Genomic DNA, 54,942 nt, shown 5'->3' with positions numbered 1-54,942 from the left:
CGCCGCCCTCAATCTGTTGCAGCGTGAGTTTCCGGACGACGCCTGTCCGATCCGCACGGCCCTGGTGACGGCTCGCTCTGCGCCGGCCCATGAGCGGGTGATCCGCACGCTGCGCGAATGGGACATCCGTCTGGACGAATCGCTGTTCCTCGGTGGCCTGACCAAATCGGCCTTTCTTGAAGCCTTCGCCGCTGACGTTTTTTTTGATGATCAGGCCGGTCATTGCGAGCTGGCCCGCGAAGTCGTCGCCACTGGTCACGTGCCCCATGGCATAAGCAACGAGCTAAAGGTTTAACCCCGCCGTTCAACGTGTTACGCGGGCCGTCGTACTCGCCAAGGCACTGCTAAGCTGAATCAATCTCCGCCATGTTGGCACTCAAAGGAGGTCATATGATTCGTTCGATGCTTTATGCCACTGACCTCGGCCTGTACGCACCTCTGGTGATGCAGCATGCCCTGGCGTTGGCGCGGACATTCAATGCCGATCTCTACGTGGTGCACGCGGTTGAACCCATGGGATTGTTTGCCGAGTCGGTGCTTCAGAGTTACCTCGACGAACAGGCGTTGAACGAGTTTCACAGTCAGGGTCTGAATACAGTCATTGCCAATATCGAGCAGCGGGTGCTCGACAGCTTCCGTGAAGAACTGGGGGAGGAGGGTGAACAGGATCTGGAGCGAATTCAGGCGGTGCGGGTGCTGCAGGGCGATCCGTCGCAGGTGATTCTCGACCAGGCGCAGAAACTCTCCGTGGATTTGCTGATCGTAGGTAGTCACAGCCATGGTGCTGGAGCGGAAACGCCTTTGGGCCGGACCGCCGCGCGCGTGTTGCAACTGTCGCGGGTACCGGTTTATCTGGTGCCGTTGGTAGAACGTCGTCGCCAAGGTGACCGGTAGCACTCGAATAGTGGCAGTTTGATAAAAAAGTTCTAGATTTATTCTTCAAGCCATTAATATAGTTATATACCGTCGCTGATGCCCGTGGCGTCTATCTGCTTTGAGGGATTCATATGAAGCTTCAACAATTGCGCTACATCTGGGAAGTGGCGCACCACGACCTCAACGTCTCCGCTACCGCCCAAAGCTTGTACACCTCGCAACCGGGCATCAGTAAACAAATCCGACTGCTGGAAGACGAACTGGGCGTCGAGGTCTTTGCCCGTAGCGGCAAGCACCTGACCCGCGTCACCCCGGCGGGTGAGCGCATCATCACCACCGCCGGCGAGATTCTGCGCAAGGTTGAAAGCATCAAGCAGATCGCCCAGGAATTCTCCAACGAGAAGAAGGGCACCCTGTCCATCGCTACCACCCACACCCAGGCGCGTTATGCATTGCCGCCGGTGATCAGTAATTTTATCAAGCAGTACCCGGACGTTGCCCTGCACATGCACCAGGGTTCGCCAATGCAGATCGCCGAAATGGCTGCTGACGGTACCGTGGATTTCGCCATTGCCACTGAAGCGCTGGAGCTGTTCGGCGATCTGGTGATGATGCCGTGCTATCGCTGGAACCGCTGCGTGGTCGTGCCGCAGGGCCACCCGCTGACCAAGCTGTCGAAGCTGACCCTCGAAGCCCTCGCGGAATACCCGATCGTGACGTATGTGTTCGGTTTCACTGGTCGTTCGAAACTCGACGAAGCATTCAGCCATCGCGGCCTGACGCCGAAAGTAGTGTTCACCGCCGCTGACGCCGACGTGATCAAGACCTATGTACGCCTCGGGTTGGGCGTGGGCATCGTGGCGAAAATGGCGGTCGACACCAAACTCGACAGCGACCTGGTGGTGCTCGATGCCAGCGAGTTGTTCGAGTCCAGCATCACCAAGATCGGTTTCCGTCGCGGGACGTTCCTGCGTGGCTTCATGTGCGACTTCATCGAGAAGTTCGCCCCACACCTGACACGCGAAGTCATGGCCAAAGCCATCCAGTGCCACAACAAGCAAGAGCTGGAAGAGCTGTTCGACGGCGTCGAACTGCCGGTCCATTAATCTCTGGTTTTAAACCACCTCGGTGACAGAAAACTGTTGCCGAGCGCCCGCCACCAGAATCTCCACCTCGTCACCTTCGAACTTGCCCAGCAGGCTTTTGCCCAGCGGTGAGCGCGGGGTGATGACGGTAATAGCCTGCCCCACCAGATCGACCTTCAGCCCCGCTGCATCAGGCGCCAGAAACAGCCACTGCTCGCGACCCTTTTCGTCTTCCAGGCCTAGTAAAGCGCCAATCTCGATACCCCGTTGTTCATCATAAGGACGCAGGTTGAGGTTTTGGCAAAGCGCCAGCGACTGCCTGATTTCTTCGACGCGTTTGGCCTGCCCGGCCGCCAGGTACGACGCTTCCAGTCCAAGGGTGTCGTACTTGTTTTCAGCAATGTTTTCTTCGTGGGTAGCGGTTTCGTAGGCGGTTTGCGCAGCGCGTTCAGCGATGTCGAGATCGAGCCGCAGTTTGTCGAGAATCAGTTGGTGGACAGTTTGCTTATTCATGATCAATCGCAGAATTGCTGAACGTTGGCGCGGCTTTTTTCGCTCGGTGCCGTCTGGTCCTGTTGCAGCCAGAACTGACATTTGGGGTTTGCCAGATTGCGGCTGCTACTGCGTGCCTGATCGAGCCGTTGTGCCTGCTCGTTCTTGCGCAGGTTCTCTTCGTATTGGTCGAAGAGAGGGCTTTGCGGAGGAATATCCGGCACCGGTTGCGCCACCACCGGCGGATTGGCCAACTGCTGCACCGCCTGGGCCACGGGGGCCAATTGCTCGCTGAAGAAAAAACGTGAAGCGAGCCAGCAGGTCAATGCAATGGCAATGAACCCCAGCCACAAACCGAGGGCGATACTGCCGGTCAGTTGCAGGGCATTAAGCTGGATCGGCAACGGGCGGCGCGGGTTGGGACGGTAGGGCATGGCTGCCTCCTGGCGGTGGGTCGCGGGCGAGTGGCGATTGTCGCACGAAGATTAATCGCCGTCGGCTCTTCTGCACGGGGTAATTTATGCGGACAATCGGTGCCTTTGCCAACGGGAGCCTGGAATGCCTGAAACGAAAACCCGCTGGGATATTTTTTGCACCGTGGTCGACAACTTCGGCGACATCGGCGTGACCTGGCGTCTGGCTCGGCAACTGGTGGCTGAACATTCGCTGGCAGTGCGGTTGTGGGTCGATGACCTGCGGGCTTTCGAGCGGATGTGCCCGGAGATCGATATCCACGTTTCGCACCAATGGCAGCAAGGAGTCGAAGTGCGGCAATGGCCGACCGACTGGCAGTCCACTGAAGCCGCCGATGTGGTGATTGCCGCGTTCGCCTGCCAGTTGCCGAGTGCCTACATGGATGCCATGGCGGAGCGGGAAAAACCGCCGCTGTGGATGAACCTCGATTACCTGAGCGCCGAGGATTGGGTGGTCGGTTGCCACGGCTTGCCATCGGTGAAATACAAGAACGTGCAGAAGTTCTTTTTCTTCCCCGGGTTTCGCAAGGGTACGGGTGGCCTGCTGCGCGAAAGCGGTCTTCTGGAACGGCGTCAGCAATTTCAGCAAAGCCCCGAAAATCAGCGAAAATTCCTGCAAGGTCTGGGGATCGATCGCGCACAAGGTGCGCAGCTGATCTCGCTGTTCGCCTACGAAAATGCCGGGCTGGCGAGTTGGCTGGACGCGATGGCTGGCGATTCGACAGCTACTCATTTGTTGGTGCCGGAAGGGCGGATTCTTGGCGATGTCGAGCGTTGGCTCGGTGTCGAGGGGCTGAAGGCCGGTGCGCTGCATGTACGTGATGCCTTGACCGTGCAGGTGCTGCCATTCGTCCGACAGGATCAGTATGACCATTTGCTGTGGAGCTGCGATTTCAATGCCGTGCGTGGCGAAGACTCCTTCGTTCGCGCCCAATGGGCGGGGCGGCCGATGCTCTGGCACATCTACCAGCAGGAGGAAGACATCCATCTGGACAAGCTCGACGCCTTCCTCGCACTTTACGTGGAAGGCCTTTCAGCGCCGGCCCGTGAGGCGATCAGCGGTCTCTGGCGTGCCTGGAATGCCGGTGAAAAAATGGCCGACCACTGGCAATCCACTCGTAAACACTGGCCAGAGCTAGAAAAACACGCGCAAGCCTGGTGTCTGGAACAAGCCTTGCAGGCCGATCTTGCCGCAGCGCTGGTACAGTTTTATGTAAATTGGATATGATACGCGGCCTAGATTTTTGTAAATCCCATCCAAATTCGGATATTCGCAATGAAAACTGGTAAAGAACTGAAACCCGGTACCGTGATCCGTCTCGAAAACGATCCTTGGCTGGTTCAGAAAGCTGAATTCACCAAGTCGGGCCGTAACAGCGCGATCATGAAGACCAAGCTGAAAAACCTGCTGACCGGTTACAAGACCGAGATCGTTTACAGCGCCGACGACAAACTGGACGACGTAATCCTCGACCGCAAAGAAGCGACCCTGTCCTTCATCAGCGGCGACACCTACACGTTCATGGACACCACCGACTACACCATGTACGAGCTGAACGCTGAAGACATCGAAGCCGTTCTGCCTTTCGTTGAAGAAGGCATGACCGATGTTTGCGAAGCGATCTTCTTCGAAGAGCGTCTGGTTTCCGTAGAACTGCCGACCACCATCGTGCGTCAGGTTGACTACACCGAAGGTTCCGCTCGCGGTGACACTTCCGGCAAGGTAATGAAGCCTGCCAAACTGAAGAACGGTACCGAACTGTCGGTTGCTGACTTCATCGAAATCGGCGACATGATCGAGATCGATACCCGCGAAGGCGGTTCCTACAAAGGCCGTGCTAAATAAGCACCGCTTGAGGAATGAAAAAGCCCGACCATTGAGTCGGGCTTTTTTGTGTCTGGAAGGACAACAGATCGCAGCCTCGTTTCACTCGACAGCTCCTACAGGGGAACACAAAACCCATGTAGGAGCTGTCGAGTGAAACGAGGCTGCGATCTTTTCCTTTACTTCAGATGTTCCTTGAGCTCTTGCGAAGCCTGCAACATCGCCGAGCGCACTTCCGGCACCTGACTCACCACGTTGAGCAAACCGTAGTCGTGAATCATGCCGTTGTAGCGAACCGCAGTCACCGGCACACCGGCTTCGTCGAGTTTGCGGGCGTAGGCTTCACCTTCATCGCGCAGCACATCGGCACCCGCCGTTTGCACCAGGGCCGGTGGCAGGCCCTTGAGCTGCTCAGTGGTTGCTCGCAGCGGCGAGGCGTAGATCTCGTTACGCTGATTGGCGTCGGTGGTGTAGTTGTCCCAGAACCACTTCATCGCGTTTTTGCTCAGGAAGTGTCCTTCAGCGAACTGGTTATAGGACGCCGTCTCAAAGTTTGCATCGGTCACCGGCCACAACAGCACCTGGAACTTGATCGCCGGTGTGCCCTTGTCTTTTGCCATCAGCGCAACGACTGCCGCCATGTTCCCGCCGACGCTGTTACCGGCCACGGCCAGGCGTTTGCTATCAACGTTGATTTCTTTGCCGTGCTCGGCCACCCACTTCGTGGCGGCGTAAGCCTGATTGATTGCCACCGGGTAATGCGCTTCCGGCGAAGGCGTGTAGTTGACGAACACCGCCGCTGCACCCGACCCCGTTACCAGGTCACGAACCAACCGTTCGTGGGTCGGGAAGTCTCCCAGTACCCAGCCACCGCCGTGGAAGAACATGAACACTGGCAGCTCACCTTTGACCCCGGCTGGCCGGACGATGGTCAGCTTTAACGGTTGGCCGTCGACTTGAATGGTCTTCTCGCTGACATCGGCTTTTGGCAGCGTCAGCTTCACCCCGGCTTGCGCACCCACCAATACGGCGCGGGCGTCTTTCGGGGAGAGTTGTTCCAACGGTTTGCCGGTGCCGGCGTTCAGAGCGTCGAGGAACGCCTGGGTGTTGTGTTCAACCCCGGTGTCTGCGAACGCGCTGCCGATGGAGAGGGCGAGAAGGGTGCCGGTCAAGACTTTGCTGAAAGTGTTCATGTTCGTTTCCTGTTCGGGCCTTGGAGGTCAGCAGTCAGACGGTGACGTGCAGACGCACATCAACGTTGCCACGGGTGGCGTTGGAGTACGGGCAGACCTGGTGTGCTGCGTCGACCATGTCTTGCGCATCGGCTTGTTCAAGACCCGGCAGGCTGATGTGCAGATCGATGTCCAGACCGAAACCGCCAGGGATCTGGCCGATGCCGACATGGGCAGTGATCGAGGCGTCGTTCGGGATAGTGCGTTTGGTCTGGCTGGCGACGAACTTCAGTGCGCCGATGAAGCAGGCGGAGTAACCGGCTGCGAACAGTTGCTCTGGGTTGGTTGCCGCACCGCCGGCACCGCCGAGTTCTTTTGGCGTGGCGAGTTTGACGTCGAGAATGTTGTCGCTGGAAATCGCACGACCGTCACGGCCACCGGTGGAAGTTGCGATTGCGGTGTAGAGAGTTTGCATGGTGAAAGCCTCGTTCGGGGTTGATTTATTTGCGCTAAATATTTGCGCGCCAAGTAAGTGCGACGTGAATGTATCGCGCAAATATTTAGTGCGCAATATAAATTTTGAAAAAAACTTGGGAGGAATCATTAGTCGATGCGCTGGGTTTGCTTGGAAGTATCGAGCTAGAGCTTTAGAGGCGGGATTTTTCACCCGGAAATATTTTTCAGGGGAAGGGGCGAGACGGGATACAACAGTGTGTCGCAAGGCAAATGTAGGAGCGAGCCTGCTCGCGATGGCGTCCTGTCAGTCGATCGAATGCCGAATGTACCGGCCTGATCACGAGCAGGCTCGCTCCCACAGGGGATATGAAGTGCTTTGAAGATCAGAGGCTGTCTTGCAGATGACGCCGCAGCACTTGCAGTTCCGCTTGCAGCTTCTGCAGTCGCTCCAAAGTCATGCCGCTGGCGCCGAGGATGCATTGAGGAATGTCGCGGGCCTTGTCACGCAAGGCGCGGCCCTGCTCGGTCAGCTCGACGATCACCACGCGTTCGTCTTCACGGCTGCGAGTGCGGCTGAGCACACCTTCGGCTTCCAGACGTTTGAGTAGCGGCGTGAGCGAACCCGGATCGGTCAGCAGGCGCGCGCTGATTTCTCCTACGGTCAAGCCATCCTGTTCCCACAGCACCATCATCGCCAGGTACTGCGGATAGGTCAGGCCCAACGCCTGCAACAAAGGTTTGTAGACCTTGGTCATCATCAGCGAAGTGGAATGCAGGGCGAAGCAGGCCTGATTGTCCAGCAGTAGGTCGTCGCAGTTATCCGGGGTATTGCGCTCGGTGGTCATTTCGAAGCCTTGATCAGTGATCGTCATAAATCTAGCGGGCGAATCTTTAATGCGCCAGATAATTCTGGACTAGTGGCGCCCCAACTGGGTTTGCAACCCCAGATCCCAAGGCGGAATGGGGCTGAAGCGGGTTTTGAGATATTCCAGCAACAAGCGGCTGCGCGAGTTGGGTTGTTGCTCCAGGCGCAACGCATAGATCCCGGCGCTTTCGGGTTTGGGCAGGCCGTTTTCGCAGAACAGGGGCAGTAATTCGCCTCGCAGCAGGTACTCGCTGGCCAGCCAGGTCGGCAAGTGGGCGATGCCCAACCCGGCCAGCGCACCGCAGACCAGCGCTTCGGCATTGTTGGCGCTCATGCGGATGCGAGACGGGCGGTGCAGGTGCATCTGGCCGTCCCGCTCGAAACGCCAGGCAAAAGGTGGGGCGAGGCCGTCCCAGTCGAGGCCGTCATGCTCGGCCAACTGCGTCGGGTCGGTCGGCACGCCTCGGTGTTGCAAATAATCGGGACTGGCGCAGGCGATGCGCACCATGCTCGCCAGTGGCGTGGCCACTAACCGGGTATCGGCCATTTGCCCGGCGCGCAGCACCAGGTCAACTTTGCCCAGGTTCAAACCCTGCATGTCGACAAAACTGTCGATCAGGTGCAATTGCACATCGAGACCGGGATAGAGCTTCAGAAAATCGGCGATCACCGGTGCCAGATGCCGCCGACCGAACGCTGCCGGCGCATCTACCCGAATCAAGCCTTCCGGCGCACTGCTGAGGGACACGGCCTCGGCCCTGGCCAGGCGCAGTTCAGCAACGATCCGTCGCGCACGCTCGGCAAACGCCAAGCCTGCCGGAGTGGCGCGTACCGCGTGGGTGCTACGAATGAACAATTGGCTGCCGACGGCGTTTTCGAGGCTGTCGATGCGCCGGGCCACCGCCGATGGGGTCAGCGGATGACGGCGTGACGCCGCGGAAAAGCTGCCCGTTTCCAGCACGTCGAGAAACAGGCCCAGTTGGTCGGTCAGTTGATTGGGATTCATGATGCGCTCAGTGCTTGTGCGAAGTTGGCACAGCCATTGTGCGTTGCTGTGCGTTTCCCTGCCAGAACCAACTGCGTAGGATGACTGGCCTGACGTGAAGGGGAAAACCGCTGTGATTGAGTTTTTGATGTATCTGGTTTTCGGCGCTGCCTTGGGAACCCTCGGCGGAATTTTCGGCATTGGTGGCGGCTTGATCGCCATACCGTTGCTGGGCGTTTTGTGTGGTCTCGATCAGCAGATTGCCCAAGGGACGGCGCTGGTGATGGTCGTGCCAAACGTGATGCTGGCGCTGTGGCGCTATCACCAGCGCAACCGCATTGAATTGCGCCACGCGCTGCCATTGGCTTCGATGGGGTTCTGCTTCGCCTGGATCGGTTCGATCTGGGCCGTGGGCATCGATGCGCAAACCATGCGAATCGGCTTTGTTGCGTTCCTGGTCGCGCTGTCGGCCTATAACCTGGTGCGCATGTTCACGGCCAGCGCGCCAGCTTCTGCGCAGATGAATTACTCATGGCCATGGTTGGGTGTGCTTGGCGCGGCTTCCGGCACCATGGGCGGGTTGTTTGGCGTCGGCGGAGCGGTGGTGGCGACGCCGGTGTTGACCAGTCTTTTCGGCACCACCCAAGTGGTGGCGCAGGGATTGTCGCTGGCGCTGGCATTGCCGAGCACGGGTGTCACGCTGGTCACCTATGCCGTACACCATCAAGTTCAGTGGATGATCGGCGTGCCTCTGGCCGTCGGCGGTTTGATGAGCATCAGTTGGGGCGTGAAGATCGCCCACGCCATGCCCGAGCGCCTGCTGCGCGGACTGTTCTGCGGCTTCCTGGTGTTCTGCGCAGTGTTGCTCGCCTTTAAAGTTTGAAGCCTTCGATGATGTGCTCGGCCAGGCATTCGGTGATCGGTGACGGGTTGTGCAGATTGCGCACCAGCATGATGCTGGCCTCGGGCAGGATCGGCAGGTCTTCGGCGTCACCGAGAATGCGCATGTCCGGGGTGATCAGGCTTTCCAGTTGCGCGGTGACCGCCAGACCGGCGCTGACCACCGCCATGATCGCCGACAGGCTATCGCTGTTGTACGCCACGCGGTAATCGCGACCCATGGCATCGAGGGCATTGCAGGCCCACAAACGGCAGAAGCAATCACTGTTGAACATTGCCAGCGGCAACGGCGTCTGTTCGTGGGCGCTGTAGCATTGCGCCTCGGCCCAGACAAAACGCTCCTTGCGCAACAACTGACCGATTTCACTGCCGGGCTCGCGGGTGACGATGGACAGGTCCAGGTCCTGGCGCGTCAGCAATTGCTTTGATGATTCGCAATGCACCTCGATCTGGATCAATGGATACGACTGTGCAAATCGCCGCAGAATGCCCGGCAAAAAGCGCATCACATAATCGTCTGGCGTACCGATGCGCACGGTGCCGATCATGTCCGGCTCGCGCAAGGTATTGAACACTTCGCTGTGCAGTTTGAGGATTCGTCGGGCATAGCCGAGCAAGACCTGACCTTCAGCGGTCAGCCGCACTTGCCGACCGTCGCGCTGGAACAACTGGCGCTGCAACACATCTTCTTCCAGCCGTTTCATCTGCATGCTCACGGCCGACTGGGTGCGGTTGACCAATTCGCCGGCGCGGGTAAAGCCGCCCTGATCGGCGATGGCGACGAAGGTGCGCAGCACGTCGGTATCGATACTCGGGTAGGCCGACATTCATCAATCTCCGAGATATGTGACATCAGAAACATTCGTTGGATTGATCTTAGTCCCGGCGAGAGACTGGAGCTATCCAAACGGAGGGCAACAAGATGAAAGGTCAACATGAATATCCAGCAGTCGAAAAACATTCCATTCACCTGGTATCCGACTTACTGCACAAATTCAGTCGGTGGTACGAACTTCACCGGGAACGCGAGTTGCTGGCGAGTCTGAGCGACGAAGCGCTGAAGGATATCGGCATGAGTCGTGCGGATGTGGAGAACGAGTCAATCAAGCCGTTCTGGAACGATCCGATGCATAAATGATGATTGCCACGCTACACAAATCCCTTACCGGTGAGGTAGGTTGCGAGCAGACAAGGAGATGCTCATGCCCGCAACGTTGTCCTTTACCCTCAAACAGGCTCGGCGTCTGGCGCTGACCGCCCAAGGGTTCAACGGGCGGCAGCCGCCAGCGACGATCAAGGCTGTTCAGCTTAATCGCCTGATTGAGCGCCTTGGTATTTTGCAGATCGATTCCGTCAATGCATTGGTGCGTTCGCACTACCTTCCGCTGTTTTCCCGTCTAGGCAACTATTCATCCGACTTGCTCGACCAGGCTGCCTGGAGTCAGGGCCGGCGTCGGACATTGTTTGAATACTGGGGCCATGAGGCCTCGTTGCTGCCCTTGTCGATGTACCCGTTGATGCGTTGGCGCATGCAGCGTGCGGCCCGTGGCGAAGACATCTATCAACAACTGGCGCGTTTTGGTCGAGAGCAACAGGACACGATTCGTCGGGTACTGGCCTCGGTTCAGGAGCAGGGCGCGTTGGGCGCCGGGAGCCTGTCGACCCGTCAGGAGCGGGCCGGGCCGTGGTGGGACTGGAGTGCGGAAAAACATGCGCTGGAATGGTTGTTCGCCGCCGGTGAGGTGACGGTGGCGGGTCGACGCGGATTCGAGCGGCTCTACGACCTGCCGGAGCGGGTGATTCCCTCGGCAATTCTGGCGCAAGCACATTTGACCGAGGCCGACGCCCAGCGCGGTCTGTTGTTGCACGCCGCCACAGCTTTGGGCGTCGGCACGGAAAAGGACCTGCGCGACTATTTTCGCTTGAGCCCCACAGACAGCCGTCCTCGCCTGGCCGAGTTGATCGAGAGCGGTGAACTGCAATTGTGCGAAGTCCAGGGCTGGCGCCAACCTGTGTATTGCCTGCCCGAGCCCAAGGTGCCGCGCAAGGTCGAGGCCAGCGCGTTGCTTTCACCCTTCGATTCGCTGATCTGGGAGCGCAGCCGCACCGAGCGTCTGTTCGATTTTCGCTATCGGCTGGAGATTTACACGCCGCAGGACAAACGAATCTACGGTTACTACGTTTTGCCGTTTTTGCACAACGAACGGATTGCCGCACGGGTGGATCTGCGCGCCGAACGAGTGAATGGTCGATTGGCGGTGCACGCGGTGCATGAGGAAGAAACGGGTCTGGATGACGAAGGGATGCTGGCGTTGGCGGTGAATCTGCGGCGGATGGCAGATTGACTGGGGCTTGAGCGGGTGCAACTTAATTGTCAGCGTGAGAGTGCGGGGCGCTTGCGCGAAGCATTGGCCCAAATAGGGATCATGTAGGAGCTGCCGCAGGCTGCGATCTTTTGATTTGGTTTTTTAGATCAAAAGAGCGCAGCCTGCGGCAGCTCCTACCTTTAGCGGCGAACCTGTTTCAGTGTTTCGGCAATCAAAAACGCTAATTCCAGCGACTGATCAGCATTCATCCGCGGGTCGCAATGGGTGTGATACCGGTCCGACAAGCCATCTTCGGTAATCGGCCGCGCACCGCCGATGCACTCCGTGACGTTCTGCCCGGTCATCTCGATATGGATACCGCCGGCATAACTGCCTTCAGCTTCGTGCACCTGGAAGAACTGCTTCACTTCGCCCAGGATCTGCGCGAAGTCGCGGGTCTTGTAGCCGCTGCTGGCCTTGATGGTGTTGCCGTGCATCGGGTCGGAGCTCCACAACACTTGCTTGCCTTCACGCTGCACCGCACGAATCAATGCCGGCAGGTGATCGCCGACCTTGTTCGCGCCCATGCGCGCAATCAGGTTCAGGCGGCCCGGATCGTTATCCGGGTTGAGCACGTCGATCAGGCGGATCAGGTCTTCGGGGTTCATGCTCGGGCCGACCTTGACCCCGATCGGGTTGTTCACCCCGCGCAGGAATTCGACGTGGGCGCCATCGAGCTGGCGCGTGCGGTCGCCAATCCAGAGCATGTGCGCGGAGCAATCGTAGTAATCGTTGGTCAGACTGTCGCGGCGCACGAACGCTTCTTCGTAGTTCAGCAGCAGCGCTTCGTGGGCGGTGAAGAAACTGGTCTCGCGCAGTTGCGGTGAAGTGTCCATGCCGCAGGCGCGCATGAAGGCCAGGGTTTCATCGATGCGGTCGGCCAGGTGGCTGTACTTTTCTGCCAGCGCCGAGTTGGCGATGAAGTCCAGGTTCCACTTGTGCACCTGGTGCAGGTCGGCGAACCCGCCCTGGGCGAACGCGCGCAGCAGGTTCAGCGTGGCGGTGGACTGGTGATAGGACTGCAGCAAGCGCTCCGGGTCCGGCACACGGCTTTTTTCGTCGAAACCGATGCCGTTGACGATGTCGCCACGGTAGGCCGGCAAGGTTACACCGTCGATGGTTTCGTCATTGGCCGAACGCGGTTTGGCGAACTGCCCGGCCATGCGCCCAACTTTCACTACCGGGCAACCGGCCGCGAAGGTCATGACAATCGCCATTTGCAGCAGCACCTTGAAGGTGTCGCGGATTTTCGCGGCGGAGAACTCGGCGAAACTCTCGGCGCAGTCGCCACCCTGCAACAGAAACGCTCGACCCTGGGTGACTTCGGCAAACTGACGGCGCAATTCCCGGGCTTCACCGGCAAACACCAGCGGCGGATAGCTGGCCAGGGTTTGCTCGACCTGCAGCAAATGCGCCGCGTCGGGGTATTGGGGTTGTTGCTGGATCGGCAGGGCGCGCCAGCTGTCAGGGCTCCAGGGTTGGCTCATCACGTTCTCTAATGTTTTACGCTTGGACGGCCATGTTATCAGCAATTAGTGCGTGACCTGTTCCCGTCGCTTCGCGGACAATCGCGCCTTTGCCGCTGCCTGTTTGCGGTGCCAATGCGTTGCCGGGCGCGGTGACGATCAGGAGACGAAATGACTGAGGAGCGCGTCGAGCATTTGCTCGCCGAGGTGCAGGACGAATTCGGTGTGATTCGCGTGCTGGAAGTGGCCGATTACCGTTTTCTCGAATTCGGTGATGCCATCGAGCAAAGCTGCGTGTTCACAGCCGATCCGAGCTGGCTCGAATACGATTACACCCGGGCGATGCTGATCGGCGCGCTGTGCCACGAACAGCCGGAAAGTGCGCTGTTCCTCGGGCTCGGCGCCGGCACGCTGACCCAGGCCTGCCTGAAGTTCCTGCCGCTGGAAGATGTCGAAGCCATCGAGTTGCGCCCCGACGTGCCGCGCCTGGCGATCGAATACCTGGGGCTGGATGACGACCCCCGCCTGTACATTCGCGTGGGCGATGCGCTGGAATTGCTCGATACGGCCGAGCCGGCGGACCTGATTTTTGTCGACCTCTATACGGATGTCGGTCCGGGTGTCGGGCATTTGGCCTGGACTTTCCTGGAGAACTGCCAGAAACGCCTGAATCCGGGTGGCTGGCTGGTGATCAATCAATGGGCCACCGACGATGGCAAGCCATTGGGTGCGGCGTTGCTACGCGGGCTCTACCATCGACATTACTGGGAACTGCCGGTGAAGGAGGGCAATGTGATCCTGATCGTGCCTTCGGAGCTGGATCAGCAACTGGACATGGACGGCCTGATCGCCCGGTCCGAAGGGCTGGCACCGCGATTGGGGTATTCGTTGCAGACGTTGATCAAGGCGATTCGCCCGGCCACATGAAGGGGATTCCTGTAGGAGCTGCCGAAGGCTGCGATCTTTTGATTTTGATTTTTTTAAGATCAAAAGATCGCAGCCTTCGGCAGCTCCTACACAGATTTCAACGTCCTTTAAAAACACCGGGTCGCCGCTCCACCAGCGACCGCACACCTTCCTGAGCATCCTCACTGGTCAGCAATTTCTTCACCAGTGCCGGCAACCCTTGCGCCGCGGCGGTTTCCCCGTCGTAACGCGCCTGCCTGGCAGACAGCAATGTTGCCTGAACCCCAAGCGGTGCCTGCCGGGCAATTCGCTCAGCCAACTCAATCGCCCGTGGCAGTAGATCCTCACTGGCCATGACTTCCTGCACCAGTCCCAGATGCAAGGCATCCCGGGCATCAAATTCGTCACCGGTCAGCATCCAGCGCATGGCGTTGCCCCAGCCGGCTACCTGATGCAGGCGCAAGGTCGCGCCGCCAAAGGGAAAGATGCCGCGTTGCACCTCCATTTGCGCAAAACGGGTGTTACTGGCGCAAAGATTGATATCGGCGGCGAGCATCAATTCGATGCCGATGGTCAGGCAATAGCCCTGTGCGGCGACAATCACCGGTTTGCTGACCCTTGGTCCGGCAAATACGCCCCACGGATCACAGCCGCCGGGCGGTGCTTGCCAGCCTTCGGTCAGCGCAGCGCTGGCGCTGACCAGATCCAGCCCGGCGGTGAAGTGCTCGCCATGGCCAAACACCACCGCCACCCGCGCTTCGCTGTCGGCTTCGAACTCGCCGTAGGCCATGCTCAATTCGTTGAGCAGGTCGAGATCGAAAGCGTTGCGTTTGGCTACCCGATCCAGGCCGATCAACAGGATATGACCACGCTTTTCACGGCTCACGCGGCTGGAATTGAGCTCTTTCATGGTGCAGTTCCTCGGGCGGGAAGGGCTGTCGGACCAAAGGTCTGCAGCTTCAGGGTGAACCGTTTTAGCGCCATCGCCCGCAGGGCCGGGCCTTTGAAAAATAGACGCTTGCACGATTATCCGCAAAGCCTGTGACAGAACGCCGTACGCGGGAGTTTTGCTATAAAAAAAGCTCCCTTTTTCGGCAAATTCCGGTATAGTGCGCGCCGGCCTTTAGCCGGGCCGCGTTTAGGTAGAGCAATTCCCCGAAGTCAGCTTCGGCTGCACGTCCGCACAGCGGACTCTTCCTTGACGATTCTTTTCATTCATTCGTTTTCGCAAATCCCCGCCGACAAAGCTGCCAGGGCGACTCTTGAGTCTCAACACGGCACGCGCAGCTTTGGAGCATGGGTCTTTGCGGATGCACTTAGAGGCAGACCCATGACCCAGGAAACCGGCGGCTTCGTCGCTTTTAATCTCAATCCGAATATTCTTGCAGCCGTCATCGCGACTGGCTACGAAGAGCCATCGGCTATTCAGCAGCAATCGATCCCGATCATCATGGCCGGTCACGACATGATTGGTCAGGCGCAAACCGGTACGGGTAAAACCGCTGCGTTCGCCCTGCCGATCCTGCATCGCATCGATCCTGCAAAGCGCGAGCCGCAAGCCCTGATCCTGGCGCCAACTCGTGAGTTGGCGCTGCAAGTAGCAACCGCTTTCGAAACCTACGCCAAGCAAATGCCGGGCGTTACCGTTGTGGCCGTTTACGGCGGCGCCCCTATGGGCCCACAACTGAAAGCAATCCGTAATGGCGCACAGATCGTTGTCGCCACTCCGGGCCGTCTGTGCGACCACCTGCGTCGTGACGAAAAAGTCCTGGCTACCGTGAACCACCTGGTTCTCGACGAAGCGGACGAAATGCTCAAACTGGGCTTCATGGACGACCTGGAAGTTATCTTCAAGGCGCTGCCTGCAACCCGTCAGACCGTATTGTTCTCGGCTACCCTGCCGCAGTCGATCCGTGCCATTGCCGAACGCCATCTGCGCGATCCGCAACACGTGAAGATCCAGACCAAGACTCAGACCGTTACCGCGATCGAACAGGCTCACCTGTTGGTTCACGCTGACCAGAAGACCTCGGCTGTATTGAGCCTGCTGGAAGTCGAAGACTTCGACGCGCTGATCATGTTCGTGCGTACCAAACAAGCGACCCTGGACCTGGCCAGCGCCCTGGAAGCCAAAGGCTACAAAGCCGCTGCGCTGAACGGTGACATTGCCCAGAACCAGCGTGAGCGCGTGATCGACTCCCTCAAGGATGGCCGTCTGGACATCGTTGTGGCGACCGACGTTGCTGCTCGTGGCCTGGACGTTCCGCGCATCACTCACGTATTCAACGTTGATATGCCGTACGACCCAGAGTCCTACGTTCACCGTATCGGCCGTACCGGCCGTGCCGGTCGCGAAGGTCGTGCGCTGCTGCTGGTGACTCCACGTGAGCGCCGCATGCTGCAAGTGATCGAGCGTGTAACCGGTCAGAAGGTTGCTGAAGTTCGCCTGCCAGACGCTCAAGCTGTTCTGGATGCACGCATCAAGAAACTGACCAACAGCCTGTCGCCGCTGGTGGCTGATGCCGAATCGACTCACGGTGATCTGCTGGATCGTCTGACCGCCGACATCGGTTGCACCCCGCGTGCACTGGCCGCTGCTCTGCTGCGCAAGGCAACCAACGCTCAGGCGTTGACCCTGGCCGCTATCGAAAAAGAGCGTCCACTGGTGCCGAACAACGCACCGCGTGGCGATCGTCCAGAGCGATCCGGTGACCGTCCTGAGCGTAGTGACCGCGAGCGTCGCGCACCCATGCCGCTGGGCGAAGGCCGCGCTCGTTGCCGTACCGCGCTGGGCGCGCGTGATGGTATCGCCGCCAAGAACCTGTTGGGCGCTATCCTCAACGAAGGTGGTCTGGCCCGTGAGGCGATCGGTCGCATCCAGGTGCGTGACAGCTTCAGCCTCGTCGAGTTGCCGGAAGATGGTCTGGAGAAGTTGCTGACCAAACTGAAGGACACTCGCGTTGCCGGTAAGCAGTTGAAGCTGCGTCGCTATCGCGAAGATTGATCCGCTCTCGGGCTGATTGATCGAACATAAAAAATCCCCGACTGGTTCGGGGATTTTTTTGTCCATAAAAAAGATCGAATTCTTCTGTATGAGCTGCCGAAGGCTGCGATCTGTTGATCTTTCCATCACCCAAATCGATAAATGTCCATCCCCAGCGCCCCCATTGTGAACCCTTGATGAGCGACACTGAATTTACCCCCAGCACTGCGGGCAAAGTACAGCGGCAGCAAATGTTCATCGCTGGGATGGTTGCGCACGGCATTCGGGGCTTGCTGGCGATAATCGTGCAAAGCCGCTTCATCGTTGCTCGAAAGCTTCTCGATCATCCAGTCGCGGAACACTTTCGCCCACGGCTCAACACTTTCAGGGCCGGCGTGCCAATCCAGCTCCCGCAGGTTGTGGGTGATGCTGCCAGAGCCAATCAACAGCACGCCGTGTTCGCGCAGGCTGGCCAGGGCATGGCCGACACGGGTTTGCAGGGCAGGGCCGCCGCGGGTCGGCAGTGAGACCTGCACAACTGGAATGTCGGCTTGCGGATACATCAACGACAAGGGCACCCAGACACCGTGGTCGAACGGCCGCTGGGCGTCGATGCGCGCTGTCAGGTTGTTAGCGTTCAATAATTCCAAAACCTGGGCCGCCAGCTGAGGATCGCCGGGCGCCGGGTATTGCACTTCGAACAGCGCCTTTGGAAAGCCGCCGAAGTCGTGCCATGTGTCAGGTCTAGGGTTGCCGCTAACCAGCAGTTCATTGCTTTCCCAATGCGCAGAGACAATCACGATGGCTTTCGGTTTCGGCAACTCTGCCGCCAGGCGAGCCAAGGCCGGTCCGCTGGCGCCGGGTTCGAGGGCCAGCATCGGGGAGCCATGGGATATGTACAGGCTGGGGAACATGAATGAGCTCCTGAGAGTTAAGATGGCACCATCTTCAGTCAGATCATTGATCTAAATCTAATATAAGTTTTAGGGTGTTTTGATCGAATTTTCGGGGTTATTTATGCAGCCGGAGTTTTGGCACAAGAAGTGGGCGTCGAATCAGATCGGCTTCCACCTGCCGCAAGTAAACCCTCACCTGCAAAGGTTCTGGCCGGCGTTAGGGGTGGAAGAGGGCGCTCGGGTGCTGGTGCCGTTGTGCGGGAAAAGTCTGGATTTGTTATGGCTTGCTCATCAGGGTCATGAGGTATTGGGCATCGAGCTGTCGGAAAAGGCCGTTGAAGATTTCTTCAGTGAGCATCATTTTGACCCGGCCGTTAGCGAGCAAGGGCCTTTTAAAGTCTACCGGGCAGGTTCCATTGAAATCTGGTGCGGTGATTTCTTTGAGTTGACGGCGGGCGATGTCGCCGATTGTTCCGCGCTTTATGATCGTGCCGCGTTGATCGCACTGCCGCCGAAGATGCGGGATCAATATGCCGAACATTTGAAGCGGATATTGCCAAAGGACTCGCTTGGGTTGTTGATCACCCTGGACTACGATCAGGCGCAAATGGATGGCCCGCCGTTTGCTGTACTGGATGAAGATGTGCAGCGATTGTTTGGGGCTTCGTGGGCATTGAAGATTCTGGAGGATCAGGATGTGCTGAGCGAGAGCGGGAAGTTTCTGGAGGCAGGTGTCACGCGGCTTGAGGAGCGGGTGTATCGCTTGTTGAGCTGATGTGAGCACAAAAGATCGCAGCCTTCGGCAGCTCCTACACGGCATGTGTACACCTGTAGGAGGAGCCGAAGGCTGCGATCTTTTGACTTTGTGGCAAAAAAATGGGGCGATCAGATCGCCCCATTTTTTATTGCCCCAAGAACAATCAGCCGCGACGACGAGCCAGTGCGTCGATGCGCTCTTCCAGCGGCGGGTGGCTCATGAACATGCGGGCGAAGCCCTGTTTGATGCCACCGTTGATGCCGAAGGCGTTCAGGGTGTCCGGCATGTGCACCGGCAGCCCTTGTTCTGCCCGCAGGCGTTGCAGGGCGCCGATCATCGCGGCAGTACCGGCCAGGCGTGCACCGGCTTCGTCGGCGCGGAATTCGCGTTTGCGCGAAAACCACATGACGATGGAGCTGGCCAGGATACCCAGAACCAGTTCGGCGAAGATGGTCGCCACGTAGTAGGCAATGCCCTGGCCTTCTTCGTTCTTGAAGATCACCTTGTCGACAAAGTTACCGATGATCCGTGCGAAGAACATCACGAAGGTGTTCACCACGCCCTGGATCAACGCCAGGGTGACCATGTCGCCATTGGCCACGTGGCCGATTTCATGGGCCAGAACGGCTTTCACTTCATCGGGCGAGAAACGCTCGAGCAAGCCCTGACTGACCGCGACCAATGCATCGTTCTTGTTCCAGCCGGTGGCGAAGGCGTTCGCTTCGTAGGCCGGGAAAATCCCGACTTCGGGCATCTTGATCCCGGCTTCACGCGACAGTTGCTCGACCGTTTGCAGCAGCCATTGCTCGTGACGAGTGCGTGGCTGAGTGATGATCTGGGTGCTGGTGCTCATCTTCGCCATCCACTTGGAGATGAACAGCGAGAACAGCGAACCGGCGAAACCAAAGACCGCACAGAAAATCAGCAGCTGATTGAGGTTGAGATCAACCCCATTGGCCGCCATGAACCCGTTGAAGCCGAAAAGGCTCAGGGTGATGCTGGCAATCAGCACGACCGCCAGGTTAGTGGCCAAAAACAGCAGGATGCGCATCATGGTTGTAGAAATCTCCTTTTGCTAAAGATGTAGCGTACTGCGGGGTATATAAGGTGCTGCACCGGGGTATTCAACCAAGTGACTATTTCAAACTGTGTCCTACGGCAACAGCTTAGCTGTTCGCAGGACATTTCCGATGCTGAATCCGGAAGCGTATGTAGGCCAATGGCTGTCACAAGTCCCGCCATTGCTAGACGAGAGCGAGCAAGGTGTTACCGGCGAGGGATTGAAGCCGCGATGAGCGGAAGGGCACAAGCATGTGTTGCTGAATGAATCACCGTGCGACTCATAGCTGCGTCGCACGGTGAATATCCGCTTACTGGCGATAGGATTTGAGGAAGTTGCCGATGCGCCCTATGGCCATGTCCAGGTCATCGACACGCGGCAGGGTCACGACGCGGAAATGGTCCGGCCATGGCCAGTTGAAAGCAGTGCCCTGAACCACCAGCAGCTTCTCGGAGAGCAGCAGGTCGAGGACGAACTTCTCGTCGTTGTGGATCGGGCAGACTTTCGGGTCGATGCGCGGGAATGCGTACAAAGCGCCCATCGGCTTGACACAGCTCACGCCCGGAATGTCATTGAGCAGTTCCCAGGTGCGGTTGCGCTGTTCCAGCAAGCGCCCCGCCGGCAGCACCAGGTCATTGATGCTCTGATATCCGCCCAGCGCGGTCTGGATCGCGTGCTGGCTCGGCACGTTGGCACACAGGCGCATGTTGGCCAGCATGTCGATGCCTTCGATGTAGCTCTGGGCGTGGTGTTTCGGGCCGGAAATGGCGATCCAGCCGGAACGGAAACCGGCCACGCGGTAGGACTTGGACAGGCCGTTGAAGGTCAGGCACAACAAATCAGGCGCCAGGGAAGCGGTGCAGATGTGCACGGCATCGTCGTAAAGGATCTTGTCGTAGATCTCGTCAGAGAACACCACGAGATTGTGCTGGCGAGCCAGTTCCAGCATGCCCAGCAGAACTTCTTTCGAATACACCGCGCCGGTCGGGTTGTTCGGATTGATGATCACCAGTGCCTTGGTGTTCGGGGTGATTTTTGCCTTGATGTCGGCCAGGTCAGGCCACCAGTTGGCCTGCTCGTCGCACAGGTAATGCACAGGGTTGCCGCCCGACAGGCTGACCGCAGCGGTCCACAGCGGGTAGTCGGGAGCCGGGACCAGCACTTCGTCGCCGTTGTTGAGCAGGGCCTGCATCGACATCACGATCAGCTCGGAAACGCCGTTGCCCAGATAGATGTCTTCAATGCCGACGCCTTCTACCTGCTTTTGCTGGTAGTACTGCATGACGGCTTTGCGCGCGCTGAACAGGCCCTTGGAGTCACTGTAGCCCTGAGCGGTCGGCAGATTGCGGATCACATCCTGGAGGATTTCGTCCGGCGCTTCGAAACCAAAGGGTGCCGGGTTGCCGATGTTCAGCTTGAGGATGCGATGGCCTTCCTCTTCCAGGCGTTTGGCGTGCTTGAGCACTGGGCCGCGAATGTCGTAGCAGACGTTGGCGAGCTTGTTCGATTTGCTGACCTGCATGGCGATGTGTTCCCGAAAATGAACGATCCAGGCGGCGTGTGAACAACCGTACTGGGAATCCTGCGTAATCACACAGGCCTGACGCCTTGAGAGGCAGCACCCATAAATCCGTTTGAATGCGCGTGGTCTGGCTGCCAGACTGGCGTTTGACGAGGCGCAATCATACGTGCCGCCCGATCCGTGGAAAAGGTACAGATCGGGCTTTTTCAGCTGCCGAGGTGTGACGATGGAAAAGTTGGAGAAATCCCTGGAAGAATGGAAAGCGATGCTCGATCCAGAGCAATACAACGTGTGCCGGCTCAAAGGCACCGAACGCCCGTTCTCCGGCAAATACAACGGCACCAAGACTGACGGTGTGTATCACTGCATCTGCTGCAACGAACCGTTGTTCGATTCCAGGACCAAGTTTGATTCCGGCTGCGGCTGGCCGAGTTTCTACGCACCGATCGGCGACAGCGCCATGACCGAGATTCGTGACGTCAGCCACGGCATGATCCGCACAGAAGTAGTCTGCGCCAAATGCGATGCGCACCTGGGGCATGTGTTCCCGGACGGCCCGCCGCCAACCGGGTTGCGCTACTGCATCAACTCGGTGTGCCTGGACCTCGTGCCTCGCGAGTAATGCGAGCCCTGCAGGAGCTGCCGAAGGCTGCGATCTTTTGATCTTGTTTTTTAAGATTAAGATCAGGATCAAAAGATCGCAGCCTTCGGCAGCTCCTACATTTTTGGGTGCCGCGTGTCGGGGTTCGATTATTTAAATTGCACACAATTCAATTGCACTCTACCTTTGTCTCATCTTCTTACATCTAGAGTCAAAATCATGAGCGACAACCTGCTGAGCATTCCTTGCACCACCATCAAGGGCGAGCAAAAGACCCTGGCGGACTTCGCCGGCAAAGCCGTGCTGGTGGTCAACACCGCCAGCAAATGCGGTTTCACCCCGCAATACAAAGGCCTCGAAGAACTGTGGCAGACCTACAAGGATCAGGGCCTGGTGGTGCTCGGCTTTCCCTGCAATCAATTCGGCAAGCAGGAACCAGGCAACGAGGGGGCGATTTCCGAATTCTGCGAGCTGAATTTCGGTGTCAGTTTCCCGCTGTTCAAAAAAATTGAAGTCAATGGCGCCGGCGCTCATCCGCTGTTCGTGCAGTTGAAAAAGCGCGCGCCGGGCGTGCTCGGTTCACAGGGCATCAAGTGGAACTTCACCAAGTTCCTGATCGGCAAGGACGGCCAGTTGGTCAAGCGCTTCGCCCCGGCGACCAAGCCGCAGGACCTGAGCCGCGAGATCGAAGCCCTGCTCAAATGAACACCTTGTCCGTCGACTCCCTGAACCTCGACAGCCAGCTCTGCTTCAAGCTGTACGCGGCTTCCCGGGCGGTAATCCGTGCTTACAAGCCGATGCTTGATCAGTTGGGCCTGACGTACCCGCAGTACCTGGCGATGCTGGTGTTGTGGGAATGGCAGGAGTCGGCACCAGAGCAGCCAACGGTCAAGGCGCTGGGCGAACGCCTTGCACTGGATTCCGGCACGTTGACGCCGTTGCTCAAGCGTCTTGAGCAGTTGCAACTGGTTCAGCGTCAGCGTTCGGCGCGAGATGAACGTGAGGTGCACCTGAGCCTGTCGCCGGCCGGTCAGGCCTTGCGCGATCAGGTCGGGCCGTTGAAAGCGCGTCTATTGTGCGACAGCGGCGTGGATCTCAATCGACTGAATGAATTGCGCGATGGCCTCGATCACTTGTTGGGGCAAATCAAGGCGCTGTCGTAACGGGTATCCACACGTCCAGTAGCGCAGCCAGTTCTTCCCGGCGAAAGGGTTTGGCCAGGTAGTCGCTCATGCCCGCCGCACGACAACGCTCGCGTTCTTCGGACATGGCGTTGGCGGTCAGGGCGACGATGGGGAGTTGTGGCCAGCGTCCGCTGCGGCGTATTTGACGACTGGCTTCATAGCCATCCATCACCGGCATGTTGCAGTCCATCAGTACCAGATCGAATTCTTTGTGTTCAAGCTGATCCAGCGCCTCGGCACCGTGCGCGGCGACGGTGACGTCGCAGCCGAGTTTGCCGAGCATGCCCTTGGCCACCAGTTGGTTGACCGGGTTGTCCTCGACCAGCAACACCCGCCCGCGTCGCTGCGGGGATAGGGTGTCGATCGGGGTATCGTTGAGGGTGTTGGTTTCTGGCTGCAGGATTCGCCGCAACGTTTGGTACAGCGCGTTGCGTGCCAGCGGGCGTGCCTGTTGTTGAAGAGGGGCAAGGGCGCTGACCTGTTCGCCGGGCATGAAACTGCCGTAAGCGGTCACCAGCAGAACCGGCGCGGTGAAAGCAGGGCGCAGGTTGAACAAGCATTCCGGGCAATCGGTGATCAGCATATCGGGCTTCAGGCCGATCAATGGGTCATCAATGGATCGCTGTTGATAATCCAGCCCCCACACGGGCAACACGCTGCTCAGCAGTTCGGCCAAACCGCTGCTGGCCGCAGTGATGGCGATCACCCGGCCTTGCAACGAAGGCGCGGCAAGTGCGCGGGTGTGGCGAGGAAGCGGCAGTTCGGCGCAGAACTGGCTGCCAAAACCTGCTTCCGAACTGATGGTGAGGCGCCCTTGCATGGCTTCGCAAAGGTTGTAGGTCAGGGCCAGGCCCAACCCGGTGCCGCCGAACTGCCGGGTAATGCCGGCACCGGCCTGGGTGAAAGGCTGGAAAATCTTGACCTGTGCGTCCTGCGGGATGCCGATGCCGGTGTCACAGACTTCGATCCTGATGCCATCGCCAAACGTTGAAAGGCGTACGTCGACGCGACCGAAGCGAGTGAACTTGAGGGCATTGGACAGCAGGTTGCTGACGATTTGCCGGACCCGGGTCGGATCACCAAGTACCAGCGCGGGAAAGTGCGGATCAATCAGGCAAGTCAGCTCGACACTCGGTGCGGCGTTCTGCGACAGCAGGTTGGCGGTGTCTTCCACCAGCGAGCCAAGATCGAACGGAATGTGTTCGAGTTCAAGCTGACCGGCATCGAATTTCGACAGATCAAGAATATCGTTGAGCAGTTCCACGAGCACTTTGCCCGAGTCATGGGCGATGGAGAGTTGTTGCTGTTGCTCGGGACTCAACGGGCCGTCGAGGGACAGCGCGATCATCCCGAGCAAGCCATTGAGCGGGGTGCGAATTTCATGGCTCATATTGGCCAGGAACACCGAACGGGCTTCGGCCATGTCCAGGGCGGTGCTACGCGCGACCTCCAGTTCCTGGTTGGATTGACTGAGCCGGGTGTTGATCGCCTTGAGTTCGGTCGTGCGGGCCGAGACGATGTTTTCCAGTTGGCCGAGGTAGTCGGTCAGGCGGTTTTCGGCGTTGCGTCGTTGCTGGATTTCGGTGGCGACATTTTCGAACTGCTGGTTGGCGACTTTGACCAGCACGCCGATTTCATCAAAGGTGTGCCCCGCAGGACATTCCAGTGACGTCGGCTCCATGCTGCGCGAATCGCGGCCACTCAGTTCGCGGATCAGGCGCACCAAGGGTTTGGTCAGCATCACATAGAACAGCGCCAGCAGGATGCCCGTCAGGATCAGGCTGCGCGCGAAACCGTTGAGCAAAGTCACTTCGGCTCGGCGCAGGAACCGATAGCCGAAGGCGTAAGTGTCGACGTCCAGTTGCAGCGTGCCGAGGGATTCGTTGGGTAAGTGATCCAGATACAAGCGGTCTTCGAACTGTCGGTCGGCACCGAACAGGAAGTCGCTGAGCATTCGATAGCCGCTTTGCAGGCTCGGGCGTCTGACATTGGCCAGCACATTGCCGTTGTTGTCGGTCAGTTTCGCGCCGATGACCGCGGGGGAGCGCAGCAGGCCCAGAGTCAGTTCCTGAGCGAGTTCGGCGTCGATGTTGTAGGCGATGCGTGAGGCGGGGTTGTGGCTGATTTGCAGCAAAGACTGTATTTCACGGTTGATGGAGGCGTCTTCACTGGCATAATCGATGCCTATTTGCAGCAGGCTGAGCAGCATGCCCAGAATGAAACCGACCAGCACGGTAAGCCGCGCTTGCTTGTAAGACAGTCGGTTGGTGAACTTGATATCCATGGAGTGTCGGACCACTTCCGTTTCCCTTCGCTGCTCAAGCATAGTCGATCATGCATGGATGCCGATGTTCTCGCGAGCCCTTGCACGAGGGGCTGACCGCACATCGAACGCTATGTTTCGTCGCTGCATCGCCATCATTACTGTGAACGTGCCCGAGGAGAAGACGTGGATTCCCGATTGAATGCTTTTCTTGAACGCGCCGATGCCGTTTTGGCGCGCATCGAACCGCTGCTGCCAGCCCCTCGGCAAGCCATCGACTGGACTCAAAGCCTGGCCGCGCGCTGGCAGCGCGAGGGCCGCAGCGGCTTTCTGCTGCCGCTGGAGGTCAGCCTCGACATGCGTTTGTCCGACCTGATCGGCGTCGACCGGCAAGTGGAACAACTGGGGCGCAATACGCAACAGTTTCTCGACGGCATGCCGGCCAATCACGCGCTGCTCTGGGGCTCGCGCGGTACCGGTAAATCGTCGTTGGTCCGCGCGCTGCTGGCCGAGCATGCCAAAGCCGGTTTGCGCCTGATCGAGATCGAACGCGATCACCTGGCTGACTTGCCGAGGGTGGTCGAACAGATCGCCAAGATGCCGCAACGCTTCGTGTTGTTTTGCGATGACCTGTCGTTCGAGTCCGGCGAAGGCGACTATCGCGTGCTCAAGAGCGTGCTTGACGGTTCGCTCGAACAGGCACCGGACAATGTGTTGCTGTACGCCACTTCCAACCGTCGCCACCTGGTGCCGGAGAAAGAAAGCGATAACGAAAACTGGAAACGGGTCGACGGTGAGCTGCACCCGAGCGAAGCGGTGGAAGACAAGATCGCGCTGTCGGACCGTTTCGGTCTCTGGCTGTCGTTTTATCCGTTTACCCAGGAACACTTCCTCAACGTCGTCGAACACTGGATCGGGCAATTGGCCGACAAGGCCGGCCTCACGTGGCAACGCACCGAAGAGCTGGACATCCTCGCGGTGCGTTGGGCCACGGGGCGCGGCAACCGGAACGGACGTTGCGCGTATCAATTTGCCCGCTATTGGGTCGGGCTGAAACTGTTGGAGCACAAGGCATGATCGATTTACAAAAGAGCGGCCAGGGCCTCGAAGGCTACGGCATGCTGCACGCGCAGCTGGAGTCTCTGCTGGCGGACGAGCGTGATTTCATCGCCAACGCTGCGCAGTTTTCGGCGTTCCTGTTCAATCAGCTCGATGATCTGAACTGGGCCGGTTTCTACCTCAATCGCAATGAAGAGTTGGTGCTTGGCCCGTTCCAGGGGCAGATCGCGTGTGTCCGGATTCCGTTCGGCCGGGGTGTTTGCGGCGCGGCGGCGGCGGCCTTGCAGACTCAATTGGTCGAAGACGTGCATGCGTTTCCTGGGCACATCGCCTGTGACAGCGCATCGAACAGCGAATTGGTGGTGCCGTTGGTCAAGGACGGTCGACTGATCGGCGTGCTGGACCTCGACAGCCCGAAACTGGCGCGGTTCACCGCGCAGGATCAGGCCGGTATCGAGCAACTCGCGGCGATTTTCCTGCGCTTGACCGATTGCTGATCAGGCTTTCAGGCCAGCCTTGATCAGCAGGCCTGAAGGGTCCACGGCATCGATTTGTTGCGGGTCCAGGAAGCGTTCGGCGTACTGCAAATAGATCTGTGCGTTGATGAATAACCCGAACAATTCTGGATCGATGTGGGCATCCCGGCACATGAAGGCCATGATGTTCAGCGCTTCACTCAAGGACTTGGCTTTCTTGTAGGGTCGGTCGGCGGCAGTCAGCGCTTCGAAAATATCGGCAATCGCCATCATTCGTGCCGGCAGGCTCATGTCTTCGCGCTTCAAACGCTTGGGGTAACCGGTGCCGTCCATTTTTTCGTGGTGGCCGCCGGCGATTTCCGGGACGTTGCGCAGGTGCCCGGGGAAGGGCAAGTGGCTGAGCATCAAGATCGTCTGCACCATGTGGTGATTAATGATGTAGCGCTCTTCACTGGTCAGGGTGCCTCGGGTAATGCTCAGGTTGTAGAGTTCGCCGCGGTTGTACTTGTAGCGCGGTACATCGAGTTTGAACCCCCAAGGATTGTCCGGCGCAATCAGTTCGGTGTCGGCACGGTCGAACAGATGCTCGGGTTTGTCGCTCAGTAAATATTCGCTGACCGGCAGCGTCGGGGCCGGGGTGCGGGCCTGCCGTCGGTTCTCCTCCCAAGACACGCCAAGTCGGTCGTCCAGGGTTCGCGTCCAGGTGCGTTGGCCGATGCTGCGCAGGCGTTGCAGGTCGGCTTCCGCCATGGCTTCGCCGCCGAGATTGCAGCGGGCAATAAAGGCAAAGTCATCGTCCAGTTCTACCAGCGTGGTATTGCGCAGTTGCGTCAGGTGTCGCTCGTCGCCGCCCAAGGCGATGCCTTGCCAGTAGCTGACCCAGGCATCGCGCTTGAGCACTTCGAAGCGGGTGCGAATTTCGTGTATCCGGTCGTTCAGGGTTTCCAGTTTCGTGGCTTTATCGACCACGTATTCCGGCGTGGTGACTTTGCCGCAATCATGCAGCCAGGCGGCAATGTGCAGCGCCTCCCATTCATCTTCCGTCGGTTGATAGCCGCTGAACGCAGGCTCCTGACTGGCCGCGGCGGCCTGAGCGAACATCAAGGTCAATTCTGGCACTCGCTGACAATGCCCTCCGGTGTAAGGACTCTTGGCGTCGATCGCGCCAGCCAGCAGTTTTATGAAAGCATCCAACAATTGTTTTTGTCGGGCTTGCAGACGCTGGCTTTCGATACTCACGGCGGCTGCACCGGACACAGCCTGCAGAAATGCAATGCGGTCGGGACGGAGTTTTTCCAGGTCGCTCTGGTTACCGCTATCGGCCAGCAGAAACACCAGCAGGCCCACGGTTTCGTTATGACGGTTGTGCAAGCGGATGCCGATCAGATGCACACGAGGGCAGGCCAGAGCCAGCAACACTTTCTGCAAATCCCCCGCTTGTTCGAACCCTAGATTGCTGACCACATTGTCAGCCGTCGAAAGCTGCCGCATCCAGTCCGGGCTTTGCGAATCTTGAAGCGCGTGTCCACGGATATCAAATGACGAGAGGGTTTCAGAGGTGTCATTGATGACCAGCCCCTGAGGCTCCATGCGATCGCCGTCACCTTCACGCAGGTAGATCAGGCCGGCCTGGGCCTGGCCGATTTTCACGGTTTCAAACAACACCCGTTCCAGCAACGGGGCAAAACGGTTCTCGGCACTCAGGCTTTCAGTGATCTGGAAGAAACTCGCCAGGGTGTCTTTCATGCGCGCCATTGAAACACTCAACTGGTCGACTTCAAGCACCGGAGAGCGAGGGGACTGTGGAAAGTTGAAATCGAAACTGCGAATTGCATCCGCTTCCTGTACCAGCGCCCGCAGCGGTTTGACCAGCAGCCTCGACGTCAACCAGCCGAGCGGCACGCATAGCAGCAATGTCGCCAAGGTGATCAGCGCACCTTGCCAGCGAATACGATAGGCGTCAGCGAGCAACTCGTCTTCCGGGACCAGCAGTGCCAGTTGCAGGCCCTGGGGGCCGCCTTCCTGCATCTTGCTGCGGGCCACAATCCATTGGCGACCGGCAGCATTCAGGCGATTGCCTTCTGGAGGGCTGCTCAGAAGGGCACCCAGACTGGGACTCAGATCGGCGGCTTTGATCAGTCGAGCAGTCTGATCGTCGACGATCAGTCGGCTGCTGTCGGGATAAGCGATGGCATTGCCCTCAGCATCGAACAGCACGATCTCGGTAGCCGGTGTCACCACGTGTTTGGCCAGGGTAGCGCTGAGTTCGGCCAGGGTCAGGTCGGCGCCCATCACGACCTGCTCGCCACTACGCCGGGCGAGGGTGGTGCCGACGTTGTGGGTGGAGAAAAAGATGTAGGGTGCGGTGGTGATCTGATCGTTATCGTGGCTGGCGCTGGAAAACCAGGCGCGGCTGCGCGGGTCATAGCTATCGTCAGGGTTGTCCTGGCGACTGATCAGGGCGAGGTTTTGATCAAAGAACAGTGATTGGGAGTGAACCTGGCCACTGTTGTTCCTCTCGATGCTCCACACCTGATACGCCGCCGTCTCTGGGGCCTTGAGCAGTGTTTTCAGCTGTGAGGTTCGCAGTGGCCGAACCATGAAAAAATCACCGTTGCCATAACCCAGGTACAGCGATGCCAGATCGGGATTGTCCTTGAGTGACTGAGCGAATGGCTTGAGCAGCATCAGGCGCTGCGCAAGGTCAGTCGCCTGCGCTGCGGGGTTGTCCACCAGCAAACTCAACAGATGACGAATCGGCTCATAGGTGGCCTGCAAATCCAGGCGCACATCCTGCTCGATACGGTTGAAGAGTTTTTCACTGCTGGACAGGATGATCTGCGTGGTTTGCCGATAGTTGAAAATGCCCAGCACCACTCCGGTCAGCAACAGCAGGAGGGTGAACATCACGCTGATATGAACGTGCAGGGGAAACCGCCGTTGATCCGGGCGCAGTGGGGTGGGCATGCAGGTCGCTCCATGATGGTTAACACACTGCTCAGCGACCAAGCATAGTTAAGCCTCTGTCATTCTGCTTTTGTCGTTTTCCCCGATTTGTTGCAGCAATGCGTGGTCCAGTTCAAGCATGGCCCGGTCGATGGCCTTGCAGCAATCGGCGACTTGGTCGGCGTGGAATGACTCATGACAGGCCGTTTCGAGCGCTTCGCAGCTGTCGATCAATCGCGAAGCCTGAACGATTCGGGCAGCGCCCTTGATCTTGTGGGCTATGTCGAGAAACAACTGCGGGTCGCTGGAACCTGACAGTTCCAGTAACCCTTGCCGGTCCACGCGGTTGCTGCTCAGCAGCTCGCTCAACAAGCGCAAATTCAATGCCGGGTTGCCGCCCGTCAGCATTTGCAGCCCCTCAAGGCTGAAGGCCGGGGTGAGTGGCGTGGGTTCGATACCCGCCACCCATTGACTCAAGGCGTTCAGGGTCAGGGGTTTGAACAGGCAGTCGTCCATTCCGGCTTGTTTGCAGCGCTGTATTTCTTCCGGCTGCGCGTTGGCGGTAAAGCCCAGAACGGTGCACGGTGGCTGTTGCGTCTGTTGTTCATGTCGGCGAATGGCTCGGACCAGTTCGTAGCCGTTCATGACCGGCATGTTGCAGTCGGCGATCACCAGATCGAATGCGTCGGTTTGCCACGTCTCGAACCCCGCCTGACCATCCATCGCGACGCTGAATCGATGGCCCAGAAACTCCAGTTGCTGACACATGAGCAAGCGATTGGCGGCGTGGTCATCGACCACCAGTACATTTAAAGAAGCTGTTGCTGCGCGAATCTGCATTTCAGGTACTTCCGCCAAAGGCTCAAATGGCAATGTGGGCAGCAGCAATGAAATGCGCACTTGAGTGCCGACCCCCGGCTGACTGCACAGATGCAAGGTGCCGCCCATCCTCTCGCATAGACTGCGGCTGATTACCAGGCCAAGCCCGGTGCCGCCCCTGGCGGACTGCCCGGCGTTATCGGCTTGGGCGAAGGGCTCGAACAGGCGTTGCTGATCCTGCTCGCTGATCCCGATGCCGCTGTCTTCTACCTGCAACAGCATTTGCACCTGAGCGGGCTCGGCAGTCGGGAGCAGGTCGACGACAATCCTGACCTGCCCCCGCTCGGTAAACTTGATGGCATTGCTGACCAGGTTGGACAGCACTTGCTTGAAGCGCTGCGGGTCCAGCAGCACATCGATCGGTGGATCGGCCGGGTTGAATTCCAGCCGCAATTCGAGTTCTTTCTGCCGGGCCAACCCATCGAAGATGCGAGCCACTGACGCTACAACTTCTCGCGGGTTGACACGCTCGGGGCTCAGGCTCAAGTGCCCGGATTCGATACGGGCAATGTCGAGAATGTCGCCGATCAGTTCCAACAGGTCCTTCGCCGAGTGGTACGCGACATCAATGGCGGGGCGATCCGGGTGCTCATGTTCGATACGCTTGAGCGTCAGTTCGAGCATGCCGATCACCGCATTCATCGGGGTGCGGATCTCATGGCTCATGGTCGCCAGAAACGTGCTTTTGGCCCGATTGGCTTCATCGGCGCGCTCTTTCGCACAGCGCAGGTCATCGAACAGTTGCCGCCGTTCGCTGATGTCGATCCAGCCGCCGATGATGCCTTGCACTTCACCGCTTGAGTCACGGTAGGGAAGAATCCAGTGGTAGATCGTCAATCGACGGCCACCGATATGCAGTGCACGGTCAAGAATCAGCGGCTTGCCCTCAGCCACGACGCGCTGGTAATCGGCCTGATATTCCCGGGCTTCAAAGGCGTTGCTCATGGTGCCCTGCATGACACTTTTACCGATGACGTCTTCGCGTTTCGCACAGAAGGCTTGCAGATAACTGTCATTGCAGCTTTGCAGCAGGCCTTGGCGATCACGCACATAGATCGGGTGCGGCGTGCCGTTAACCAGTGAGCGCATGAATTCGAATTGATCGTTCAGCGCCCGCTCGGCTGCTTTGCGTTGGTTGATCTGGCGCCGCATGTACGCATTCCAGGCCACGGAAATCATCAGGAGCACACCAGCGCCAATGACGATTTGATAGAACAGCCGATGATAATTGCGCCACGTGTTCTGCGAGGACGCCGAATAGCCACGCCAGCGGCTGTTGATAATGCCCAGCTCTTCTGGCGCGATGCTCAGTAGCGCCTTGTTGAGGATGTCATTGAGTTCCTTGGCGTCCCGTCCGGTGGCCAGGGAGAAAGCCGCCTGCTCGGTGCCGATGGTGGTGCTGATCTGGAGGGAATGTTCGAAAAGTCGCGATGAGATGAAGTAGTTGGCGATTACCAGAGAATTTACGGCACCTTCTGCCTGACCCTCGGCAAGCATCTCTACGGCGCTGAACGTATCCGGGGTTTCGATAAGTTTTATCTTCGGGAATTCACTGCGCAGATAATCCATCAGCGGATTGCCTTGGGCGATGGCCAGGCGCTTGCCCTGGAGTTGCGTCAGATTGGTGGGGCTGTCCGGCGCTTTTCGCGTCAGCAGGACATTCGAATTTTGCAGGTAGGGCCGACTGAAATTCAGCAGCGTGTCCCGCTGTGCGCTTGGGAGCAGCGCGGCGATCAGGTCCGCCTGGTTGCTTTTGATTTGCTGGATCATGTCGCTGTCGCTACGGCTTCGCTGGATGTCGAACCGCAAGCCTGTGCGCAATCTGATCAGCTCAAGTAAATCCGCGGCAACCCCGCGAAAGTTGCCGCCGCTGTCGAAAAACGTCAGTGGCGCGAGTGCCTCATTGACCACTACGCGCACTACCGGATGTTGGGCCAGCCAGCGTTCTTCTCCGTAACTGAGTTCCAGTTTGTGATCAGTGAGCAGAATGTCGCTACCGGCACTCCAGCGTTTGGCGATGTTTTCCCGTTCGCTGACAGGGACGGCCATGAGCATGGCATTGATGATGCCGAGCAGTTCCGGGTTGTTCTTGTGCACCGCGAAACTGAAACCGTGGGCTTCGTGTTTGCCGAAGCTGGCCATGCGGATGTTGTTCAGGTAGCCCTTGTTGATCATGTAATGGGTAGAAATGGTATCGCCGAGAAACACGTCAGCCTGATCGAAGGCTACCGCATTGATCGCATTCTGGTAGGACGGATAGGACGTGATGGTCGCCTTCGGGTACAAGGCCTTGACCTCCTCCAGCGGCAGGTAGTGATACACCATGCTCAGTCGCAGGCCGGCAAGACCATCGGTCAGGGATCTGGTTTCCCCTTCGCGTGTTACCAGAACGGGTTGGTCCACGGCATAGGGGGTCGACAGCACGATGCCGGCATTGCGCGCCTCGAAGCCATTGGCAGTACCGAGCAGGTCGACCTCACCGTTTTCGAGCGCCTCGATCGCCGCTCCCCGGGAAGCGAAGCGCCGGACCTTGATGGGCAAGTCGGTGGCTTTGCCAAGGATGCCCGCGTAATCGGCGGTGAAACCTTCGTAATCATGGCCACTGAGGGTCAGGTCGAAGGGGGGGTAATCCGGCGCTGAGGCACCCAGGATCAACTCATGTTTCTTCTTGAGCCATTGTCGTTGTGATTTATCCAGTTGGACTTCCAGATGCCCGGCCGTCGAGCGACTGAGCAAGGCGTAATTTTCAACGCTCTGCGCCGCAAGCAATGAGGTGCTCAAGCATAAGCCAGCGGCCATGAGTATCAGATAATCCGTTAAACGACTGGGCATCCTGTCTCTCACACCAATGCGTTACGTTTTGCCAATTCGATGAGTTCAACCAGGGATTTGGCTTTGAGTTTCTGCATAAGACGTTTTTTATAAGTGCTGACAGTCTTGTTGCTCAGAAACATGCCTTTGGCAATTTCTTTGTTCGTGCGGCCCTGGGCAAAAAGTTGCAATACCATCAGTTCTCGATCATTCACCGCCTTGAACAGTTCCAGCTCGGCACAACGCACCTCATCGCCACGAACAGGGTTCAGTGCCTCACTAGGGAAATAGTTGTAGCCTGATAATACGGCTTTTATGGCGCTGACCAGTTCGCTTAACTCTTCCTGTTTGCAGACATATCCGGAGGCACCGGACTGCATACAGCGAATACCAAAAAGTGTCGGGCATTGTGCAGTTAATACCAAAGTTTTCAGTGGCGTGCTCATTGCGTTGAAGCGCGCCAGTACTTCCAGGCCATCCAGTTTGGGAATGCTGATGTCGAGGATGACCAGGTCGGGCATGCATTCGCGAACCATTTGCATGGCGTCTACCCCGTTGTCCGTTTCACCGACGACTTTGTAGCCTTCGTGTTCCAGTAACATACGAACGGCAAGTCGGATGACGGGGTGATCGTCGACAATAAAAACGGAGTTCATAATCAAATCCCATGCGAGCTCGAATAAAGCGCGCACCTTAGCTCAGATAGTTGAGGTGACGTATGAACTGACATACCTGTAGCAGCAATATAGGAATGTTCCTACACACGAAAAGGAATGAGCTTACGTGTCAACTAGGTTTTTTATGAGGATCAATAAAGTTTGTTGCTAATAAATTTTGATGTTGGGGTGGTGTTTTTTAAAGTTTTTATTTTTAAAACAACGCCAGTAATTTTCTGAATTCGGATTGTTTTAAAGGCTTGGTCAGGTAACCCAGTAAGGGCAGTTCATGATGGGTTGCCATATTTTCAAGTTCATTGAGTTCATCGGGCGTCAGGCTACTTAGAAGTATTGCCTGTTTGATCAGCCCTCTATGGCTGGCAAACTTGACCAAATCCAGCCCACTTAGGTCGGGTAGACATTGGTCACACAAAAGAATATCGAACGGTTGCGTAGCCTTGAGCATTTGTTGCAGTGCTCCTTCGGCACAATCAGACGTGCTCAGTTGGGTGAAACCATAACTTTCCAGCAGGTATTGAGTCGCCCTGAGCTGGAATGGATGATCTTCCACCAGCAAGATGCGCAGACTGTCTTTGATCATGTTATTCACGCTTTTTATGTAGAACAAAGTAGCCGTGATTGTTTCGCGTGAAACCCGGGTAAATCGATCAGTTCACTCGGTATTGGCTGTAGGGCAATTCAGCTAGCCTTGAATGCACTTGGTTTTTTTGGGGGAGATCGGCCATTACAGGTGGCGTAATGGCTGATCATCCGGTTCTTGTCAGTGGCTGGAGCGACCGGTCATTTCCAGTGCCATATCGCTGGCGTAGCTGTCGGTCATGCCGGCGATGAAATCGATCATGCGCAAGAACGAACGGTGTAACGGGCCGTTCGGATCAGGTGCATTGTTGCCCAGCAGGTCGAGTACCCGCCGGCTCTTGAAGGAGGGCGTCCGCCCGTTGTGTTGTTCCAGTGCCGCGCCGCAAAAAGCATTGAGCAGTATTTCCAGCGTGGTGTAGGCGCCGATTTCGTGCAGGGTCTTGCGTTTGTCCTGGAAGATTTTCTTGCGTGCCATGTCCTTGGCATTCAGGACACAGCGTTTGGCGGGGCCGTGCATGTGTTCCACCAAGTCGCCGGGCAGGGTGCCGGCCAGCAACGCGTCCTGTTGCTCGACAAAGGCTCGGGCTGCGGCGTTGGTCAAATGTTCAATGGCTTTACCCCGCAGGATCGCCAGTTTGCGTCGACGCGAATCCTGGGGGCCGAGAAGACGATAGGTTTCCGGTAAATCATCGCCCACCAGGTCCAGCAACAGGGACTCGACTTCGGCGTATTCCAGCAACTCCATTTCCAGGCCGTCTTCGAGGTCGATCAACGCGTAGCAGATGTCATCGGCGGCCTCCATCAGGTACACCAATGGATGACGCGCCCAGCGTTGATCCTCAAGTTGCGGCAGGCCAAGCTTATGGGCGATCTGCTCCAGCAGCGGCAGTTCACTCTGATAGCAACCGAACTTGTGTTTCTTGTAGCCCAGCGAGTCGGCGTGCCTGGCCGTCCAAGGGTACTTCAGGTAAGTGCCCAAAGTGGCGTAGGTCAGTCGCGTGCCGCCATCGAACTGGTGGTACTCCAGCTGAGTCAGTACCCGAAAACCCTGAGCGTTGCCTTCGAAATTGAGGAAGTCATTGCGTTCGGTTTCGCTCATTGCGTCCAGCCAGCCACGGCCGGCGGCTTGCTGAAACCAATGACGAATCGCATCTTCACCTGAATGGCCAAACGGTGGATTGCCAATGTCATGCGCCAGGCAGGCCGATTGCACGACCATCCCCAGATCGCTGGGTTCGCACCAGTCGGGGAGGGCGCTGCGAATGGTTTCTCCGACGCGCATACCCAGTGAACGGCCGACACAACTGACTTCCAGCGAGTGGGTCAGCCGCGTGTGGATATGGTCGTTGCTGGAAACCGGATGAACCTGGGTCTTGCGCCCGAGGCGGCGAAAGGCTCCCGAGAAAATGATGCGGTCGTGGTCTTTGTGAAAAGGGCTGCGGCCGAGCTCTTCCGGGCTATGCAGCGGTTTTCCGAGGCGTTCACGGGTAAGCAGGGTGTGCCAATCCAAGGCTGGTTCTCTCCGTCAGGTGACTGATTGCCCAAGCTTCCCGGTTCGCGCCATGGCCTGCAAGGGAAAAACACCTACAACCCGACGGCATCAATGTCGATAAGCAACAAGCGTTCGCCATTGTCGAAAAATTGCCCGGCAGTGAGGCAGTATTGGTTGCTGGTAGCGTCGCGGTAAGTGTTGGAAAGGGTCAATCGTCGTTCTTCCCAGCCTTCTGCCAGCAGATGATAAAAATAGGGGCGCCATGACCAGTTATGACCCAGGTAGCGGTTGTCAGCGAACCAGCCGTTGTTGCGCCATTCCAGGTTTGGCGTCAGTTGCGTTCCATGACGGTCGCACTGATAAAAACGCAACAGCCAGGGAAAGGCATCGAGTTGGGGCAAGGCACTCAGTGGTGCGCGGGTCTGTGCCCAGGCTTGCAGGATCGACATCAGTTCGCTGAGCTGCTGGCGCATGACCATCAAGCGACCGCGTTCGGCCAGTTTCTGCTGAACATAGCGCTGACGCAGCTGCGCAAAGCGCTCGACAAAGGCGTCGGTGGCAAAGAAATCTTCTTGCGCCCCGGCGAACAGAAAACCCTGCACGTAGCGTGAGCCGCACTCCAGGGCAAAATTCAGTTGGGCTTCGGTTTCCACACCTTCGGCGATGATCCAGCAACCGGTTTTCTCGGCCATTTGCGCCAGGGCCTTGACCACATCGGTGCTCGGCCCCCCCAGGGCTGCCGCCTGAAACAGGCGCATGTCGAGCTTGAGAATGTCCGGTTGCAGCGCCAGGACCCGATCGAGTTGGGAGTAACCGGCACCGAAGTCGTCGATGGCGATCCGCGCGCCAGCCTGCCGGTAACGCGCCACCACTTGTGCCAGGCGCTGGATGTCGCCACCCAGTTCAGTGATCTCGAAGACGATGCGCTGCGGGTCGACGCCGTGCCTGTGCAATTGCTTGAGGCTCGGCAGCGGCTGGTCCGGGCGCAAGCGGCTGATCCAGCGGGGGGAAATGTTCAGACTGAGAAACCAGTCGGAAGGTGCCTCTCGCAGACGGCTCAAGGCGTTATCGCGTATCTGGCGATCCAGGCGCCGAAGGGCGATGGCGTTTGTTCGCGGGTCGGCGAACAGCGGTCCTACTGACGCCAATTGACCGTCGGCCTGACGCAGTCGACCCAGTGCCTCTACGCCCGCGATACGGCCGGTGGCGGTATCGATGAACGGCTGAAAACAGGCGAGCGGTTGCCCGTCGATCACAAAGCCTCCTTAGTAGATCTTGTTTTTGGATAAAACCTGACCACCGGATAGGCACGCAGGATTGAACCTCTTGATAAAGAGGTTCAATCCAATGGGTATTGCAAGAATGCAGCCAGATGGCGACTGCTTAGTGTTTGCGCGCAGAGCCTTGCAGGATCAGCTTGATCAACGGTCCCAGGGTGGTGCCCAGGCGAACCAGCCGGGTCAGACTGTTAATGCCACCACCATTCTTTGCGCCCTTGCCGGTCAGAAAACCGAGCAAGGTTACAGCGGCCACGCCCCAGAGCGGTGCGTGTTTTATGCCGAAACCGTCCTGCAGGTTTTGCGTCATGCCGCGAACACGCTGCAAGGGTTGCAGCAGTTGTGCGGATTCGTGGCGGATTTCCTGTCGATGCATTTCCATACGCAGGCGGATCAATGCCTTGCGCATTTCCGTGCGCGAACTGTTGGCAGGCAATTCAGGCAGGCTCATGGCAGCAGGCGCTCCCGATCGTTGGCCAGTTCTTCCAAAGTGCCATGGAAGGGCGAGGATTCATCGAATATCGCTGCTCTCAAACGCATGGCGCAGAAGACTGCCGCAAGGGAATAGAACACGCAGAGCCCAATGATTGCCGCCAGGCGATAGGTGTCCCAGAACAGGATCAGCACCAACGTCGACAACCCCACCAGCAGAAGCAATGCAAATACCAGCGCCAGGCCCGCAAATAACAACAGGCTTACGGTGCGAGCCTTTTGTTCCTGCAGTTCGATGCCGAACAGTTCGACGTGGCTGTGCAGCAGCCCGAGAAATGCCGCACCCAGGCGCCGAGGTGAGCTTTGACCCGTTTCGGAGGAGCCGGATTCACCGATTGCCATATCAGCGCCGAGTCGCCAGCAGGCCAATCAGAAAACCCACACCCGCCGCGATCCCGACCGATTGCCATGGATTGGCCTGTACATAGTCCTCGGTCGCTGTGACAGCGGCCTGGCCGCGTTCGCGCAAGGAGTCTTCAGTCAGTTTCAAAGTTTCGCGTGCACGCAGCAGACTGTCGTGGATCTGGTCGCGCAACTCGTCGGCTTGACCACCGGCCAGGGAAGCGGTGTGTTCCAGCAACCGTTCGGTGTCGCTGACCAGTGTCTGAAAATCGTTCATCAGGATTTCCTGAGCAGTCTTTGCCTTGATGCTGGCCATTGGTGATCTCCATAAGTGGCTTCTGAATCGTTCGAGTATGAGCCTTGTGCGAAGGTTCAGTACAAATGACTGGTACAACTTTTGCTGTGTCGTGGTGCGTCAGCCGGCGTCGTTGCGCTGTTGCTGGGCATGATTCCAGTAAAACCTTAACTCAAACAATCAAAACCCGCGCCATTGTCCTGGCCGCGATTGGCTTTGACGAACCCTGTGCGCCAAAGCAGGTCGTCGGGAGTGATTTGTTCGATTCGACAAGTCACAACTTGGTGCATGGATCGCCCGCGCGAACTGCTTTGGTGCTTTTTTCAGCCTTAAGGTCTGCCAAATCCATGGAAAATCTGCAAAGCGCTGTGGACAGCCTGGTCCATAGTTCCAATACGTTGTTCATTTTGATCGGCGCAGTCATGGTATTGGCCATGCACGCCGGTTTTGCCTTTCTTGAAGTCGGGACGGTACGACAAAAAAACCAGGTCAACGCGCTGTCGAAGATTCTTAGCGACTTCGCCGTTTCAACCCTGGCTTACTTCTTTATAGGCTATTGGATTTCTTATGGCGTCACTTTCATGCAGCCGGCCGCCGTGATCAATGCCGATCACGGTTACGCGTTGGTGAAGTTTTTCTTTCTGCTGACCTTTGCTGCGGCAATCCCGGCAATCATTTCCGGAGGCATCGCCGAGCGTGCCCGGTTCGTCCCGCAGTTATGCGCGACAGCCTTGATCGTGGCGTTCATCTATCCCTTCTTCGAGGGCATGGTCTGGAATGGCAACTTTGGTTTGCAGGCCTGGTTGCTGGAGTACTTTGGCGCAAGCTTCCATGATTTTGCCGGCTCGGTGGTGGTCCATGCCATGGGCGGTTGGCTGGCGCTGGCGGCTGTGTTGTTGCTGGGGCCTCGCAACGGTCGTTATCGCGACGGGCGCCTGGTGGCGTTCGCACCGTCGAGCATTCCGTTTCTTGCGTTGGGGTCGTGGATCCTGATCGTCGGCTGGTTTGGGTTCAACGTGATGAGCGCGCAAACCTTGCAAGGCGTCAGCGGGCTGGTGGCGGTGAACTCGCTGATGGCCATGGTCGGTGGCACGATGGCCGCGCTGATAGTCGGGCGTAATGACCCGGGCTTCCTGCACAACGGTCCATTGGCGGGGCTGGTGGCGATTTGTGCGGGTTCCGACTTGATGCACCCGGTGGGCGCACTGGTCACCGGCGCAATCGCCGGGGCACTTTTTGTCTGGTGCTTTACCGCTGCACAAGGCAAATGGCATATCGACGATGTGCTGGGTGTATGGCCTTTGCATGGTCTGTGTGGCGTGTGGGGCGGGATCGCCTGCGGCGTTTTTGGCCAGAGCGCATTAGGCGGGCTGGGCGGGGTAAGCCTGATCAGTCAGTTGATCGGTACTGCGCTGGGGGTGGTCGTGGCCCTGACTGGTGGTTTTGCAGTGTATGGCGTAATCAAGGCACTCCATGGCCTGCGTTTGAGCCAGGAAGAAGAGTATTACGGTGCGGATTTGTCGCTGCACAAGATCGGCGCTGTCAGCCAGGACTGAGTTCCCGTGCAAGAAGTCAGAGTGGGGAACCCATGGCTCGACGGTTTTTCGGGTCGGGCCTAGAATGGTCACTTAATTTTTTAGGTTGAGCGCTCATGCTTCCTGAATGTCAGCTGTTCGGCACCCTCGGGTGCCATCTCTGTGAAGTGGCCGAAGCCATGTTGATGGAGTTTGTTGAGCGCGGCCTGCTGGTGGAGCTGGTGGATATCGCTGAAGACGAGACATGGTTTGCGGCTTACAGCCTGCGCATTCCGGTGCTGCGGCGGGTTGATACTGGCGCTGAGCTGGGCTGGCCATTTAATGCTGACGAAGTGGTTGCGTTCCTGCACTAAGCAGTTTTTTGCGATGACGATGTACCCGCCGGTCGAACGTTGCGATTGATCCCCTTGGCTTAACGGGTGCGATTCGGATACTGTATGCGCATACAGTTATCCGGATTGCCGCGCTGTCATCCCTGATTCAGGGTTGAACAGGCGAGTCCGGGCGTGAGAGGGATGAATCGTGGTCAATGTCGAACAATTGAAGAGCAGTGTGAACCGGATGTCGGCTGACGTGGTGCGCGAGGCTGTCCTCGAACTGCGTCTGGACGGACTGGTGACTGAAGGAAAAACCCCCTTCAACAAACTGCACTTCAATACCTGTTTCGCTGAAATCGAAGCCTTGTTTCAGCGGGCGGGCTATCACCGGCAATTGGACGTCGTGGGCTATCAGGGTTTGTTGTATGCACTCTATGACCCGGTGCGCTGGGAGGCGGTCGATGTTTTGCGCTGGCTCAAGGAGTACACCGAAGCGGCGGCGCGCAGCCAGATACCCGCTTGAGGATTCTCTGCTAGGTTCGTTCCCGCCGCTGTTGGATAATGCCGCTCTGCATTGAGGGTTAGAGCTTTCGTATGTCCACTACATCGTTTTCTGCTGCACACAACCAGGCCAGCACGCTCTACTTGCCGCCTGGCTCGTGGCAGACCGTACTCGACTGTCTGTGCGAGCACTTCAGTGCCATCGGTCGTGAACAATGGCTGGATCGAATCGCTCGCGGTCGTGTCCTCGACGGCCAGGGTGCTCCAATCGCCCTGGATCTTCCTTACAAGGAAGGTCTGCGGATTCACTATTTTCGAGAAGTGCCGGACGAAAAACCGATCCCGGTGATCGAGTCCATTCTTTACGCCGATGAACATCTGGTGGTGGCGGACAAGCCGCATTTTCTACCCGTGACGCCAGCGGGTGAATATGTGGAGCAAACCTTGCTCAGGCGGCTTATCCGTCGCCTGGATAATCCACACCTGGTGCCCTTGCATCGCATCGACCGGCATACCGCCGGGCTGGTGCTGTTTTCAGCCAATCCTCAGAGCCGTTCGGCGTATCAGTCGTTGTTTCCCGCACGGCAGATCGAAAAACGCTACGAGGCTATTGCCCGGGCATTGCCTGAACTGACTTTTCCCTTGATTCACAAGAGCCGACTCGTCGATGGCGAGCCTTTTTTCCGCATGCAGGAAGGGCCGGGTCTCAGCAACACCGAGACGGCTGTCGACGTCAGGGAAAAAAACGGTGATCTTTGGCGTTACGGACTTTACCCGGTGACCGGCAAGAAGCATCAGTTGCGGGTACACATGACGGCGTTGGGTGCGAGCATCTGCAATGACCCGTTTTATCCTCGGGTACTCAAGGCTGTAGAAGATGACTACGCCAATCCTCTGAAACTGCTGGCCCAGGGGCTGAAATTTGTGGATCCGGTAACGGGGCAGGAAAGAGAATTCGAGAGCACCATCACCCTGCAATGGTGATGATCAAGAGGCGTTTTATTCTGCAGGCGTTGCAAAAGAGATCGAATTTATGGGCAGGTCTATAGTCAGTTGATCAGGCCTCGCGAACGTGGCTTTCAACCTCGGCACAGTACCGAGTCTTTCCGTTCAAGGAGACACCCATGAAACGTACCGCTTTTGCTGGAATGTTCATTTGCGCTGCAATGTTGGCCTCTCCGGCATTCGCCGCAGACAACAATCTCTGCACTACCAAGCTTCAGGAACTCAAGGACAAAGTCACCAGTCTGCCGGCGACCTCTGAAAACACGACGATGGAGATCAAGCGGTTGATGGCGAGCGCTGAGGCATCCAAGAACGCCGGGGATGAGAAGAAATGCGTCACTGAAGCCACGCAAGCGTTGGCTCGCGCGGATAAACTGAACAACGAACCGAACCCGTAATGGCGCAAATGCCGTTTTGATTACTTCGGTTAAAAAAATGCCCCGACAGTCGGGGCATTTTTGTATCTGGTGATCGCCGCGCTGATTACAACTCTTTAACGGTACGCACTTGATCCTTGTTGATGCGGGTCTGTTTGCCATCCAGTTGTTCGAATTCGTAGAAACCCGAATCCTTGTCGTAGTTAGGCGTGTCGACGGCCTGGATTTCGCGACCGTCATTCAAGGTGATCACTGTAGGCGATGCGCAACCGGCGAGGGTAGCGAGGCCCAGTGCGAGCATGAAAGTGGCCAGGGTCCGTTGAGTCATGAGTGTGTCTCCGAAATAGAATTCTTTTGGTTACTGAGCTTGAGACGTATGCAGCGCGTGCAAGTTCCTTGGGTATATTCAGTCTGACACAGTGTGATGACTGCTTAACAGTTCCGGTGTGTTGAGGTTGGCCAGGCGTGGGTCGTTGTCGGGGCACTGCAACGCAGTAGCGCCCAGCTTGCGCATCAGGCGACCCGGGCTGCGTTCACCCTCGTTCCACGCGGTTTCGAAATCAGCACGTAGTGTCACGGGGATGACGCACAGTAACGGTTCCCAGTGTTCGTCATGGCGCAGCATCAACGGTCTGTCGGGATGCTGGTTGGCGGTTTCACGCATGCTGGTCAGCAAGGCTGCATCAATGCGCGGTACATCACACGGCAAGACCAGCAGATGCGAGTGGCGAGCCGCTTTCAGTCCCGCACGAATACCGGCCAATGGCCCGGGAAAGTCGCCTTCGTCGTCATGGACCAATTGGTCGGCGTAGGGCGCGTATTTTTCCAGGTTCCGGTTGCAGGAAATGATCAGATCATCGCTCAGCGGGCGCGTCTTGCGATGCAGGTGCGCAATCAGCGGTTCGCCATGCCAATCCAGCAGACCTTTGTCCTGGCCCCCCATGCGTTGGCCGCGACCGCCTGCCAGGAGCAGAATGGAACAGGGTGGCAACTGATTTGATGTCATGGCAGGTTTCCATTCGACAAGGGGGAGCGGCGAAAAAATGGGGCGCTGTGATATAACACCGGGCTGTTTCTCCTACAACTGGACGAGCCTATGAAAGCCAAGGCTGATGTACCTTTCGCGCCGCTCAACATCGCGGTGCTGACAGTCAGCGATACCCGTACCCTGGAAACTGACACCTCAGGTCAGGTCTTCGTCGACCGCTTGACGGCCGCAGGTCATAACCTGGCCTCCCGGGTGCTGCTCAAAGATGACCTCTACAAAATTCGCGCGCAAGTCGCCAACTGGATTGCCGACGATGTCGTGCAGGTGGTCCTGATCACCGGCGGCACCGGTTTCACCGGTCGTGATAGCACTCCGGAAGCGGTGAGCTGCCTGCTCGACAAACAAGTCGATGGTTTTGGCGAGCTGTTCCGGCAGATTTCGGTAGCGGACATTGGCACCTCTACGGTTCAGTCCCGTGCCTTGGCCGGGCTGGCCAACGGCACGCTGGTTTGCTGCTTGCCAGGCTCTACCAATGCGGTACGCACCGGTTGGGACGGCATTCTTGGCGAGCAACTGGATTCGCGCCATCGTCCCTGCAACTTCGTACCACATCTGAAACAGGCGGCACCCTGTGAATCCCGCGGGTAAGCCAGGCAAGTCCGGCAGTTTGATGCCGGTCGAGGTGGCGCTGGCACGTTTGTTGGAAATGGCTGACGCCTCAAGAATAGTTGACCGTGAGCGCTTGTCATTGGCGCAAGTTCAGGGCCGCGTACTGGCCGATGATCTGGTGTCGACGCTTGATCTGCCGCCGTGGCCCAACAGTGCCATGGATGGTTACGCCTTGCGCCTGGCCGACTGGACCGGAGAGCCTCTGGTTGTCAGTCAGAAGATTTTTGCCGGTCAGGCACCCGATCCCTTGCAGCCGGGTACCTGTGCACGAATCTTCACCGGGGCGCCTGTTCCGGCCGGTGCTGATTGCGTCGAGATGCAGGAAAACGCCGAGGTCCAGGCAGATGAGCGAGTACGTTTCACCGAAACCATGACCGCTGGACAAAACATCCGTCCACAAGGCCAGGAAACCACAGTCGGCGAATTGATTTTGCCAGCGGGCACGCGTCTGGGGCCGATCGAGCAGGGCCTGGCTGCCTCATTGGGCCGCGCCGAACTGGACGTGATTCGCAAGGTTCGTGTTGCCGTACTGTCTACCGGGGACGAATTGATTGAGCCGGGTCAGCCGTTGGGGCCAGGGCAGATCTATAACAGCAATCGTGTGTTGCTCTGCAGTTGGTTGCAGCGCTTGGGCTGTGAAGTAATCGATGCCGGTATCCTGCCGGATGACCTGATCACCACGCGTGCTCGCCTTGGCGAATTGAAAGACGTCGATCTGATTCTCTCGACTGGTGGCGTATCGGTGGGAGAGGCAGACTTTTTGGGCATTGCCTTGCGGGAAGAGGGTGAGTTGACGTTGTGGAAGCTCGCCATCAAACCGGGTAAACCGCTGACATTCGGGCATTTTCGCGGTGTGCCGGTCATCGGCTTGCCGGGTAATCCGGCGTCGACGCTGGTGACCTTTGCCTTGTTGACTCGCCCATATCTTTTGCGGCGTCAGGGCGTTAAAGACGTTGAGCCCCTGACCGTACAAGTGCAGGCAGGATTTGACTGGCCGAAAGCTGGCAATCGACGCGAGTATTTGCGCGGTCGCCTGGAACATGGTCGGGCAATCATCTACAAAAATCAGAGTTCAGGTGTACTTCGCAGCGCCGCGTGGGCCGATGGGTTGGTTGAAGTGCTGGAGGATCGCACGCTGGTTGCAGGTGACAGTGTGTATTTCATTCCGTTGAGTGAAGTCCTGGGCTGACGCCGTTGTAATCTTGCCACGCAAACCCGGTTGATCTAACCGGGTTTTGCGTTCATGGCAGATCAATGAGCCAGGAGCAGAGTCACGAGCTGATCGAACCTACTATTGGCGATCCAGCCGAGTAGTCCGAGCACTACCACCGTGCCACCCGCCGAATAGGCAAGTCTGTGCTTGATGGATTTGACATCGCTGCGAACTTCTTCCATGTCTCTTCGGATGTACTTGAGGTGGGTCTCCAGCTCAATGACGCGAGGTTCCATATCAACTTCTCCATTGGGTTTTGCGCTGTTGTTTATTTCAGCCTGTTGGTTGGCCCGATTCTCTGCGAGCGGTGCGACCGGAAACACCGGTAGCCTGAGGTCATGGCTTTGCATGGCACATCCTTGTGTTTGTCCTGCTGATCATTGAAAACCGTCGACACCAAAGTGTACCAATCACACTTTTTGGTCAATTGAGCCGATTCCTCACGTTTTGTAAGAAAAATCCCGCCGTGTAGGACTCAGCACTGCTGTCCTTGAATTAATTCAGTTTCCTGCGACTTTTATCCGGTGTAACGCGGTCAACATCTCCCATACGCCATTCAATACTGGGAGTGACAAAATGAGTGAACGCAAGGCGCTGGTGATTTTGCACGGCAAGCAGTCGCTCAATGAGGAGGTTCGCGCTGCCGTCGAAAGCAAGCGCAAACAGGGATGGGAGCTGGCTGTTCGAGTCACCTGGGAGGCCGGTGACGCACAGCGACTGGTGAATGAAGCGCTGGCGGCAGGTTATCGACAAATTGTCGCCGGTGGTGGCGACGGCACTTTGCGCGATATCGCCGAGGCCATGGCTGCGCAATCGACGCGGGCCAGTCTGGTGCTGATGCCTCTGGGAACCGCCAACGATTTTGCACGCGCTGCCGGAGTGCCTCTGGAGCCCGCCCTGGCATTGGATCTTCTGGACGTTACGCCGCGCGCTATCGATCTGGGGGAGGTCGACGGGCAGGTGTTTTTGAACATGGCCACAGGTGGTTTTGGCAGTCAGGTCACCGCCAATACTTCCGAAGACCTGAAAAAAATCCTCGGCGGTGCGGCTTATCTGTTCACCGGCCTGTCACGCTTCAGTGAATTGCACGCGGCTTATGGCGAATTGCATGGACCGGGTTTTCAGTGGAGTGGTGACCTGTTGGCCTTGGGCATCGGTAATGGCCGGCAGGCTGGCGGTGGTCATGTGCTGTGTCCGCAGGCACTGGCGGACGACGGGCTGCTCGATGTCAGTATTTTGCCGGCACCGCAGGAAGTGGTGGGCACCTTGAAAAACCTGCTGGCCGACGGCTTTGGCATCGACAACATGTTCGTGCGGGCACGCCTGCCATGGGTCGAGATCAAGGTTGCCGAGGGTCTCTGCATCAATCTTGATGGTGAACCGCTGGAAGGCAACAACCTGCGGTTCTCGGCGCGGCCGGCAGCGTTACTGGTGCATTTGCCTGAGCATTCGCCGTTGTTGAGCGTGACCGTCAATCGTCCAGGCTGATGATCTGCTCGCGCACAGCGAAAAGCACCAGACCTGCCACATCGTAAATCTGTAGCCGTTTCATAATCTGCGAGCGATGGGTTTCGACAGTCTTCACGCTCAGGCCCAGGCCATTGGCGATTTCCCGGGTGGATTTCCCACGAACGATCAAACGCAGGATTTCCAGCTGGCGGGCTGTCAGGTTGTGCGAGTCCGCGGACTCCGGCTGGTTTTTCTGGTTGCGGGTCAGTGCCTGGGTGATGACGGTATGGGCGATGGCCGGGCTCAGGTAGCGTTCGTTATTACGCAACGCTTCCAGCGCATGCTCCAGTTCGGTGGCCGTGGTGTCCTTGAGCAGATAGCCATGCGCACCCGACTCCAGCGCCTGCATGATGATTGCGGGGTCCGTGTGCATCGACAGGATCAGCACCTTGCTCTGCGGTCTGATCCGCTTGAGTTGCTGCATGGCTTCAAGTCCACCGGTCTGCTTCATGGAAATATCCAGCAGCACGATATCCGGGGACAGATGCTCGACCATCTCGAGCAATTGCGAGCCGTCGTTGGCCTCACCGATGACCGCGTAGCCAGGAAGGTCCAGCACCAAGGCACGCACGCCAGCCCTGATCAGTGAGTGGTCATCCACCAGGAGTAAGTTACAAGTCAATGGATAACCTTATCTGTACTGGCCCGTTCGAGCGCGCGCGGTGCCCAAGGGAAGAGGGCTTCGATTTGAGTGCCTTTGCCCGGTTCGCTGGTAACGGTCAATGTACCGCCTAATTGAGCAATCCGCTCCGACATGCCGGCCATTCCGCGTTGCCCCTCGCGACCAGGATCTGTCGCTGGCGCGAAACCTTGTCCGTCGTCGCTGATCAGCAGGGTCAGGCCTTGTGGCAAACGCTGGAGGCAGACCAGCAGGTTTTTCGCTTGGGCATGCCGCAGTATGTTGGTAACTGCTTCCTGAGTAATGCGGAAGGCGGCCACGGCCATTTCTTCCGGGATGCCAGTCAGGCGTTGATGGCATTCCAGGCTCCAGTGCACCGAAGTATTGGTCAACGTCTTGAGCAAGTGCGCGCGCAGGCTGGCTTCGAGCCCCAGGCTGGTCAATTGCCGGGGGTTGAGAATGGCCGAGACGTCGCGAACTTTGGCGAGGGTTTCGTCCAGCGTATCGCACAGCACCGAACATTGTTCCTGCAGCTCCTGTGGCATCCGGCGTTTGAGCCAGTCGCTTTGAAGTTTTGCCGCAGTCAGCAGCTGACCGATGTCGTCGTGCAGTTCCCGGCTGAGTCGGTGACGTTCAGTTTCCTGAACCTGGAGCAAACGGTCAGCCAGTTCTTGAGGTTGAAATTTGATCGATTTACGCGACAGGCGATATTGCACCCAGACGCAGCTCAGCGCAGCGATGTCGAGTACCAGCAAACTCAGCGGCAGACGAATGGACAGGCCATAGACCAGCAGGCTGCCAAGCGTCGAGCAGGCACACAGCAACAATGTGAACCGGCGAGCGTTCTCTCGGGAAGGTGGCCACATGGCGATTGACTTGAGACTGGCGTACATAGCGGATGGAGCCAATGGATGTTCGCTGCGGGCAGACCGGTCATGCAGGTTGACGGGCCTATGTTTTGTAGTATCAGGCATCGATTTCAACGGGGCGTACTTCTGAACAGGAAATCCAGCCTGGAACTTGATCGGACTAAAGCCGTCTGCAATCACGCTGCCATTATTTGACGCCAACTAATGGGCGGCATAATAGCACTTAAGATACCGTTGGTCGCGCTTGTGATATATGTCCAGAGAGTCAGGAAATTAGCCAGGTGGACGATAGTTCCACATTGGAAAAAATCTGCTTGTTGTCGCTGAAAAGAAGTCGATTGGCTATGGTTTTGGTCTTTTCATACCAGGCAAAACCCTAGTCCGCCCAAATCGTCTGTTGTCGAAAGGAAGAGTTATTTGTTTCGAGTTGTCGTTAATAGGTATGCAGTATTCAATTGCGACGTATGTTGGCTCAACTTATTGAGTTAACAGAGCAATAAGATTCGCAGCATGAAACGGCTTTTGTCGCTTTAAGCCTGCCGCTCCGCATAGGAAACGAGTGTGAACGGTTTAGTACTAACCGGAGGTCGAAACTGACTTTGGCCAACCTGAAAGGCAAACGCTTCGATCAGGGTGGTCTGCTCACTTTCATCAAGGCTGAGCTGGCCGGTTTGCTGGTCGATGAGCTCAAGCTGCCAGGCGATCAATGTCAGGCAATTCTTCAGCGCGCTCAAGGCTTCGTTGTGCAGATCCATGTGACCCTGCGCATGGTTGAGCAAGCCATGTATGTGCAGCGAAAACTCCGAAACAGCGGCCAGGGCGAGGGCATCTGCCTTGTTAGCCAGTTTGAGGAGAGTGCTGAGCATGCAATCGATGGCGTCCTTGTCATTGCTGATCAATTGCAAATGACTCAGGCATTCCTCGGTTTTTGCCAGGAGGGTTTCAGCTTCGACGAGAAACTCCGGGACACGCTTTGCCCACTCGGTACGATTGTTCGGCATGCTTATCTCCACAACGTCATGACTAATGAGGGGATGTCGTGCGTGTCGACGTGGACGATCAGCGTCCCGACGTAACCATTTCGTCGTGAGATCGCAGCCCTACCGGCTTGTATACAGGTTGGGGAGTTTGAGAGGGCGGCTGGCCACTTACCTGCGATCGCACACAAAAGCCTGACTCCATTCATGCAATGAGAATGGCGTCACATTAATGGCTATTGGATATTGCGAATATCAGGTTGTACCTGATTGTTGCTAGGGGAATCCCTTATGTTGCGGAACCTAACGCGCAAACTGTGGTCGCGCCGAAGAAGTGTAGCAGGTGAAATCACAACGCCAGTAAAGCATGATGTTAATGTGACATCAATGTTTTGGGGTGGCATTTTACAAGGGGTCAAGCTACAGCCAAAACAGCCGATAACCCTCTATTAGTGAATTCATCAGAACAAGACCAGGAGTCATTGAATGGCCGGCATTCTCGATACGGTAGACCAACGTACGCAATTGGTAGGTGAGAATCGCCTGGAAATTCTTATGTTCCGGCTCGCCGGACGGCAATTGTTTGCGATCAACGTCTTTAAAGTGCAAGAAGTCCTGCAACTGCCGAAGCTGACCTTGATGCCCCAGCGCCATCCGTTCGTATGCGGTGTGGTCAACCTGCGTGGCCAGACCCTGCCGGTGATCGATTTATCCCAGGCCATCGGTATGCGCCCACTGATTCCGGGTCCGAACAGTACGATCATTGTCACCGAGTACAACCGTTCGGTGCAGGCGTTCCTGGTGGGTGGCGTGGACCGCATCGTCAACATGAACTGGGAAGCGATTCTGCCGCCGCCGGCCAGCGCCGGTCGCCAGCATTACCTGACGGCCATCAGCAAGGTCGACGATCAGTTGGTTGAAATCATCGACGTGGAAAAAGTCCTGGCCGAAATTGTCCCGTACAACGCCAAGGTGTCCCGCGACAAACTGGACGACCCGGTGCTGGAACGCGCCCGAGGCCGTGAAGTGCTGCTGGTGGATGATTCGAATGTGGCCCTGGCCCAACTGCGCGACACCCTCGGGCAGTTGGGCGTCAAGATGCACATTGCCAGCGACGGCTTGAAGGCACTGAACATGCTCAAGGCCTGGGCCGATACCGGAGTCAACATGACCGATAAACTGCTGATGATCTTTACCGACGCAGAAATGCCGGAAATGGATGGGTATCGCCTGACCACCGAAATCCGTAACGACCCGCGTCTGCGTGGCCTGTATGTGGTGCTGCACACGTCCTTGTCCGGCAGCTTCAACGACTCGATGGTGAAGAAGGTCGGCTGCGACAACTTCCTGTCCAAGTTCCAGCCGGACAAACTCGTTGATGTGGTGCGCCAGCGCTTGATGCTCGACGCCGTGCCGGCCTGATTACAAGCGGCAAAGCAACATCAAAAGATCGCAGCCTGCGGCAGCTCCTACAGTGATCGAATTTCTATGTAGGAGTTGCCGCAGACTGCGATCTTTTGATTTTCACCAACCTTTGATTCAGCGACCCAGCTCGTATAGGGTGACCTTTTTTGCCCACCAGGGAGCCGTGGCCATGCTGCGTCTGAGCGCGCTTTATCGTTATCCATTGAAATCCGGCAAGGGCGAAATCTTGCAGCAGGTCAGCCTGGACAAGCTGGGGCTGGACGGAGATCGACGCTGGATGCTCGTGGATGAAGCCAGTGGACGTTTCCTGACCCAGCGTGCGGTGGCGCGAATGAGCCAGTTGTCGGCGCTGTGGAATGCCGAAGGCGGCTTGACCCTCAGTGCCCCCGGCCATTCACCGATTGATATCGCCCTGCCTTCCAGCGCCGCCGAACTGCGCGGTGTGACCATCTGGCGTGACACGTTGCGCGTACCTGATGCCGGTGACGCGGCGGGTGCCTGGGTCAGTGAGTTCATCGGTAAACCGACGCGGCTGGTGCAGGTTCCACTTGATCGCGCGCGGATGACAGAGGCCGGCTACGGCAAGGACGACGATCAAGTGGCGTTCGCCGATGGCTATCCGTTGCTGCTGATTGGTCAGGCGTCGCTGGAAGACTTGTCGCAGAAGGTTGGACGTTCGCTGGAGATGCTGCGTTTTCGGCCGAATCTGGTGATCGAAGGCAGCGATGCGTATGCCGAGGACAGCTGGAAGCGCATTCGCATCGGCGATGTCGAGTTCCGGGTGGTCAAGTCGTGCTCGCGCTGCATTTTGACCACCATCGACCCGCAAACCGGTGAGCGCAACGAGGATCGCGAACCATTGGCCACTTTGCAGAAATACCGTTCAGAAGCGGATGGCGCGATGTTCGGCCAGAACCTGGTCAATGACGGCAACGGTCGACTTGAAGTCGGTATGCCGGTAACCGTCCTCGAATAAGCGCCCTGGAAATAAAAATGCCCGTGTCGAAAAACACGGGCATTTTTTTGCGCTGTGAAAACCTCGGGTTTAGCCGCGGTATTCGCACAGGTAAGCGGTGTCGACGGCGACTTTCAGCTGGAACTTGCTGTTGGCAGGCACGTTGAACTGGCTGCCGGCGGCGAAGGTTTCCCAGTCGTTGCTGTCTGGCAGCTTGACGGTCAGGGCGCCGGACACCACGTGCATGATTTCGCGCTGGCTGGTGCCGAATTCGTATTCGCCCGGAGCCATGACGCCGATGGTCGCCGGACCTTCAGCGGTGCCAAAGGCGATCGACTTGACGGTGCCGTCGAAGTACTCGTTGACTTTAAACATGGGCGATTCCTCGAAAAGGGCTAAAAAGGGCCGGCCAGTATGCACAAGGCCCAAGGCCTAGTCACCTCTCTAAAGTGGAAGAACCAGTGGCAACAGCCGCGCAGTATTGCGCGCATCTTCCAGCGCCCGGTGCTGTTGGCCGGAGAACTGCAAACCCGCCAGTTGCAGGGCACCATTAAGCCCCAGTGGGCGTTCCAGGCGCCGGGCCTTGGCAAAGCGCTGTTTGAGGTTCATGTGCGGAACGCGAGCCAGAATGCTGTCGAGTTGCAGGCGTTGCCATTCCTGAAGCAGCTGTTTGCGATCGTAATCGCCCCAACTGACCCAGCCTTCGAGGCGCGTGTGATGATGGCCGAGCCAGCGTTCGAACGACGCCCATACCTCGCCCAAGGGCTGTGCAGCATCGATATTGGCCTGAGTGATGTGCGTCAGTTCCCGGCAAAACGGGGTTAGCAAAGGACGCCTCGACGGTCGGACGAAGCGCTGGAAGTGATCCAGTTCACGGCCCTTGCGGTCCACAAGGGTGGCACCGATTTCGATGATTTCCATTTCCGTAATAGGCCAGCCACCCTCGTCGGTGGTGGCTTCCAGATCAATGACCAGCCAGTGAGGCATTGCAGGGTTCCTGGTATCCGCGTCCTGATAGGGCTTGAGCGTAGCCAAACCCGGCGGATCCGCCTAGCGGCTTATTCGACCTCCAACAGAATCTGACGGTTTTTCACCTGATCGCCGACCCGCACCTGCAAGCGCTTGAGCACACCGTCGATGCCCGACTTGAGTGGATGCTCCATTTTCATGGCCTCCAGCACCACCAGCAATTGGCCTTTGCTGACCACGCTGCCCTCACTGACCAGCACATCGACAATCGCGCCATCCATCGGCGCCTTGAGCGTGCCGGAGCTAATGCTGACCTGACTGCTGACCAAGGCCTGTGTCCGGTCGGTCAATCGCAGGCTGCCCGGACGGGTGAACAGGCAGAGTTGCCCTGCCTCCAGTCGATAGGCGTGGCGTGTGCGGACGCCATCGATGACCAACGTGGCCCAGTGGCCGTCGCATTCGATGATTTTCAGTTCGAGGCTGCGGCTGGCGATTTGAATTCGATAAACCTCGCCCGGCATGGCATTCAGCTCCACCGACCACGCCTGATCCTCAAGACCGAGGCGATAGTGCAGCGGCACACTGGCGTTGTTGCGCCAACCGGCCAGTGACGCGGGATGAACTTGCGCCGAGGCCTGATAGAACAGGGCAGCGGCTATCGCCAGCTCTGCGTCGCTGGGTACCTGCGGACGCAGACAGGAATGGTCAGCGAAATTCCGAGGGATGAACCCGGTGCTGAATTCGCCGCTGATGAATTGTGGATGATCCAGCAGATTCGCGAGCACGCGCTGGTTGCTCTGTACGCCCAGCAACACACTGTCCTGCACCGCTCGCAGTAGCTTGCGCCGGGCTTCTTCGCGGGTGGCGCCATGGGCGATGAGTTTGCCCAGCAACGGGTCGTAGAACGGGCTGATGCTCTGGCCCTCGATCAGGCCATGGTCGATGCGCACGCCACTCTGCGTGGCTGGTTCCCAGGCTGTGATGCGCCCGGTTTGTGGCAGAAAATCGCGGGCCGGATCTTCGGCATACAGGCGCACTTCCATGGCGTGGCCATTGAGTTGCACCTGCTCCTGACGCAACGGTAGAGGTTGTCCTTCGGCCACGGCCAGTTGCCAGGCCACCAGATCCAGCCCGGTGATCAGCTCGGTCACCGGGTGCTCCACTTGCAGGCGGGTATTCATCTCCAGGAAGTAAAACTGCCCGCGTGCATCAAGGAGGAACTCAACGGTGCCGGCGCCGACATAATTCACTGCGCGCCCGGCCTTGAGCGCCGCTTCGCCCATGGCTTGGCGCAACTCGACGGTCATCACCGGGCAGGGCGCTTCCTCGATGACTTTCTGGTGACGACGCTGGATCGAACAGTCGCGCTCGCCGAGGTAAATCAGATTGCCGTGCTGGTCGCCAAACAGCTGGACCTCGACATGGCGCGGGTCGATCAACGCCTGTTCGAGGATCAGTTCGTCGCTGCCAAAACCGTGCAGGGCTTCCGAGCGTGCCGTGCGGATCTGCGCCAGCAGGTCGCTGGCCGTGTGTACAAGGCGCATGCCGCGTCCACCACCACCGGCGCTGGCCTTGATCATCAACGGATAGCCGATGCGTTCGGCTTCGCGAGTCAGGGTCACGTCGTCCTGCTCGGCGCCTTGATAGCCCAGGATGCACGGTACTCCAGCCGCGATCATGGCGATTTTCGACAGACGTTTGCTGCCCATCAGTTCAATGGCTTCGGGGCTGGGGCCGATGAAGGTGATACCGGCGTGCTGACAGGCGAGGGCGAAGCCCGGGTTTTCCGAGAGAAAACCGTAACCCGGATGGATCGCATCCGCGCCTGTGCGGCGGGCTGCGTCGATAATTGCCGGGATGTTCAGATAAGACTGTTGCACCGGTGCCGGGCCAATGTGAACGGCCTCATCGGCCATGTGTACATGTAGTGCATCGGCGTCGGCATCGCTGAATACGGCGACAGTACGGTAGCCCAAGGCCTGGGCGGTGCGCTGGATGCGGCAGGCGATTTCGCCACGATTGGCGATCAGGATTTTGCTGAATCCGGGCATGGGTTTTTCCCTTGGGTTTTGCGGTGAATGTGATGGCCTCTTCGCGGGCAAGCCTCGCTTCTGCAGAGAATCACTCGACCTGGAGGAGCGAGGTTTGCCCGCGAATCTCTTAAGGGGCCCACCCTGGTTTACGCTTTTGCACAAACGCCATGGTGCCTTCGACGCCTTCAGCACCAGTCACCGCTTCGCTGAACCACTCGGCCGCTTGATCCAGCAGTTCACCCGAAGGCTGGACGGTACTCGCCAACAACAGCTTTTTGGTTGCCGCATTTGCCCCCGGCGCACAACACAGCACATGGGCCAATACTTCATCGAGGCGTTCAGCCAGAGCCTGCGGGTCATGCTCAACAAAATGCACCAGCCCCATCCGTCGTGCCTGGGTGCCGTCGAGCCGCGCCGCCGTCAGGGCCAGTCTTCGGGCCTGGGTCAGGCCGATGCGCTGCACCACGAACGGCGCAATCTGCGCCGGCAACAGGCCGAGGCTGGTTTCCGGCAAGCCGAATTG

General features: G+C 57.9%; 57 protein-coding genes and 1 pseudogene (2 of these 58 running past the window's edge). 26 read left to right on the top strand and 32 right to left on the bottom strand.

The features are described from left to right. From KUF73_RS21870 to cysB, 3 genes are all read left to right on the top strand, one after another. Window positions 1–295, top strand: partial view of a 5'-nucleotidase gene (locus KUF73_RS21870; protein WP_218440104.1) — the final stretch only. The gene continues 611 nt to the left of window position 1, outside the view; only the last 295 of its 906 coding nucleotides appear in the window; its start codon lies off the left edge, out of view; the stop codon is at window positions 293–295. 95 nt (window positions 296–390) lie between these two features. Next, the gene (locus KUF73_RS21865) at window positions 391–894 is read left to right on the top strand and encodes a universal stress protein (protein ID WP_218440103.1); all 504 of its coding nucleotides are present in this window, start codon (window positions 391–393) and stop codon (window positions 892–894) included. 113 nt (window positions 895–1,007) lie between these two features. After that, window positions 1,008–1,982 (top strand): HTH-type transcriptional regulator CysB, encoded by a 975-nt coding sequence (gene cysB, locus KUF73_RS21860; RefSeq protein ID WP_007899921.1) that lies wholly within the window; start codon window positions 1,008–1,010, stop codon window positions 1,980–1,982. A gap of 9 nt (window positions 1,983–1,991) precedes the next feature. Here cysB and KUF73_RS21855 read toward each other — a convergent pair whose 3' ends face one another. Beyond that, complete coding sequence (locus KUF73_RS21855; RefSeq protein ID WP_218440102.1) at window positions 1,992–2,474, bottom strand: GreA/GreB family elongation factor; 483 nt, start codon at window positions 2,472–2,474, stop codon at window positions 1,992–1,994. A 2-nt stretch (window positions 2,475–2,476) separates the two neighbouring features. After that, window positions 2,477–2,887, bottom strand: coding sequence for a hypothetical protein (locus KUF73_RS21850; protein ID WP_218440101.1), 411 nt, complete (start codon window positions 2,885–2,887; stop codon window positions 2,477–2,479). Between the two features lie 124 nt (window positions 2,888–3,011). Here KUF73_RS21850 and earP point away from each other — a divergent pair, with 124 nt between their 5' ends. Beyond that, entirely contained in the window at window positions 3,012–4,154 is a 1,143-nt protein-coding gene (earP, locus tag KUF73_RS21845; protein WP_218440100.1) for an elongation factor P maturation arginine rhamnosyltransferase EarP, read from the top strand. Between the two features lie 48 nt (window positions 4,155–4,202). Next, window positions 4,203–4,772, top strand: a complete 570-nt coding sequence (locus KUF73_RS21840; protein WP_007943632.1) for an elongation factor P — start codon at window positions 4,203–4,205, stop codon at window positions 4,770–4,772. 158 nt (window positions 4,773–4,930) lie between these two features. On the opposite strand, the gene KUF73_RS21835 is transcribed toward KUF73_RS21840, so the two are convergent. From KUF73_RS21835 to KUF73_RS21820, 4 genes are all read right to left on the bottom strand, one after another. Then, the gene (locus tag KUF73_RS21835; RefSeq protein ID WP_218440099.1) at window positions 4,931–5,944 is read right to left on the bottom strand and encodes an alpha/beta hydrolase; all 1,014 of its coding nucleotides are present in this window, start codon (window positions 5,942–5,944) and stop codon (window positions 4,931–4,933) included. Window positions 5,945–5,978: 34 nt separating this feature from the next. Next, window positions 5,979–6,398 (bottom strand): organic hydroperoxide resistance protein, encoded by a 420-nt coding sequence (locus KUF73_RS21830; RefSeq protein WP_218440098.1) that lies wholly within the window; start codon window positions 6,396–6,398, stop codon window positions 5,979–5,981. Window positions 6,399–6,762: 364 nt separating this feature from the next. Continuing rightward, entirely contained in the window at window positions 6,763–7,224 is a 462-nt protein-coding gene (locus tag KUF73_RS21825) for a MarR family winged helix-turn-helix transcriptional regulator (RefSeq protein ID WP_218440214.1), read from the bottom strand. A gap of 69 nt (window positions 7,225–7,293) precedes the next feature. Next, window positions 7,294–8,250, bottom strand: coding sequence for a LysR family transcriptional regulator (locus KUF73_RS21820; RefSeq protein WP_218440097.1), 957 nt, complete (start codon window positions 8,248–8,250; stop codon window positions 7,294–7,296). A 127-nt stretch (window positions 8,251–8,377) separates the two neighbouring features. Between KUF73_RS21820 and KUF73_RS21815 the strand changes: the two genes are divergently transcribed. Beyond that, on the top strand, window positions 8,378–9,112 hold the full coding sequence (locus KUF73_RS21815; RefSeq protein ID WP_256345670.1) for a sulfite exporter TauE/SafE family protein: 735 nt from the start codon (window positions 8,378–8,380) through the stop codon (window positions 9,110–9,112). Here the strand turns inward: KUF73_RS21815 and KUF73_RS21810 are convergent. Then, the gene (locus KUF73_RS21810; RefSeq protein ID WP_218440095.1) at window positions 9,102–9,956 is read right to left on the bottom strand and encodes a LysR substrate-binding domain-containing protein; all 855 of its coding nucleotides are present in this window, start codon (window positions 9,954–9,956) and stop codon (window positions 9,102–9,104) included. The genes KUF73_RS21815 and KUF73_RS21810 overlap by 11 nt on opposite strands. Window positions 9,957–10,051: 95 nt before the next feature. Between KUF73_RS21810 and KUF73_RS21805 the strand changes: the two genes are divergently transcribed. Both KUF73_RS21805 and KUF73_RS21800 read left to right on the top strand, forming a co-directional pair. Then, entirely contained in the window at window positions 10,052–10,267 is a 216-nt protein-coding gene (locus KUF73_RS21805; RefSeq protein ID WP_218440094.1) for a DUF1127 domain-containing protein, read from the top strand. 64 nt (window positions 10,268–10,331) lie between these two features. Further along, a pseudogene (locus KUF73_RS21800) lies at window positions 10,332–11,561 on the top strand (winged helix-turn-helix domain-containing protein). 74 nt (window positions 11,562–11,635) lie between these two features. Here KUF73_RS21800 and KUF73_RS21795 read toward each other — a convergent pair. Further along, window positions 11,636–12,982: a class II 3-deoxy-7-phosphoheptulonate synthase gene (locus tag KUF73_RS21795; protein WP_218440093.1), complete on the bottom strand. Its 1,347-nt coding sequence runs from the start codon at window positions 12,980–12,982 to the stop codon at window positions 11,636–11,638. 150 nt (window positions 12,983–13,132) lie between these two features. Here KUF73_RS21795 and KUF73_RS21790 point away from each other — a divergent pair, with 150 nt between their 5' ends. Then, entirely contained in the window at window positions 13,133–13,888 is a 756-nt protein-coding gene (locus tag KUF73_RS21790; RefSeq protein ID WP_218440092.1) for a spermidine synthase, read from the top strand. A 97-nt stretch (window positions 13,889–13,985) separates the two neighbouring features. On the opposite strand, the gene KUF73_RS21785 is transcribed toward KUF73_RS21790, so the two are convergent. Then, the gene (locus tag KUF73_RS21785) at window positions 13,986–14,777 is read right to left on the bottom strand and encodes a crotonase/enoyl-CoA hydratase family protein (protein ID WP_218440091.1); all 792 of its coding nucleotides are present in this window, start codon (window positions 14,775–14,777) and stop codon (window positions 13,986–13,988) included. Between the two features lie 420 nt (window positions 14,778–15,197). Here KUF73_RS21785 and KUF73_RS21780 point away from each other — a divergent pair, with 420 nt between their 5' ends. Then, the gene (locus tag KUF73_RS21780) at window positions 15,198–16,871 is read left to right on the top strand and encodes a DEAD/DEAH box helicase (RefSeq protein WP_218440090.1); all 1,674 of its coding nucleotides are present in this window, start codon (window positions 15,198–15,200) and stop codon (window positions 16,869–16,871) included. Between the two features lie 125 nt (window positions 16,872–16,996). Here the strand turns inward: KUF73_RS21780 and KUF73_RS21775 are convergent, their stop codons facing one another. Then, complete coding sequence (locus KUF73_RS21775) at window positions 16,997–17,764, bottom strand: class III extradiol ring-cleavage dioxygenase (protein WP_218440089.1); 768 nt, start codon at window positions 17,762–17,764, stop codon at window positions 16,997–16,999. A gap of 103 nt (window positions 17,765–17,867) precedes the next feature. Here KUF73_RS21775 and KUF73_RS21770 point away from each other — a divergent pair, with 103 nt between their 5' ends. Then, window positions 17,868–18,521, top strand: coding sequence for a thiopurine S-methyltransferase (locus tag KUF73_RS21770; protein WP_218440213.1), 654 nt, complete (start codon window positions 17,868–17,870; stop codon window positions 18,519–18,521). A 145-nt stretch (window positions 18,522–18,666) separates the two neighbouring features. Here KUF73_RS21770 and htpX read toward each other — a convergent pair whose 3' ends face one another. Beyond that, window positions 18,667–19,557, bottom strand: coding sequence for a protease HtpX (htpX, locus tag KUF73_RS21765; protein WP_218440088.1), 891 nt, complete (start codon window positions 19,555–19,557; stop codon window positions 18,667–18,669). Between the two features lie 316 nt (window positions 19,558–19,873). Next, a complete protein-coding gene (locus tag KUF73_RS21760; RefSeq protein WP_128608285.1) occupies window positions 19,874–21,085 on the bottom strand; it encodes a pyridoxal phosphate-dependent aminotransferase in 1,212 nt (403 codons plus the stop codon). 226 nt (window positions 21,086–21,311) lie between these two features. Here KUF73_RS21760 and msrB point away from each other — a divergent pair, with 226 nt between their 5' ends. The 3 genes from msrB to KUF73_RS21745 all read left to right on the top strand — a co-directional run bounded on the left by msrB (window position 21,312) and on the right by KUF73_RS21745 (window position 22,849). Further along, entirely contained in the window at window positions 21,312–21,707 is a 396-nt protein-coding gene (gene msrB, locus KUF73_RS21755; protein ID WP_218440087.1) for a peptide-methionine (R)-S-oxide reductase MsrB, read from the top strand. A 198-nt stretch (window positions 21,708–21,905) separates the two neighbouring features. Next, window positions 21,906–22,391 carry a glutathione peroxidase gene (locus KUF73_RS21750; protein ID WP_074878825.1) on the top strand — a complete coding sequence of 162 codons (486 nt, stop codon included), beginning with the start codon at window positions 21,906–21,908 and terminating at the stop codon, window positions 22,389–22,391. Beyond that, a complete protein-coding gene (locus tag KUF73_RS21745; protein WP_218440086.1) occupies window positions 22,388–22,849 on the top strand; it encodes a MarR family winged helix-turn-helix transcriptional regulator in 462 nt (153 codons plus the stop codon). The genes KUF73_RS21750 and KUF73_RS21745 overlap by 4 nt, the downstream gene beginning before the upstream one ends. Here KUF73_RS21745 and KUF73_RS21740 read toward each other — a convergent pair. Further along, window positions 22,833–25,154 (bottom strand): response regulator, encoded by a 2,322-nt coding sequence (locus KUF73_RS21740; protein ID WP_305516110.1) that lies wholly within the window; start codon window positions 25,152–25,154, stop codon window positions 22,833–22,835. The two genes, KUF73_RS21745 and KUF73_RS21740, sit on opposite strands and share 17 nt — an antisense overlap. A gap of 165 nt (window positions 25,155–25,319) precedes the next feature. Here KUF73_RS21740 and KUF73_RS21735 point away from each other — a divergent pair, with 165 nt between their 5' ends. Further along, window positions 25,320–26,210 (top strand): ATP-binding protein, encoded by an 891-nt coding sequence (locus tag KUF73_RS21735; protein WP_218440084.1) that lies wholly within the window; start codon window positions 25,320–25,322, stop codon window positions 26,208–26,210. After that, window positions 26,207–26,689: a GAF domain-containing protein gene (locus tag KUF73_RS21730; RefSeq protein ID WP_218440083.1), complete on the top strand. Its 483-nt coding sequence runs from the start codon at window positions 26,207–26,209 to the stop codon at window positions 26,687–26,689. The genes KUF73_RS21735 and KUF73_RS21730 overlap by 4 nt, the downstream gene beginning before the upstream one ends. Here KUF73_RS21730 and KUF73_RS21725 read toward each other — a convergent pair whose 3' ends face one another. From KUF73_RS21725 to KUF73_RS21685, 9 genes are all read right to left on the bottom strand, one after another. Continuing rightward, window positions 26,690–29,635: an HD domain-containing phosphohydrolase gene (locus KUF73_RS21725; protein ID WP_218440082.1), complete on the bottom strand. Its 2,946-nt coding sequence runs from the start codon at window positions 29,633–29,635 to the stop codon at window positions 26,690–26,692. A 48-nt stretch (window positions 29,636–29,683) separates the two neighbouring features. Continuing rightward, window positions 29,684–33,325: a transporter substrate-binding domain-containing protein gene (locus KUF73_RS21720; RefSeq protein WP_218440081.1), complete on the bottom strand. Its 3,642-nt coding sequence runs from the start codon at window positions 33,323–33,325 to the stop codon at window positions 29,684–29,686. Window positions 33,326–33,333: 8 nt separating this feature from the next. Continuing rightward, window positions 33,334–33,960 carry a response regulator transcription factor gene (locus tag KUF73_RS21715; RefSeq protein WP_218440080.1) on the bottom strand — a complete coding sequence of 209 codons (627 nt, stop codon included), beginning with the start codon at window positions 33,958–33,960 and terminating at the stop codon, window positions 33,334–33,336. 214 nt (window positions 33,961–34,174) lie between these two features. Beyond that, window positions 34,175–34,561, bottom strand: a complete 387-nt coding sequence (locus KUF73_RS21710) for a response regulator (RefSeq protein ID WP_218440079.1) — start codon at window positions 34,559–34,561, stop codon at window positions 34,175–34,177. Between the two features lie 180 nt (window positions 34,562–34,741). Further along, entirely contained in the window at window positions 34,742–36,070 is a 1,329-nt protein-coding gene (locus KUF73_RS21705; protein WP_218440078.1) for a deoxyguanosinetriphosphate triphosphohydrolase, read from the bottom strand. A gap of 74 nt (window positions 36,071–36,144) precedes the next feature. Continuing rightward, window positions 36,145–37,308, bottom strand: coding sequence for an EAL domain-containing protein (locus KUF73_RS21700; RefSeq protein WP_218440077.1), 1,164 nt, complete (start codon window positions 37,306–37,308; stop codon window positions 36,145–36,147). A gap of 127 nt (window positions 37,309–37,435) precedes the next feature. Then, window positions 37,436–37,780: a hypothetical protein gene (locus KUF73_RS21695; protein ID WP_218440076.1), complete on the bottom strand. Its 345-nt coding sequence runs from the start codon at window positions 37,778–37,780 to the stop codon at window positions 37,436–37,438. Then, the gene (locus KUF73_RS21690) at window positions 37,777–38,163 is read right to left on the bottom strand and encodes a phage holin family protein (protein WP_218440075.1); all 387 of its coding nucleotides are present in this window, start codon (window positions 38,161–38,163) and stop codon (window positions 37,777–37,779) included. Before KUF73_RS21690 ends, KUF73_RS21695 begins: the two co-directional genes overlap by 4 nt. Before the next feature lies 1 nt (window position 38,164). Beyond that, on the bottom strand, window positions 38,165–38,479 hold the full coding sequence (locus KUF73_RS21685) for a YqjD family protein (protein WP_218440074.1): 315 nt from the start codon (window positions 38,477–38,479) through the stop codon (window positions 38,165–38,167). Between the two features lie 326 nt (window positions 38,480–38,805). Between KUF73_RS21685 and KUF73_RS21680 the strand changes: the two genes are divergently transcribed. The 5 genes from KUF73_RS21680 (at window position 38,806) to KUF73_RS21660 (ending at window position 42,214) form a co-directional block, all read left to right on the top strand. After that, the gene (locus KUF73_RS21680) at window positions 38,806–40,014 is read left to right on the top strand and encodes an ammonium transporter (protein WP_218440073.1); all 1,209 of its coding nucleotides are present in this window, start codon (window positions 38,806–38,808) and stop codon (window positions 40,012–40,014) included. Between the two features lie 95 nt (window positions 40,015–40,109). Then, window positions 40,110–40,346, top strand: coding sequence for a glutaredoxin family protein (locus KUF73_RS21675; protein ID WP_218440072.1), 237 nt, complete (start codon window positions 40,110–40,112; stop codon window positions 40,344–40,346). A gap of 169 nt (window positions 40,347–40,515) precedes the next feature. Continuing rightward, complete coding sequence (locus KUF73_RS21670; protein WP_218440071.1) at window positions 40,516–40,833, top strand: transcriptional regulator; 318 nt, start codon at window positions 40,516–40,518, stop codon at window positions 40,831–40,833. Window positions 40,834–40,904: 71 nt separating this feature from the next. After that, window positions 40,905–41,795, top strand: coding sequence for a pseudouridine synthase (locus KUF73_RS21665; protein ID WP_218440070.1), 891 nt, complete (start codon window positions 40,905–40,907; stop codon window positions 41,793–41,795). 140 nt (window positions 41,796–41,935) lie between these two features. Continuing rightward, complete coding sequence (locus tag KUF73_RS21660; protein WP_218440069.1) at window positions 41,936–42,214, top strand: hypothetical protein; 279 nt, start codon at window positions 41,936–41,938, stop codon at window positions 42,212–42,214. An 85-nt stretch (window positions 42,215–42,299) separates the two neighbouring features. On the opposite strand, the gene KUF73_RS21655 is transcribed toward KUF73_RS21660, so the two are convergent. Further along, window positions 42,300–42,521 (bottom strand): YgdI/YgdR family lipoprotein, encoded by a 222-nt coding sequence (locus tag KUF73_RS21655; protein ID WP_008055112.1) that lies wholly within the window; start codon window positions 42,519–42,521, stop codon window positions 42,300–42,302. A 78-nt stretch (window positions 42,522–42,599) separates the two neighbouring features. After that, window positions 42,600–43,199 (bottom strand): molybdenum cofactor guanylyltransferase MobA, encoded by a 600-nt coding sequence (gene mobA / locus KUF73_RS21650; protein ID WP_218440068.1) that lies wholly within the window; start codon window positions 43,197–43,199, stop codon window positions 42,600–42,602. A gap of 90 nt (window positions 43,200–43,289) precedes the next feature. On the opposite strand from mobA, the gene moaB reads away from it, so the two are divergent. After that, complete coding sequence (gene moaB / locus KUF73_RS21645; RefSeq protein WP_218440067.1) at window positions 43,290–43,829, top strand: molybdenum cofactor biosynthesis protein B; 540 nt, start codon at window positions 43,290–43,292, stop codon at window positions 43,827–43,829. Further along, a complete protein-coding gene (glp, locus tag KUF73_RS21640; RefSeq protein WP_218440066.1) occupies window positions 43,813–45,039 on the top strand; it encodes a gephyrin-like molybdotransferase Glp in 1,227 nt (408 codons plus the stop codon). Before moaB ends, glp begins: the two co-directional genes overlap by 17 nt. 62 nt (window positions 45,040–45,101) lie before the next feature. On the opposite strand, the gene KUF73_RS21635 is transcribed toward glp, so the two are convergent. Next, on the bottom strand, window positions 45,102–45,413 hold the full coding sequence (locus tag KUF73_RS21635) for a hypothetical protein (protein ID WP_218440065.1): 312 nt from the start codon (window positions 45,411–45,413) through the stop codon (window positions 45,102–45,104). A 226-nt stretch (window positions 45,414–45,639) separates the two neighbouring features. Between KUF73_RS21635 and yegS the strand changes: the two genes are divergently transcribed. Continuing rightward, complete coding sequence (yegS, locus tag KUF73_RS21630) at window positions 45,640–46,551, top strand: lipid kinase YegS (RefSeq protein ID WP_218440064.1); 912 nt, start codon at window positions 45,640–45,642, stop codon at window positions 46,549–46,551. Here the strand turns inward: yegS and KUF73_RS21625 are convergent. From KUF73_RS21625 to KUF73_RS21615, 3 genes are all read right to left on the bottom strand, one after another. Then, on the bottom strand, window positions 46,535–47,194 hold the full coding sequence (locus tag KUF73_RS21625; protein WP_218440063.1) for a response regulator transcription factor: 660 nt from the start codon (window positions 47,192–47,194) through the stop codon (window positions 46,535–46,537). The genes yegS and KUF73_RS21625 overlap by 17 nt on opposite strands. Further along, window positions 47,191–48,084: a sensor histidine kinase gene (locus tag KUF73_RS21620; protein ID WP_218440212.1), complete on the bottom strand. Its 894-nt coding sequence runs from the start codon at window positions 48,082–48,084 to the stop codon at window positions 47,191–47,193. The genes KUF73_RS21625 and KUF73_RS21620 overlap by 4 nt, the downstream gene beginning before the upstream one ends. A gap of 506 nt (window positions 48,085–48,590) precedes the next feature. Beyond that, window positions 48,591–49,061 carry a hypothetical protein gene (locus KUF73_RS21615; protein ID WP_218440062.1) on the bottom strand — a complete coding sequence of 157 codons (471 nt, stop codon included), beginning with the start codon at window positions 49,059–49,061 and terminating at the stop codon, window positions 48,591–48,593. A 462-nt stretch (window positions 49,062–49,523) separates the two neighbouring features. Between KUF73_RS21615 and KUF73_RS21610 the strand changes: the two genes are divergently transcribed. Both KUF73_RS21610 and KUF73_RS21605 read left to right on the top strand, forming a co-directional pair. Further along, window positions 49,524–50,459, top strand: coding sequence for a chemotaxis protein CheV (locus KUF73_RS21610; RefSeq protein WP_218440061.1), 936 nt, complete (start codon window positions 49,524–49,526; stop codon window positions 50,457–50,459). A 172-nt stretch (window positions 50,460–50,631) separates the two neighbouring features. Then, on the top strand, window positions 50,632–51,438 hold the full coding sequence (locus KUF73_RS21605; RefSeq protein ID WP_218440060.1) for an MOSC domain-containing protein: 807 nt from the start codon (window positions 50,632–50,634) through the stop codon (window positions 51,436–51,438). Window positions 51,439–51,507: 69 nt separating this feature from the next. Here the strand turns inward: KUF73_RS21605 and KUF73_RS21600 are convergent, their stop codons facing one another. The 4 genes from KUF73_RS21600 to KUF73_RS21585 all read right to left on the bottom strand — a co-directional run. After that, entirely contained in the window at window positions 51,508–51,792 is a 285-nt protein-coding gene (locus KUF73_RS21600) for a pyrimidine/purine nucleoside phosphorylase (RefSeq protein ID WP_007973461.1), read from the bottom strand. Window positions 51,793–51,861: 69 nt separating this feature from the next. After that, window positions 51,862–52,404, bottom strand: a complete 543-nt coding sequence (locus KUF73_RS21595) for an exonuclease domain-containing protein (RefSeq protein WP_218440059.1) — start codon at window positions 52,402–52,404, stop codon at window positions 51,862–51,864. A gap of 71 nt (window positions 52,405–52,475) precedes the next feature. Further along, window positions 52,476–54,437 carry an acetyl/propionyl/methylcrotonyl-CoA carboxylase subunit alpha gene (locus KUF73_RS21590; protein ID WP_218440058.1) on the bottom strand — a complete coding sequence of 654 codons (1,962 nt, stop codon included), beginning with the start codon at window positions 54,435–54,437 and terminating at the stop codon, window positions 52,476–52,478. 109 nt (window positions 54,438–54,546) lie between these two features. Then, a protein-coding gene (locus KUF73_RS21585; RefSeq protein WP_218440057.1) for an enoyl-CoA hydratase/isomerase family protein crosses the window boundary here: on the bottom strand, window positions 54,547–54,942 show its final stretch. It continues 402 nt past the right edge of the window; only the last 396 of its 798 coding nucleotides appear in the window; its start codon lies off the right edge, out of view; its stop codon occupies window positions 54,547–54,549.

Source organism: Pseudomonas sp. PD9R, from assembly GCF_019200975.1.
Classification (GTDB): Bacteria; Pseudomonadota; Gammaproteobacteria; order Pseudomonadales; family Pseudomonadaceae; genus Aquipseudomonas.
The sequence above is the reverse complement of the archived record's forward strand: the minus strand, read 5'-3'. Positions and strand labels throughout refer to the sequence as shown.

Excerpts from the sequence above, each read along its gene's own strand:
- KUF73_RS21685 (WP_218440074.1), bottom strand. The coding sequence starts at position 38,479 with ATGGCCAGCATCAAGGCAAAGACTGCTCAGGAAATCCTGATGAACGAT.
- KUF73_RS21850 (WP_218440101.1), bottom strand. The coding sequence starts at position 2,887 with ATGCCCTACCGTCCCAACCCGCGCCGCCCGTTGCCGATCCAGCTTAAT.
- KUF73_RS21680 (WP_218440073.1), top strand. The coding sequence starts at position 38,806 with ATGGAAAATCTGCAAAGCGCTGTGGACAGCCTGGTCCATAGTTCCAAT.
- KUF73_RS21825 (WP_218440214.1), bottom strand. The coding sequence starts at position 7,224 with ATGACCACCGAGCGCAATACCCCGGATAACTGCGACGACCTACTGCTG.
- KUF73_RS21665 (WP_218440070.1), top strand. The coding sequence starts at position 40,905 with ATGTCCACTACATCGTTTTCTGCTGCACACAACCAGGCCAGCACGCTC.
- KUF73_RS21815 (WP_256345670.1), top strand. The coding sequence starts at position 8,378 with ATGTATCTGGTTTTCGGCGCTGCCTTGGGAACCCTCGGCGGAATTTTC.
- yegS (WP_218440064.1), top strand. The coding sequence starts at position 45,640 with ATGAGTGAACGCAAGGCGCTGGTGATTTTGCACGGCAAGCAGTCGCTC.
- KUF73_RS21635 (WP_218440065.1), bottom strand. The coding sequence starts at position 45,413 with ATGCAAAGCCATGACCTCAGGCTACCGGTGTTTCCGGTCGCACCGCTC.
- KUF73_RS21790 (WP_218440092.1), top strand. The coding sequence starts at position 13,133 with ATGACTGAGGAGCGCGTCGAGCATTTGCTCGCCGAGGTGCAGGACGAA.
- htpX (WP_218440088.1), bottom strand. The coding sequence starts at position 19,557 with ATGATGCGCATCCTGCTGTTTTTGGCCACTAACCTGGCGGTCGTGCTG.
- KUF73_RS21865 (WP_218440103.1), top strand. The coding sequence starts at position 391 with ATGATTCGTTCGATGCTTTATGCCACTGACCTCGGCCTGTACGCACCT.
- KUF73_RS21610 (WP_218440061.1), top strand. The coding sequence starts at position 49,524 with ATGGCCGGCATTCTCGATACGGTAGACCAACGTACGCAATTGGTAGGT.
- KUF73_RS21615 (WP_218440062.1), bottom strand. The coding sequence starts at position 49,061 with ATGCCGAACAATCGTACCGAGTGGGCAAAGCGTGTCCCGGAGTTTCTC.
- cysB (WP_007899921.1), top strand. The coding sequence starts at position 1,008 with ATGAAGCTTCAACAATTGCGCTACATCTGGGAAGTGGCGCACCACGAC.
- KUF73_RS21805 (WP_218440094.1), top strand. The coding sequence starts at position 10,052 with ATGAAAGGTCAACATGAATATCCAGCAGTCGAAAAACATTCCATTCAC.
- KUF73_RS21595 (WP_218440059.1), bottom strand. The coding sequence starts at position 52,404 with ATGCCTCACTGGCTGGTCATTGATCTGGAAGCCACCACCGACGAGGGT.
- KUF73_RS21730 (WP_218440083.1), top strand. The coding sequence starts at position 26,207 with ATGATCGATTTACAAAAGAGCGGCCAGGGCCTCGAAGGCTACGGCATG.
- KUF73_RS21750 (WP_074878825.1), top strand. The coding sequence starts at position 21,906 with ATGAGCGACAACCTGCTGAGCATTCCTTGCACCACCATCAAGGGCGAG.
- KUF73_RS21745 (WP_218440086.1), top strand. The coding sequence starts at position 22,388 with ATGAACACCTTGTCCGTCGACTCCCTGAACCTCGACAGCCAGCTCTGC.
- KUF73_RS21600 (WP_007973461.1), bottom strand. The coding sequence starts at position 51,792 with ATGTTTAAAGTCAACGAGTACTTCGACGGCACCGTCAAGTCGATCGCC.
- KUF73_RS21855 (WP_218440102.1), bottom strand. The coding sequence starts at position 2,474 with ATGAATAAGCAAACTGTCCACCAACTGATTCTCGACAAACTGCGGCTC.
- KUF73_RS21785 (WP_218440091.1), bottom strand. The coding sequence starts at position 14,777 with ATGAAAGAGCTCAATTCCAGCCGCGTGAGCCGTGAAAAGCGTGGTCAT.
- KUF73_RS21820 (WP_218440097.1), bottom strand. The coding sequence starts at position 8,250 with ATGAATCCCAATCAACTGACCGACCAACTGGGCCTGTTTCTCGACGTG.
- earP (WP_218440100.1), top strand. The coding sequence starts at position 3,012 with ATGCCTGAAACGAAAACCCGCTGGGATATTTTTTGCACCGTGGTCGAC.
- moaB (WP_218440067.1), top strand. The coding sequence starts at position 43,290 with ATGAAAGCCAAGGCTGATGTACCTTTCGCGCCGCTCAACATCGCGGTG.
- KUF73_RS21770 (WP_218440213.1), top strand. The coding sequence starts at position 17,868 with ATGCAGCCGGAGTTTTGGCACAAGAAGTGGGCGTCGAATCAGATCGGC.
- KUF73_RS21715 (WP_218440080.1), bottom strand. The coding sequence starts at position 33,960 with ATGAACTCCGTTTTTATTGTCGACGATCACCCCGTCATCCGACTTGCC.
- KUF73_RS21780 (WP_218440090.1), top strand. The coding sequence starts at position 15,198 with ATGACCCAGGAAACCGGCGGCTTCGTCGCTTTTAATCTCAATCCGAAT.
- KUF73_RS21660 (WP_218440069.1), top strand. The coding sequence starts at position 41,936 with ATGAAACGTACCGCTTTTGCTGGAATGTTCATTTGCGCTGCAATGTTG.
- KUF73_RS21840 (WP_007943632.1), top strand. The coding sequence starts at position 4,203 with ATGAAAACTGGTAAAGAACTGAAACCCGGTACCGTGATCCGTCTCGAA.
- msrB (WP_218440087.1), top strand. The coding sequence starts at position 21,312 with ATGGAAAAGTTGGAGAAATCCCTGGAAGAATGGAAAGCGATGCTCGAT.
- KUF73_RS21710 (WP_218440079.1), bottom strand. The coding sequence starts at position 34,561 with ATGATCAAAGACAGTCTGCGCATCTTGCTGGTGGAAGATCATCCATTC.
- KUF73_RS21760 (WP_128608285.1), bottom strand. The coding sequence starts at position 21,085 with ATGCAGGTCAGCAAATCGAACAAGCTCGCCAACGTCTGCTACGACATT.
- KUF73_RS21775 (WP_218440089.1), bottom strand. The coding sequence starts at position 17,764 with ATGTTCCCCAGCCTGTACATATCCCATGGCTCCCCGATGCTGGCCCTC.
- KUF73_RS21720 (WP_218440081.1), bottom strand. The coding sequence starts at position 33,325 with ATGCCCAGTCGTTTAACGGATTATCTGATACTCATGGCCGCTGGCTTA.
- KUF73_RS21695 (WP_218440076.1), bottom strand. The coding sequence starts at position 37,780 with ATGAGCCTGCCTGAATTGCCTGCCAACAGTTCGCGCACGGAAATGCGC.
- KUF73_RS21835 (WP_218440099.1), bottom strand. The coding sequence starts at position 5,944 with ATGAACACTTTCAGCAAAGTCTTGACCGGCACCCTTCTCGCCCTCTCC.
- KUF73_RS21830 (WP_218440098.1), bottom strand. The coding sequence starts at position 6,398 with ATGCAAACTCTCTACACCGCAATCGCAACTTCCACCGGTGGCCGTGAC.
- KUF73_RS21810 (WP_218440095.1), bottom strand. The coding sequence starts at position 9,956 with ATGTCGGCCTACCCGAGTATCGATACCGACGTGCTGCGCACCTTCGTC.
- KUF73_RS21675 (WP_218440072.1), top strand. The coding sequence starts at position 40,110 with ATGCTTCCTGAATGTCAGCTGTTCGGCACCCTCGGGTGCCATCTCTGT.
- mobA (WP_218440068.1), bottom strand. The coding sequence starts at position 43,199 with ATGACATCAAATCAGTTGCCACCCTGTTCCATTCTGCTCCTGGCAGGC.
- KUF73_RS21795 (WP_218440093.1), bottom strand. The coding sequence starts at position 12,982 with ATGAGCCAACCCTGGAGCCCTGACAGCTGGCGCGCCCTGCCGATCCAG.
- KUF73_RS21690 (WP_218440075.1), bottom strand. The coding sequence starts at position 38,163 with ATGGCAATCGGTGAATCCGGCTCCTCCGAAACGGGTCAAAGCTCACCT.
- KUF73_RS21655 (WP_008055112.1), bottom strand. The coding sequence starts at position 42,521 with ATGACTCAACGGACCCTGGCCACTTTCATGCTCGCACTGGGCCTCGCT.
- KUF73_RS21740 (WP_305516110.1), bottom strand. The coding sequence starts at position 25,154 with ATGGATATCAAGTTCACCAACCGACTGTCTTACAAGCAAGCGCGGCTT.
- KUF73_RS21605 (WP_218440060.1), top strand. The coding sequence starts at position 50,632 with ATGCTGCGTCTGAGCGCGCTTTATCGTTATCCATTGAAATCCGGCAAG.
- KUF73_RS21725 (WP_218440082.1), bottom strand. The coding sequence starts at position 29,635 with ATGCCCACCCCACTGCGCCCGGATCAACGGCGGTTTCCCCTGCACGTT.
- KUF73_RS21620 (WP_218440212.1), bottom strand. The coding sequence starts at position 48,084 with ATGTACGCCAGTCTCAAGTCAATCGCCATGTGGCCACCTTCCCGAGAG.
- KUF73_RS21590 (WP_218440058.1), bottom strand. The coding sequence starts at position 54,437 with ATGCCCGGATTCAGCAAAATCCTGATCGCCAATCGTGGCGAAATCGCC.